Genomic DNA, 56244 nt, shown 5'->3' with positions numbered 1-56244 from the left:
CGCTTATGCCGCGTCGCTGATCGCGGCAAGGCTGTGCTTCGGCCACCTGCCTGACAGGTTAGGGGGCGCGCGCGTCGCCGTGATCTTCGTGGCGGTCGAGGCGGCAGGGCTGATGCTGATCTGGCTTGCGCCCGGGCCCGTTCTCGCCGCCATCGGAGCGGGCCTGACTGGCCTCGGCTACTCGCTGGTCTATCCCGGTTTCGGTGCCGAGGCCGTAAGCCATCTTCCACCACGCAGCCGCGGCCTGGCCATGGGACTCTACACCGTCTTCCTCGACGTGGCGCTCGGCTTTGGCAGTCCGGCGCTCGGCTTGGTCGCTGGGTCGGCCGGGCTGCAATTCGTCTTCTTCGCCGTCGCGACGGCGACGCTTCCGGCGTTGGGCATCGCTCTGCTGCTGGGTCGCCGTAACGCTCCACTATAGAGCCGGATAGTCTGGGCTCGAGATGTCGCGCAACTACGATCGCTCCCGCTTCGCCCACGACCTTTTCGCCTCCGACATTATTGGCTTTGATCCAGCACTCGGCGATCAGCAGATCATCGCCTACCTGCTGCCGCTCAAGCAGGTCGAGAGCAGCCGCGATCGATAATGTTCGACCGCCGTTTGAACGGACGGAGGCATCATCTCGCTTCCGGATGCTGTCCGCAGCTTCCACCGTTTGTCTCGATGCGAGCAGATCCTAGTCTTTCGTATAGTCAGGCCCAAAACGAGTCGGCAGGTTGTCGGCGAGTTTCAACCAAGGGAGCTTCTCCTCAAAAGCGACATGCAGCGTAGGTGCAAATTTTTCTGGCTCCTCCATCGCCGCCGCAAAAAAATGCATGACATCAGACATGTTCTTTGAGCGGAAGGACAGCGGCGTGCCACAGTGATCGCAAAATGTTCTTTCCACACCGGGAGAAGAGTTGAATACCTTCGGTAGCTTGCCCAGCCATCGCCATTGGCCGTTCAAGACGCCAATATAGGAGGTCATCGGCGCAGAACATTGCCGCCGACAACTTTCACAATGACAGACCACGCAGGCCTGTGCCGGGCCATCGACTTCAAAGGCAATAGCGCCACATAAGCAATGACCACGCATGCAAATTCTCCTTGAGCCAACAAGGACAGCTTCATGCCTGGGCGTGAGGGAGGCGCCATGAAATGCGTCGAGCTGGCGCCCAATTCCGACATTCGGCGCTGGCGATTGTCCTCGCGTGCGCGAGGCGTTGCCTCCAAGCTGCCTGCACTACCCCCTTTCGGCATATTGAAATGTTCGTAGAGTTTCTCCGCCGGGCCGCTGAATTCGCGGCCCAGCAGGTCTATCGTAACCCGAACACTACAGTGGAATTGCGGTCACTTCTTTGGCCGTTCGGATCACGAACATCGTGTGGTATCGCGCGACGTTGCTTCGGTCTCGGAACAGTCGCTCGCACAGTGCATCGAACTCTTCCATATCCGTCAGGCGGAGCATGAGGACGGCGTCGGTTTCGCCGCTTACACTGTAGGCCTGAGTGACGGCCGGTTCCTGGGCGGCCAACTCGAGAAAGTCCCGCATATACTGCTCACCATGACGCTCCAGTTCGACGGTGACGATCGCCTTCAAGCCCCGGCCAGCCTTTGCCGGTGCGAGAAGCGCGACAACGCGGCTGATGACACCGCTTTTCTTCAGTCGTCGTATGCGGCGCAGGCAGCTCGAAGGGGAAAGCCCGATTAACCCCGCCAGTTTGGCGTTAGTTCGTGAGGCATCATCCTGGAGCAGGTTGAGAAGCCTTCTGTCGATCTTGTCCATGTCGGTCGCGCTCAGCGTCGGTGCGTTGCAATTTTATTGCACGGAATCGCAAACTTTGACCACAAATGCGAAGCGTCTCACGCTACTCAGACGGCTCCAGGGATGATGGAGCAGCATGATGGCAATTTGCGCCGCCTTCTATCGCAAGACATTGGAGACGCTTGGAATCTATTGGGAACTGGTTCGCGTGATCGTTCCGGTTGCGATTGCCACGCGGCTGCTGCAGGACCTTGGTGTCATCCAGGCGATTTCTCCGTTCTTCTCCCCGCTCATGTTGCAGGTGGGGTTGCCACCTGAACTCGCCTTTGCCTGGCTGACGGGATTGCTGGTCGGGATCTGGGGCGCGCTTGTGATCGTATTCACCTTGGTTCCGGTTTCGGCGCTCAGCACTGCCGACATGACGGTTCTTTCGGCTCTCTTGCTGTTTGCACATGCTATTCCGATCGAGCAACGGATCATTAAGAGGGCCGGGCCGAGCTTCCTGGTCACCGCGGCGCTTCGTATTGGCGGGGGTTTGGTCTTTGCTGTCCTTCTGCATCAGATATTCGCCGTGACCGGATGGCTGTCAGGACCGGTGAAGCCGGCGTGGATGCCGACGAATGAAAGCACCGACTGGGGCTGCTTTTTCCTGGGTACGCTCAAAACCCTGGGCATCATGCTCGTTGTTCTGCTTGCGCTGAGCTGGGTGATCGAGCTTCTAAAGATGTCGGGCATTTTGGATTGGATGAACAGAGGGCTTGCACCGCTCTTTCGGCTCGCCGGCATCGAAAAGCAGACGGTACCTTTCGCCGCTGTCGGCCTGTTTCTCGGGATTTCCTATGGCGCAGGACTGCTGATCCGCGAGGCGCGCACGCCTAGCGCGGAGCCGCGTCAGATATTCCTTGCCTGCGTGTTCATGGGTTTTGCCCATAGCCTCATTGAGGATACGTTGGTCGTTGTCACACTTGGCGCTGATGTTACGAGCGTGCTTCTCGGTCGCCTAGCGTTTGCCGTGCTCGCGACCGCCGTGATCGCAAAAGTAATCAAGGCGGTTCCCGACGCTCTTTTCTTCAAGACACTCTTCCACAAGGAAGAAGACAGTCCGCGCAATCGGATTTCGGAGCCGGCGATTAGCGGGCCGTTGACGTGAGCCCTCCTTACGCAGCAGCCGACATGTGTGTCGAATCGCTATCGGCACAGGACGCGGCTACCCCTCGCCCGACAGATCGCGCCGCGCCTTGTCGAGTTCTTCGGCATAGCGCCGCATCAGGTGGCCTTCGGTCAGCAGCCCGACCACCTTGCGGTCGGTGAAATCCTCGACCACCGCCAATTCCTCGGCGCCGGCGCGCTGGAAGGTCTCTGCCGCCGACTGCACGTTCATGCTCGGCACCAGCACCGCATCCCTGAATTTGGCGAAGGACAGCACCGGCAACCATGCCCGCGTGATGCTGCGGCGATAAAGCCCATCTTCACCTCGGGGAACTGCGTTGACGTAAACGTCAACCCGAAGCTATATGCGCCGGCGGCCGTGGCTGTAAAACCAGGCAAGCGGCTTCGGCCAGATCGAAGCGCCGGCGCGCGACAAACGCAAGCAGACGAGGAGAACCGCCATGAGCGTTCAGGAGATTGCCGACAACATCAGGTCGCGCGTGGCGAGTGCCGGGTTCGATCGCTCGGTGAAATTCGACACCGGCAGCGACGGCGTCATCGTCATCGACGGCGCCGATGTCTCGACCACCGATGCGCCGGCCGATTGCACCATAAAGCTGTCGCTCGACGATCTGGACTCGCTGATATCAGGCGACCTCAACCCGACCATGGCCTTCATGTCCGGCAAGATAAAGGTCGAAGGCGACATGAGCGTCGCCATGGCGCTGAGCCAGCTGATCGGCTGATCCACTCCGGTCAGGGATGAAAACAAGCCGCCGTGCAATGGGCGGCTTGTTTCTGATCCGTCACGCAGCGAGCGGCAGCCTCTGCGCCTTCAACTTGCGCCCTGCCGCCTTCAGGGTGCCTTGCGCGCCGTCGAGCGCGCCGACAACCAGTTCCCGCGCCAGCAGGCGGTGCCGCTCGTAAGGCCCCGGCATGGCCAGCGAGCCGGTCTTTGCGGCCGAAAACCCGAAGCGCTCGTAATAGGGCGCGTCGCCGACCAGCAGGATCGCCACATGGCCAAGCCGCTCGGCCTCGGTGACCGCATGGCGCATCAGCGCCGAGCCGATGCCGGCATTTTTCAGCGCCGGGTCGACCGCAAGCGGGCCGAGCAGCAGCGCTGCCGTGCCGCCCTCGCCCAGCACCACGTCCCACAGCCGCACCGTGCCGGCAACAGTGCCCGACGCATCGCGCGCGACAAAGGCAAGGCCCTCCGAAGGCCGGCGGCCGCGCCGCAGCTTTTCCGACGACTTCTTCCGGCGCTTCGGCCCCATGGCGCGATCGAGCAAAGCGTCGCGAGCGCCAACGTCGGCGGCGGTTTCGGCGACGACCGCAATCTCCCCCCTCGAGGGGGAGATGTCGCCGAAGGCGACAGAGGGGGTTGTCGCGCGTGAAGCGCCGGCCTCCATCTGCGGCGGGAGGCCGAGTCCAGTCGAACCGACCCCCTCTGGCCGCTTCGCGGCCATCTCCCCCTCGAAGGGGGAGATTCCCACGCCTTCAACAACGAAATCTACAATTTCCATTTCCGCGATCCTTCACGAGCGGATTGTTCCACAGGCGAACCCGGGCGGGCGACAGGCGCCCATCTCCGGATGATCTGATCGGTTCTTTCGAACCGTCAGATCACGTAGGATCGGAGAGGCTCGAAGCCGTTGAAGGCGACCGATGCATAGGTCGTCGTATAGGCGCCGGTGCCCTCGATCAGCACCTCGTCGCCGATGGTCAGCGACAAGGGCAGCGGGTACGGCGTCTTTTCGTACATCACGTCGGCCGAATCGCAGGTCGGGCCGGCGAGCACGCAAGGCGCGGTCTCGCTGCCGTCATGCGCGGTGACGATCGGGTAGCGGATCGCCTCGTCCATCGTCTCGGCGAGACCGCCGAACTTGCCGATGTCGAGGAACACCCAGCGCACATTGTCGTTATCGGCTTTCTTCGAGATCAGCACGACTTCCGACTTGATGACGCCGGCATTGCCGACCATGCCGCGGCCCGGCTCGATGATCGTCTCGGGGATCGCGTTGCCGAAATGCTTCCTGAGCGCCGAGAAGATCGCCTGGCCATAGGCCTGCGCCACCGGCACATCCCTGAGATAGCGGGTCGGGAAACCACCGCCCATATTGACCATCTTCAGCACGATGCCTTCGTCGGCCAGCGTCGCGAACACCTTCTTGGCGTCTGCCAGCGCGCGGTCCCAGGCGGTCAGGTCGGTCTGCTGCGAGCCGACATGGAACGACACGCCATGGGCGTCGAGACCGAGCGCCCTGGCATGGCGCAGCACGTCGACCGCCATCGCCGGCACACAGCCGAACTTGCGCGACAGCGGCCATTCGGCGCCCTCGCCGTCGGTCAGGACGCGGCAGAACACACGGGCGCCGGGAGCGACGCGGGCGATCTTCTCGACCTCCTCGACGCAGTCCACCGCAAACAGCCGGATGCCGAGCTGGTAGGCGCGCTGGATGTCGCGCTCCTTCTTGATGGTGTTGCCGAAGGAGATGCGGTCCGCCGGCGCACCGGCGTCCATCGCCATCTCGACTTCGGCAACGGAAGCGGTGTCGAAGGACGAGCCCATCGCAGCAAGCAGGCGCAGGATTTCCGGCGCCGGATTTGCTTTCACCGCATAGTAGATCTTGGAATCGGGAAGCGCCTTCTCGAAAGCACGGAAATTGTCGCGCACGACATCGAGGTCGACGACGAGGCACGGGCCGTTCGGACGTCGGGTGGCAAGGAAGTCAAGGATGCGCTGGGTAGCCATCGGGTCTCTCCATCAGCGCCTTGCGGCGCGCACAAAGGCTTGCGGACGCGGGCTCTCGGCCTCGCGAACACGCGGTGGACAAAGGCGGGACGGAAATCCATGGAACCAGCCGGTGGAGACCCCGGAACCATGAAGCGCCGTCTCGCGGCGGTGAACCTTGGCCTTGCCCGGCCTCGGTTCGCTTTGTCTGCCTTGGCTTGGATGGGAGACCCGTCCGCACTGCCGGCAATGAAGGTGTGCCTCTTCAGTAACCCCGGTCTTTGGACGACCGGCAGAACACCAGAAAGGCCCGCACCGTCGTTGCTTCAAGGTGTCCTCGGTTGGCGGTTGGCCGCTAAACCGACTGGAGGGGTTGGCTCCAGTTACCTTACCGATTACCCTCACCATTCGAGGATCGGCGGACACCCACAGGCACGTGCGACTTTGGGCAAGCGCGATATAAGATCGAAAGATTTCACAATCAATAAAAATCGTATGGCAGGTTGTAAAATTTGTGGCATCGAACAATGCTGCGGCAACCAGAAGAAAAATGCTGCGGCAAGCACATCCGGATATCGAACGCATGACAGGCACTCGCGGCCCGCTGAACGCTTTTCTCGACCTTGATCAAACCCCTGTAGCCAATGCGAAATCCGGCCCGCTTGCCGGCTTGCGGCTTGCCGTAAAGGACATCTTCGACGTCGCCGGCTACCGCACCGGCTGCGGCAATCCGCAGAAATACCGGGACGCTTCACCGGCCATGTTGACCGCGCCGGACGTCCAGGCGCTGCTTGATTCGGGCGCCCGCTTCGTCGGCAAGACGCAGACCGACGAACTCGCATTTTCCCTGCTCGGGCTGAACGCGCATTTCCCGTCGCCCGTCAACCCGGCAGCACCCGACCGCGTCACCGGCGGCTCGTCCTCCGGTTCTGCCGCGGCAGTCGCCGGCGGGCTGGCCGACATTGCAACCGGATCGGACACCGGCGGCTCGATCCGAGCGCCGGCAAGCTTCTGCGGCCTGATCGGCCTCAGGACGACGCATGGCCGCATCCCGCTCGACGGCGCCATGCCGCTGGCGCCTTCGCTGGACACGTTCGGCTGGTTCGCAAGCGACATCGTCATCTACGAAAAGGTCGGCACGGTGCTGCTCGGCGCCGATCCGCATTCCCACGAACTGAGACGCCCCGTCACTCTCGCTGCGCTGGACGGCCTCGTGCTCGGCCCGCACGAGGCCGACGAATATCGCGCCATGCTCCGCAGTGTCGCTTCGGTGCTGGGCGCACCGCGCAGCGTCGGCCCGCTGTCGCATTCGACCGACGATCTCTATTGGTGCTTCCGCAAGCTGCAAGGCTATGAAGCCTGGCAAAGTCACGGCGCCTGGATCGCCGGCGGCGACCGCATGCTGGGACCCGGCGTCAAGGAGCGTTTCGAGCACAGCGCGACAATCGACGCGGCAACCGCGCAATGTGAAACGGAACGTCGCGTTTCGTTTCGCCTCGAACTGGCCGGCCTGCTTGGCGACGACGGCGTTCTTGTGCTTCCGACCGCTCCTGGTGCCGCGCCGCTCAAGGCCGCGTCATTCGACGATTTGCAGACCTATCGCGAGCGGGCGCTGAGACTGCTCTGCCTTTCCGGCCTGTCCGGCTTTCCGCAAATCACGCTGCCGCTCGGCAAGACCGGCGGGGCGCCGTTCGGCCTTTCGCTGCTCGGTCCGAAGAACAGCGACCGGCAGTTGATTGCGCTGGCCGCCCGCATCCTTTCGGCCCACCAAGGAGGCGCATGACATGGATACGCTGACCCGCATGCGCGCCTTCATCGACGTGGTCGAGGCCGAAGGATTTTCGGCGGCGGCGCGCAAGATCGGCCGCTCGAAGGCGCTATTGTCGAAATATGTGCGCGAGCTGGAGGACGAGCTCGGCGCGCTGCTGCTCAACCGCACCACCAGGCAGTTTTCCCTGACCGAGGCCGGCCACACCTATTACCGGCGCGCCTCGGAGATCGTGCGCGAGGTCGACAGCCTTGCCGATGCGGTGCGCGAATCCTCCGGCGACGTGCGCGGCAGGATCAAGCTATCGGCGCCGCGCACCTTTGCCGACGCGCCGATCGGCCAATCGCTGATCGACTTCGCCAAGCAGCATCCCGACATCGTGCTCGACATCCATCTCGACGACCGCTTCGTCGATCTGGTCGAAGAGGGTTTCGATCTGGCAGTGCGCATTTCGCGGCTGGAAAATTCCTCACTGATCGCCAGACGCCTGGCGCCATTTTCGGTACGGCTTTGCGCGTCTCCTGAACTGATCGCCAGGCACGGCATGCCGGTCAGGCCGCAAGACCTTGCCCGCGTGCCTTGCATCATCGACACCAATGGGCGCTGGCTCACCAACTGGCCGTTCAAAGGCGACAGCGGCGATACGGTGAGCGTTTCGGTTTCCGGCCCGATCGAGGTCAACAGCCCGATGGCGGCAAGGGCCGCTGCCGTGGCTGGATTGGGATTTTCCGTCCTGCCGGATTTCATCGCCGCGCCCGACATCGAAAGCGGCAAGCTGCTGACTGCGCTGGATGACCGCATTCTGCCCGGCGGCGGCATTTTTGCCGTCTATCCGCACCGGCGCTATCTGCCTGCAAAAGTTCGCGTTTTCGTCGACTTCCTGGTGCAGTGGTTCAAGACGCTGGACAACGCATGAGCTTTCAGCCGCGTTGCGGTCCCATTTTCGCCCGCTTTCTGGTAACTGTCGGCAATTCACCGAAGCCGATTGAATCGCGACCGAGAATGCACCTGAAACGGCAAGCAATGATGCTGGCTTCGGCCTTGACCGCGACGTTTGCCGCCGTCGGACCGGCTGAGGTGCATCCCCACGTCTTCGCCGAAGCCCGCCTCGAAGTGGTCCTCGGCCCGGATCACCAAACTGTGAAGGCATTGCGCCATGTCTGGCGCTTCGACGATTTGTTTTCGAGCACGGTGATGATGGAGTTCGACAAGAATTCCGACCTGAAACTCGACGACAAGGAGCTGAAGGATGTCGCCGACACCGTCCATGCCTCGCTTGCCGAATTCAACTATTTCCAGCTCGTCACCGTCGACGGCAAGGACGTGGCAATGACCCCGCCGCCGCATTTGATGGCCAATTTCGACAATGACCAGTTGATCATCCTGTTTGAATCTGAACCGAAGGTACCGATCAAACTGAGCGGCAAGATAGATATCGGCGTCTACGACCCGACCTTCTACACCGCGATCGATTTCACCGAGGATGCCAATCTGCAGGTCGATGGGTTGCCGCCGACCTGCACCAGCAAGGTTGTCCGCCCGAACCCGGACGAGGCGATCGCCCAGAACCAGAAGACCCTGACCGAGGCCTTCTTCAACGATCCGACAGGCACCGACATGAGCAAGATCTTTGCCACCAAGCTTGAACTGACCTGTCAGCCGGAAGGATAGATCCAGTGACCAAACCGTCCCTGCGTTTGGCATTCGGTCTTCTGGCCGTCGCCTTTGTGATGACGCACTTTCTCGGCTCCGCCCACGCCCAGAGTTCACTCGGCATCGGCACCAATGACGGCATGGCTCCAACCGCCACCGGCCCGTTCGCCCACATCCTGATGTGGATCAATCTGCGCCAGCAGGAATTCTATCATGCGCTTGCCGGCGCGATGAAGGCGATGCGCCAGGACGGCAGCAAGTTGTGGCTGCTCATCGGCCTGTCCTTTGCCTATGGCATTTTCCACGCCGCCGGCCCCGGTCACGGCAAGGCGGTGATCTCTTCCTACATGGTGGCCAATGAAGTGGCGCTCCGGCGCGGCATCATGCTGTCCTTCGTCTCGGCCCTGCTGCAGGCGCTGACCGCGATCGTGGTGATGCTGGTCGCCTATTTCTTGCTGCGCGGCACTGCCGTCTCGATGACGGACGCCGCATGGTTCCTCGAAATCATGAGCTATGTCTTCGTCACTCTGTTCGGCGCCTGGCTGCTGTGGCGCAAGGCAGGCCCGGCCATCCTTCGCCTGTTCGGCGCAAATCCGGGCTACAGCCTCTCGGCTGCCCATGCCGGCCATTCACATGCCGGCCATGCGCATTCCGCGCATGCCCATGCGGCACATTCCCACGCGCTTGATGCGCATGACGATCACGACCATGCGCATGACCATCACAATCACAGCGCCCACGACCACGCCCATGCTGCGCACGATCACCACAGCCACGCGGCGGGCGAGGTCTGCGACACCTGCGGACACTCGCATGCGCCCGACCCGGTGCTGCTTTCCGGCGATCGCTTCGATTGGCGCACGGCCTGGTCGGCGGTGGCTGCCGTCGGTATCCGCCCCTGTTCAGGCGCGCTGATCGTGCTGAGCTTCGCCTTGCTGAATGGGCTGTGGTTCGGCGGCATCCTTTCGGTGCTGGCCATGGCGCTCGGCACCGCAATCACCGTCTCGGCTCTGGCGACTCTTGCGGTGACCGCGAAGAACTGGGCGGTGTATTTCGCCGGCGACGGCCGCATGGGCAACCGCATCCATTCCTTCGTCGAGATCGGCGGCGCCGCCTTCGTCTTCCTTTTCGGCCTGCTGCTGCTCTCGGCCAGCCTGACTGGCGCCTGACCTCGTTGCGTCCGATCGGGGCGCTTTAACTAGGGATATTGCCCCCCAACTCGTCTTCGATATGGACGCGGATGATCTCGTCGAAGCTCGTTTCGGCGGCAAAGCCAAGCTCCCTCGAGCGCCGCGCCTCGAAGCGCGTCGGCCAGCCCTTGACGATCGCCCAGATCGTCTCGTCGGGCTCCTCGCGGATCAGTTTGGCCGCCTTGGCGCCGGCGACACGTTCCAGCGCTTCGATCTGTTCGCCGACGCTGACGGCGACGCCCGGCATCGTCAGGTTGCGGCGCGGGCCGACCGCACTGCCGTCGATCTGAGCCGCATGGATCAGGAAATTCACCGCCGAACGCGGGCTGGCGTGTGTGTGGACAACCGAGCGCGGCACCGGCAGGATCGCTTCATGGCCGCTCAGCGGCTCGCGGATGATACCGGAGAAGAACCCTGAGGCCGCCTTGTTCGGCTTTCCCGGCCTGACGCAGATGGTCGGCAGCCTGATGCCGATGCCGTCGAAGAAACCGCGGCGCGTATAGTCGGCAAGCAGCGCCTCGCCGATCAGCTTCTGCGTGCCGTAGGAGGTCAGCGGCGTCGGGTGGAACTCGTCCGGAATGATGTCGGGAAACGGTGCGCCGAACACGGCGATCGACGAGGTGAAGACGACGCGTGGCGTATAGGCGGCCAAGCGGATGGCATCGAACAGCGCCCTTGTGCCGTCGAGATTGACGCGATAGCCGAGATCGAAATTGGCCTCCGCCTCACCCGACACCACGCCGGCGAGATGGAAGATCACGTCGGGGCGCGGCGCGACCAGATTTGCCGTCGCTCCCGGTGCGGCAAGGTCGCCGGTGTGGAGGGTAATGCTGACACCTTCGAGCACCGGCGCTTGCGGCGGCACGATGTCGTGAAGGTCGAGCGCGGCGATCTTGCGGCCGCCGAGCGTCCCGTCCTTGGCCAACCTGGCGATGAGTTTGCGGCCGACCATGCCTGCCGCGCCGGTAATCAGAATGCGCATGTCACTTTCCCTTTTTGCGCTGGCTGCGGCTACGCAGCCAGAACACGACGAAGATTGCCACCATGAAGATCGCCGCGACGACGCCGGCAAGAACCGTCGAGACCTTGCCGACCGCCAGCATCACTGTTGGAAGATAATAGGCTGCGATGCCGAACAGCAGCAAAACCCAGGCGGCGCCGATCGCCGCATTGCGGGTGTCGCGGTCCATCACGCGGCGCCAGGGTGGCGAGAGTTCATGTCGATCGTTGCCAATGCCAGGAACTCCCGAAGTCAGTGATAATGGCCGCGGTGCGATGCCGTGTCATGCGCATGCTCGTGCTCGTCATCATGCTCATGGCTGTCGGCACATCGGCCGAATTCCGGTTCGACCGTGGCATGGGCTATGCCATGTTCCTGCGCAAGCCGCTTCTTGATCGCGCTGACCGCCATATGCGCATCGACGCCGTCATTAAGGCAGGCATGCAATGTCGCCATGTTGCTGGAGCCGTCGAGCGACCAGACATGCATGTGATGCACCTCGCGCACGCCCTTGACCGAGCCTTCGATGTCCCTCGCGATCAGGTCGCGGTCGAGGCTTGCCGGCACGCCCTCGAGCAGGACGTGGGCTGCCTCGCGCATCAGCGACCAGGCCGTGGACAGGATCAGCAGCGAGACCAGGATCGACAGGATCGGATCGATGGGCGTCCAGCCCGTCGCCAGGATCACCAGCGCCGCGACGATCGCCGCTGCCGAGCCGAGCAGGTCGCCGAGCACGTGCAGGATGGCGCCGCGCATGTTCAGGCTGCCGCGGTCGCCGCCATGCAGCACGTAGAACGAGCCGAGATTGACCAGCAGGCCGGCAATCGCGACGACCAGCATCGGCCCGCCGAGCACCGGAGCCGGCGCTTGCAAGCGGCCCCAAGCCTCGTAGACGATCCACAGCGCGATGGCGAAGATGGCGATGCCGTTGGTGTAGGCGACCAGCGTCTTGACCCGGCCGAAGCCGTAGGTGAGGCGCACGGTCGCCGGCCGGCTCGCAAGGTGAAAGGCATACCAGGCAAGGCCGAGCGCGACGCAATCGGCAAGCATATGGCCGGCATCCGCCAGCAGCGCCAGTGAACCGGTGAAGATGGCGCCCAGCGTCTCCGCGACCATGAAGCCGGCGGTCAGGCAGGCAGCGATCAGCACGCGCTTCTTGTCGGTCGAGCCGTGCACATGACCTGCGCCATGGCTGTGGTCGTGGCCCTGCGAAGCGTGGTCGTGGGTATGCGCCATCTATAGCCCCTGCTAGAGCCTGATCCATCCCGGCAGACTCGGGATGGAGGCTCTGTCTTCTTGTTCGACCATGATCTTATCCGAAAACCGGCGTCCACTTTTCGGGATCATGGTCAGGCGCCGAACTCAGCGCGAAAATCCTCGAGCCGCCGCCTCTGCTGGCCATCGCTGTCGAAATTAGCCGGATCCAGCCACGCCTCATAGGCTCTGCGCAGATCAGGCCATTCCCTGTCGATGATCGAATACCACGCGGTATCGCGGTTTTTGCCCTTGACTACAAGATGCTGACGGAAAATGCCCTCGAACTTGAAGCCGAAACGTTCCGCCGCGCGCTTCGACGGCTCGTTGCGGTTATTGCATTTCCATTCGTAGCGGCGGTAGCCAAGCTCGTCGAAGACGTACTTCATGAACAGGAACTGCGCTTCCGTCGCCGCCGGCTTTCGCGAGATCAGTGGACCCCAATAGATGTTGCCGATTTCGATCACGCCATAGGCCGGATCGATACGCATCAGCGTCTGGCGTCCGGCGACCTTGCCGCTGGCCTTGTCGATGACGGTGAAGAACAGGGGATCCTCGCTGGCTTCCGCCTTGTCCAGCCACGGCTGGAAGGCGGCACGGCTCTCCGGCGGGTAGTCTGGCAGCCAGGCGAAGCGGCCGTCGACATCGGCCACCGACGAGGCCTCAAACAGGCCGTCGCCGTGCTTTTCGGCGTTGAGCGGCTCCAGCCTGACAGTTCGCCCCTCCAGCACCTTGCGTTCGGGCCGCGGGCGCGGTTGCCAATTCTTGAGATTTTCCGACACCGAAAACTCCAATCCGTTTGACTTTTGCGGGCGGACGCTCACAAAAACGCACGCTCGCTGAAAGAACCACACGGACGGGAAAAATGCTCCACACGATTTCGGCCTTCGACCGCCTCGGCGAGGAGAATGCGTTCGCGGTGCTGGCGCGTGCCACGGCACTTGCCCACCAGGGCCGCGACATTGTCAATCTCGGCATCGGCCAGCCCGACTTCAAGACGCCGCAGCACATCGTCGAGGCCGCGATCAAGGCGCTACGCGATGGCCATCACGGCTATACGCCGGCCAACGGACTGCTGGCGACGCGCGAAGCGGTGGTACGCCGCACGCTGGCCACCACCGGCGTCGAAGTCTCGCCGGAAGCGGTGATGATCCTGCCCGGCGGCAAGCCGACCATGTTCGCGGCCATCCTGATGTTCGGCGAGCCGGGCGCCGAAATTCTCTATCCCGATCCCGGCTTTCCGATCTACCGCTCGATGATCGAGTTCACCGGTGCTGCCCCCATCCCGGTGCCGATGCGCGAGGAGAACGGCTTTGCCTTTTCGGCTGCGGAGACCTTGGCGCTGATCACCCCGAAGACCAGGCTGCTGATCCTCAACTCGCCCGCCAATCCGACCGGCGGCGTCACGCCTCGCGCCGAGATCGAAAAGCTGGTCAGGGGGCTGCAAGCGCACCCGGACGTCGCCATCCTCTCCGACGAGATCTACGACGTGATGACCTATGACGGCGAGACGCACTGCTCGCTGCTCGCCTTCCCCGAAATCCGCGACCGGCTGATCGTGCTCAACGGCTGGTCGAAGACCTGGGCGATGACCGGTTGGCGCATGGGCTGGTCGATCTGGCCGAATGGCGACAAGGGCGCGCATCTCTACGACAAGGTGCGCAAGCTGGCGGTCAATTGCTGGTCCTGCGTCAACGCGCCGAGCCAGTATGCCGGCATAGCCGCCATCGACGGCCCGCAGGACGACGTCGACAAGATGATGCGCGCCTTCGACCGCCGCAGGAAGGTCGTGGTCGAGGGGTTGAATGCCTTGCCCGGCGTTTCCTGCATTACGCCGAAAGGCGCCTTCTATGCCTTCCCCAATGTTTCCAAGACCGGCTGGAAGGCCAAGAAGCTCACCTCGGCGCTGCTCGAGGATGCCGGCGTGGCGCTGATCGGCGGCCCCGATTTCGGCATTCTCGGCGAAGGCTATGTCAGGCTGTCCTACGCCAATTCCGAGGAGAACATCCTGCGCGCGCTGGAGCGGATCGAGGCGTTCCTGGCGAAGTGAGGACGACGAAAGGAGACGCCAGATGTTCTATGCCATTCTTGCCTATCACGAGGAAGAAGCGATTACGGCACTGACGCCTGAGCAGGATGCGGCGCTGATGACCGATCTTCTCCAGATCAACGATCGGCTCTACCGGCAAGGCACCCTTGGGCCGGCGGCCCGGCTCGGCGCGACACAAGACGCCTGCACCTTGCGCGGGCCAGGCACCGGAATGGTTATCGACGGCCCCTTCGCCGAGACCAAGGAACAATTGCTGGGGCTCTATGTCGTCGACTGCGCCAACCGTGACGCCGCCATCGACATTGCGCGCGACCTTCGCCGCGTCAATCCGACCGCCGTCTACGAAATCCGCCCGATTTCGCTATATTTACCCGGCGTGCCGCTTCCGGTCACCCGGCCCTAGGACGTAGACTCATAGCTACGTGGCCAGATGCGGATTGCGACGAGTTTTAGGGCGGCAAGAAAGTTCTCAGCCAGCTTGTCGTAGCGCGTCGCGATGCGACTGAACTGTTTGGCTTTGTTGAAGAAGCGCTCGATCAGGTTACGGGCTTTGTATAGGAAGGGCTGAAGCAGATCGGGGCCTTGCGATGGGCTTTGGGCGGGATATTGGCCCAAGTGTTCTGGTCGGTGATGGCAGTGCGCAATGCGTTGGCATCGTAGCCCTTGTCGGCGAGCAGCATCGCACCTTCAGGCAAATCTTTGATCAAGTCCGCTGCGGAGGCAGACATTTGGCTATGAAAGTGCCGTCCAGACCACACTCTCAAGATCGGGAGAGTAGCGGGCGATGATAGCCTCTTGATCATTTTCCTGCGTAAGAATTATCTGCTTCCCAGTAGCGTCACCGAGCAATCGCATAAAGCGGTCAAGCTTCTCAACCTCGGTTTTTCCGCTGACTTGCCTTGGATCGAAGTCGAACTCAATTTCGACAGCGCTGAAGAAGTGACATGCAAGCTGGATTGGCCCGACGTAAAAAGACAGTAAGCTGCCTGTTTCGCTTTCCAGGGCCGCTTCGACGCCCAATGGCATCGACTCGATCTTGCCGGAGACACTGAAACTAGCAGGCGGGGTCCATTCGAGGAGGATGTCCCAGACGACCTGCCAATCTGCCTCAGACGTGTTCAGAACGTAGATGTCTCGCCAGGAGCCGTCCCAAGCGAAATCCGATGCTATCTGTTCCCAATTCATGCATGAACCATTCTCTATGACTGCAATTCAAGCATGACATGTGCCATGACCGCTTTCCACAAATCCCAAGCCCGCTTTCCACCTATCCCGGTCATTCCGCATTTATGAGTTTACGGCCTAGTCTAGTGCATGTCGCCCAAAGTGCGCAGCGGTTTTGGGACAACGACATGTATACAACCTGGACCGGTTGCCTACCCTCGCCCGACAAACGGCATCTTCGTCGCCATCACGGTCATGAACAGCACGTTCGCGTCGAGCGGCAGGCTGGCCATATGGAGGACGGCATCGGCGACGCGCTCGACATCCATCACCGCTTCGGCGGCAATGGTGCCGTTGGCTTGCGGCACGCCGACCGTCATCGCCTGCGCCATGTCGGTCAGCGCGTTGCCGATGTCGATCTGGCCGCAAGCAATGTCGAAGGGCCTGCCGTCCAGCGCCAGCGTCTTGGTCAGCCCGGTGATGGCGTGCTTGGTCGCCGTATAGGGCACCGAGCCCGGCCGCGGCGCATAGGCCGATACCGAGCCGTTGTTGATGATGCGGCCGCCCATCGGCTGCTGCCTGCGCATGGCGCCGAACGCGGCGCGAGCGCACAGGAACGAGCCGGTGAGATTGACCCCGACGATGTCGTTCCACACGTCGACCGGGATGTCGTCGATCAACGTCGATTTGTAGCTCGTGCCGGCATTGTTGAAGAGCAGGTCGACGCGCCCGAAAGCCGCAGCCACCGTCTCGAACAGATCGTCGACCTGATCGGCCTTGCTGATGTCGCAGGCGAAGGCCAATGCCTTGGCCTGCGTCGGCCCGGCCGCGGCGATCGCATCCTCCAGCACCGGCTTGCGGCGACCGCAGAAGACCGTATTCCAGCCGGCCTTGAGCAGCGCCGTGGCGACGCTTTTGCCGATGCCCGTGCCGGCGCCGGTGACGATGGCGGTTTTATAGTCGGTCATGGCTGTACTCCCTGAAAGGGATGAGGCATCGCAAATGACGGGAACCATGGCAAGCCGGCCCAAGCCTGTGCTCACAAAAAGGGCGGCCGTTGGCGACCGCCCCTGATCCGAACCGGGCATGGGAGGAGGAAAGCCGATCCGACTGGCTGAAATCATGCGCTCACCGGATTAACGAGAAGCTAACGCCAACGGCGCCGAGCTCCGAGGCTTCCTCTTCGAGCTACCAGCGCGAGCTGCGACCGGCTTGGCCGTGCTGCCCGCTGCCGGCACCTTCGCCGCCGTCACCGTCGCCTCGACATGGTCGACCAGCGCATCCGGCAAGCCGAGACGGCCGGCAAGCAGGTCGAGATAGCCGCGTTCGGCCCGCGTGTCCGGATCGATGGCAAGACGCGAGGCGGTGTAGAGTTCCAGCTTTTGCGCATCGGTCTTGGCCCCGGCGATCAGCACATCCAGATCGAGCGGCGCCTCCAGTTCCGACATCAGGAATTTCTCCGCTTCGGCGCCGACGCCGGCGAGGCTGAGCTTGCCGGCGATCTTCTGCCGCTCTTCGTCATCGACGTGACCGTCGGCCTTCGCCGCCGAGATCATCGCCCTGACCAGCGTCAGCGTGAATTCGTCTTCGCCCTGCGGCGCTTGCGACGGATGGAAGGCGGTATCGGCCGGCGGCGGCAGCAATTCCGGTTCGCCTGCAGCTTGCGTCTCGGCCGGCGCGTTGCCGTTCTTGTAGTTCTGGTAGGCCTTGTAGGCGAGGCCACCGATCGCAGCCAACCCACCAAGCTTCACCGCCGCACCGGTGACCTGGCGGCCGGGGCCGGTTCCGAGCAGCACCGCAGCCAGCGCACCGGCGGCAAGCGGATTGTCCTTGGCCATCTGCACCGCCTGCCCGGCCTTGTCGCGGACGGTTGATCCGGTGCCGGGAACTTGCGAGCCGAGCAGATCGTCGAGGAGCTTCTTGGGATCGAACATCAATGCCTCCAGAATTGGCCCGGCCAAAGGCGCGCGGGCAGGTTTGCACGTCGAAGACCTAGGTCCCGCAGTTTGACATTACAATGACGCGTGCATCCTTTTGCCCGCTGCCACGCATGACGTTGCACCGACATCTGCTGGGATTTCACGCGGAAATTATAGTGCTGCAGCCTCCATCCGCGTCAAAAAACGCGCGGCGCTGTGGACATCGGACGTGTCGAAACCAGCTTCGACTTCGAGTAATGTCGCGGCATGTCGCTTGAGAGGAGCCTGGCATGACCGATGAGACAGACCGCCAGCCGGCACGCGACCCCAGGAACTGGAGCGCCTGTTGATTTCACGGCAATGGGTCGGAGACATTGACGCCATGGCCGCGCTTTTTGAGCCGCATGCAGTCATCGACATCGGTGGCGGACAGCTGACGTTCGGCCGCGAAGCCATCCGGGGGCTGTTCGCGGAGATCACCGCGACCGGCCGAAAATTTCAGTCCGGAGATCAGCGCCCGGCTATCATCAATGGCGACCTGGCGCTCACCTCGACCCGGCTTCCCGACGGCACCATCACCACCGAGGTCGCGCGCCGGCAGAGCGACGGGACACGGCTGTGGGTCATCGATCGTTTTGCTGTTGCTTGACGTGAAGTTGCTTAACGTGAAGCTAACTTCCGATGTGGCGGTCGCCGCGTGCTTGCGCCAGCTCGACCTGGTGCTGGCGCTCGGCGTAGCGGGCGCGATCTTCGTCCGAGCGGGCATCGAAGCAATGCGGGCATGAAACGCCGGTGGCATATCTCGGCGACAGCCGATCTTCTGCGGCTAGCGGATGCCGACAGGCGCGGCAGAGTTCGGCCTCGCCTTCGACCAGCCCGTGCGATACCGAAACGCGCTCGTCGAAGACGAAGCATTCGCCTTGCCAGAGGCTCTGTTCGGCGGGCACGTCCTCGAGATATTTCAGAATGCCGCCCTCGAGGTGGAACACATCCTTCAAACCGAGCGACTTCACATAGGCCGTCGCCTTCTCGCAGCGTATGCCGCCGGTGCAGAACATGGCGACCTTGCGCCCGTCGAGCTCGTGCCGATGCTGCTCGACCCAGGCCGGGAATTCGCGGAAGCTGCTGGTGGCGGGATCGACAGCGCCCTTGAAGGTGCCGAGCGACACCTCGTAGGCGTTGCGCGTGTCGATGACGATGGTACCCGTATCCGAGATCAGTGCATTCCAGTCGGCCGGCGCAACATAGGTGCCTGCACCTGCCGCCGGATCGATATTGTCCACGCCCATGGTGACGATCTCGCGCTTCAACCGCACCTTCATGCGGTGGAACGGCATCGTTGCGGCGCTGCTGTATTTGATCTCGAGGCCGGCGAGACCGTCGATGGATTCGAGATGATCGATGAGCGCGGCGATTGCCGTTTCACTGCCGGCGACCGTGCCGTTGATGCCCTCACGCGCCAACAGCAGCGTGCCTTTGATGCCGCGCGCACAGCAGAAGGCGGCGAGCGGCGCGCGCAGCGCCTCGAAGGTGTCGAGCCGGGCGAAGCGGTAAAGCGCGGCAACGCGGAAGGCTTGGCTGGACAGTGTCATCACCAAGCCACTAAACGCTCACGACAGCCGGATCAAGGCAGAGCCGGGAGCGGTCAGATCGCGGAAGGTTTCGAACACCACGCGTGACATCGCGACACGCCGCGTTTCGTGGACAGAAAAACCGCCTTCTGCTAACCGGTCGACTTGATCAACAGAGGAGAGACGACGAATGCCCAGCACGACCGAAAAGCTCCTGTCGCTCCTCAACGGCCAGCCGGTCATACCGGTGCTGAAGATCGCCAATCCCGCCGACGCGGTGCCGCTGGCCCGGGCGCTGGCCAGCGGTGGCCTGCCGGTGATCGAGATCACGCTGCGCACCGCCGACGCGCTGGAGGCGATCCGCCGGGTGGCAGGCGAGGTCGAAGACGCGGTCGTCGGCGCCGGCACCATCCTGGACGCCCGGCAGTTCGGCGAGGCGGCGGCCGCCGGCTCGAAGTTCATCGTCAGCCCCGGCATCACCCGCGAGCTTCTCGCGGCAGCCAAGGACAGCGACGTGCCGTTGCTGCCCGGTGCCATCACGCCGGGAGAGGTCATGGCCGCCCGCGAAGCCGGTCTGCGCTTTCTGAAATTCTTCCCGGCCGAACAGTCGGGCGGCATTGCCTCGCTCAAGGCTTTCGCCTCGCCGCTTGCCGACGTGAAATTCTGCCCGACCGGCGGTATCACCGGCAAGAACGCCGCCGACTACCTCAGCCTGCCCAACGTCATCTGCGTCGGCGGTTCCTGGGTGGCGCCGGACGAGCTGGTCAAGGCCGGCAAATGGGACGAGATCGAAGCCTTGGCGCGCGCGGCAAGCAAGCTCGGGCGCTAGCATCTTCTGCATCAAAAGTCGCCGCCGATCTGGCCGATCTGGTTCGCAGGCTGGTTCCCGCTCATGGGCTCGAACCACGATTCACGCCTTCAAAGGGCGCTGTCCTACCATTAGACGAAGCGGGAGAATGCCGACCAGTGGTTAGCATCCCTGGATGAAGGAAGCCAGTGCCGGCGGTGGAGGCCGCGCGGGGTGCCAGCGCAGCCTTTACGATATTTGCCCAGCGCGGCCTACTCGGTCTTGAAGCGGGCAACCGACATGAACTTGACGGCTTTGCCGGTGAACCGGTTTGCGTCGGCCATCTCGTTGCCCGGTTGGAAGCCTATCGTATAGACCTCGCTCGGTGCCGTACGGACGAAGTCGTAGGCGTAGCGCGGCGCCGTTGTCGCATCTGAAACGGTTGCGACATACTCACCGCTGTGCAGCGCCCAACGGGCGGCCTGCGGCGCGGCGGCGACCACCACCGGCTTGGGGCCGGGCTTCAGGTCGCGGGCGGTGGCCCTGGGTTCCTTGCGTGTGGTCTTCACGCCCGCTCCGATGACGGCCGCCGGATCGGAGCCTGCCGGGCGGGCAACGATGGCCTCGCGCGGCGATGCCCCGTCGCTCGATGCCCCGTCGTCGCTCGCCGGTTCCTCGAACACCGATGCTTGCTCGGAAAGCGACGCGACCTTGTATTCGTCGGTCGCGCTGACCCTTTCCAGAACGGCCTTGACCTCGTCGGGCTCTGAACTGTCGGGCCGCGCCGACGGCAATACCGAGAATGCGTCGGTGGCGGTGTTGCTCCGCTCGGCCGCACTCGCCAGCGCCAGCAACACTTGCTTGTCCTGCGGCGCAAGACCCGCCGGCGAAAGATCGGCCGGCAGCGAATGATCGGGCCGCCAGCTCGGCACGGGAATGTTGTTTGCAGCGACCTGCGCCGGGCCGGCCGCAGCAGACGGGTCTGCTATGCCGAACGGAACATTTGCCGGCGCCACACTTGCCGGCGCTTGCGCGGTCGCCACCGCCTGTTCAGTCGATCCAGCCGCATCCGCCACGCCGAACGGAACGTTCTCAGGCGGCTGGGCGCCGACGTCGGTCTTCGGACGCGGAGCAAAATCCGGCAGCGGGATGCTGCGCGCAGGCAATGCCGCGATGATCGTCTCCGGCGTGTCGTTCTCCGGTTCAGGCGCAGGCGCCGGAGCATCGGCGACTTCCGGAATCTGAGCGCGCTTGGCATCCTGAGGCGCCACGATGGCAATGCCAGGCAGGTTGCTGCTCTTGGCGGACGGCGCCGGCTTCACGTTACGGGGCTTTGGCGCCGGCTCGGCCATCGCCACGTCGGCGCTGTCGTCCGCCTCGTCGTCGCCACCGCCGAAGAGGGCTGCCAGGAACCCACGGGATTTTTTGGCACCGCCGCTTGCGCTGGCGAGTTCAATGGCCGGCGCGCCGGCGCCCTTGCGGGCTTTGTAGGAGGCGAGCGCCTGTTGATAGCCAGGCAGCGGCTTGCCGTCGCTCGGCACATGCAGCGTCTTGCCGTTGGGGAACACGCGCGCCAGTTCCTGGCGGCTGATGCCGGGCCAGTGGCGTACATTGCCGACATCCATATGCACGAAGGGCGAGCCGGAGCTGGGATAGTAGCCGACGCCGCCGCCCTGCATCCTGAGGCCGACGTCGCGCAGCTTCTTCAGCGGCACGCCGGGAATATAGAAATCCATCGCCCTGCCGAGCATGTGCTGGCTTTTTTCGGCGACGCCCCTGCTGCGGCTGCGCAGCATCGAATTCGTGGCCGGCGAACGATAGCCGCAGACGACCTGGATGTAATCGGTGGCGCCGCTCTCCCGATACGCTTCCCAGACCAGGTCCAGCAGGCGCGGATCCATCTTGGTCGGCTCGTTGCGGCGCCAGTCGCGCAGGATGATGTTGATCTTTCGCAGGCCCGCCTGGTCGTAGCGGCCATTGCGCTTGTAGACGATCTCCGCCTTTTCATGCGTGTGGAGATGATAGAGCTTCAGCGAACGTGTCTCGGCGCGGGCGCCGGTTGCCGCTGCTGCAAGGAACCCGACAGCAACAATCACCGCTGCCAGCCATCTCGGCCAGACGCTCATGTGATAATGCCGCCCGTTTTCGTGTCGTTCGATTCTGTTCAAATCAAAAGGCCTTGCAGGCTGCCGTTTTGTCCCCGGATTTGACCAAACGGATGCGTGGTGTGTGCATCCGAATATCGATCCTAATGGTTAATCATCGCTTATTGAAGCCGAAATGCGGTAACACGGTGGCGATATCCCGCCAAAAATATTGCGCAGGATATCTTGGTAAACCGCTGGTTTAGATCATGTTTTGGCGCCAGCTCGAAACACGATCTGTTACCGTCCGCCTTAATACGTGAACACAGCGGCGAATACCTCGTTTCGAGGCGTGCTTGCTTCGAATGGATGTCCGGATGAGAACCGGCTTGGCCCTGTGACTCAGGAAGCAAGCCGTTCAACGCGGCCGGTTTCCGGGTCGATGCCGTATTCCTTGAGCTTGCGGTAGAGCGTCGACCGGCCGATGCCGAGGCGGCGGGCGACTTCGCTCATCTGGCCGTTATAGTGATCGATGGCGAGCTTGATCATTTCGAGTTCGACGTCGGCCAGCGCACGCACATTGCCGCGCTCGTCGAGCGCCCGCAGCGTGCCGAAACGAGGCTTGGCTGGTGCATCGGCGTCGGCGGCTGCGATGCCGCCAGCGGCCGATATGTTGTCGCGCGGCTGGCTGCCCGAAGCCACTCCGGAAACTGGCCACCCTGGAGTTGGCCCCCCTGAAGCTGGCCATCCTGGAGCTGGCAAGGCGATACCCGAATCGAGATTGACCGTGCCCTCGACTTGCGCCCGGATCTGCGGGAATTCTTCTTCGGTCAGCATGTCGCCGTCGGCAAGCACCGAAGCCCGGAAGACGGCATTTTCGAGCTGCCTTATGTTGCCCGGCCAGTCATAGGCCTGCAGCATGGCAAGCGCCGCAGCCGAGATGCCCCGCAGGCGGTGGCGCGGATCGGCGGGCGCCACCTTCTCCATGAAGTGCTCGACCAGATAGGGGATGTCGTCGCGACGGTCGCGCAATGGCGGCACGACGATCGGGTAGACGTTCAACCGATAGAACAGATCCTCGCGGAACTTGCCGTCCTTGACCTGCTGCAGCAGGTTGCGATGGGTTGCCGAGATCAGCCTGATGTCGACCCGGATGGTCGAACGCCCGCCGACCGGATCGACCTCGCCGTCCTGCACGGCGCGCAACAGCTTGACCTGCACGTCGAGCGGCAGGTCGCCGATTTCGTCAAGGAACAGCGTGCCGGTGTGCGCTTCGACGAACTTGCCGGTATGTTTTTCGGTGGCGCCGGTGAACGAGCCCTTCTCGTGCCCGAACAGGATCGATTCGACCAGATTGTCGGGGATGGCGCCGCAATTGACGGTGACGAAGGGTTTCGAGCGGCGGTCGCCGCTGCCCTGGACGGCGCGCGCCACCAGTTCCTTGCCGACGCCGGATTCACCTTCGATCAGGATCGGAATGTTGGACGCCGCCGCCTTGCGGCCGAGCCGGATCACCCGATCCATCGCCGGACTGTGGGTGATCATGTCCTTGAATGTCAGATGGCCGCCACGCTGTCGTGACGAGCGCTTCACTTCGCCTTCGAGCGCTTCGACCTTGAGGGCGTTGCCGATCGACGCCTGCAGCCTGTCGGGGGAGGCCGGCTTGACGACGAAGTCGAAGGCGCCGTGACGCATTGCCGAAACGACGGTTTCGATGCCGCCCTGCGCGGTCTGCACGATGACGGGAATGTGGATGCCACGCTCGCGCATCGCCTTCAGCACGCCGATGCCGTCGAGCCCGGGCATCATAAGGTCGAGGATGACCACCGACACGTCGCGCGCATTGGGTCCGTCGACAAACTCGAGACCCGCCTCGCCGCCATCGGCGACGATCGCGGTGTGGCCGAATTTCGTCACCGCCGCCTCGAGAAGCCTGCGCTGCACGGGATCGTCATCGACTATGAGTATGGAAGCTGCCATGACTGATCCGACCGTGCCCGCCCGAGAATGCGCCCTATGGATCATCTTGGCACAGGGTTCTAAATAAGCTTTCAAAAAACCCGGTGAATGAATTCCTTAGGATTTGACCGGCTTCTCGTTTCCTCGAATTTTTGTGTCTGGAAGGATCGGCAATGCGCATGGTTTTTGCTCGAAAGCTGGCGGCGGCGCCCGGTCAGGGCGTGGCGCAGCTTGGCGACCTGCCGGAATGGAATCTGGCCGATCTCTATTCGGGCATGGAAGCGCCCGAGTTGAAGCGCGACATCGCCAAGGCCGCCGCCGATGCCATCGCCTTCGAGAGCCGTTGGAAAGGCACGCTCGCCGCCGAGGCCGGGCGTGGCAGCGCCGGCAGGCTGGGCGAGGCGCTTCAGGCCTATGAAGCGCTGGAGGAGCTGATCGGCCGCATCGTCTCCTATGCCGGGCTTGTCTATGCCGGCAACACGTCGGATCCGCAGCGCGCCAAGCTCTATGGCGACATCCAGGAAAAGATGACCGATGCCAGCGCGCACCTGCTGTTTTTCGCGCTCGAGCTGAACCTCATCGACGATGGCGCGATCGAAAACGCACTCGCCGCCGATCCGGCCTTCGCCCATTACCGGCCCTGGGTGCTCGATCTGCGCAAGGACAAGCCCTATCAGCTCGAAGACCGCATCGAGCAGCTCTTCCATGAAAAATCGATCACCGGGCGCGGGGCCTGGAACCGCCTGTTCGACGAGACGATGACCGATTTGCGCTTCGACGTCGACGGCGAGGAGCTGACGCTGGAGCCGGCGCTCAATCGCCTGCAGGACGCAGACAGCGAGGTGCGCCGCCGGGCGTCCGAGGCGTTGGCCACGACCTTCCGCAAGAATTTGCGCGTCTTTACGCTGGTCACCAACACGCTGGCCAAGGACAAGGAGATTTCTGACCGCTGGCGCGGCTTCGAGGACATTGCCGATTCCCGCCACCTCGCCAACCGCGTCGAACGCAGCGTGGTGGATGCACTCGCCGCGGCGGTTCGCGACGCCTATCCGCGCCTGTCGCATCGCTATTACGCGATGAAGGCGCGCTGGCTCGGCATGGAGGTGATGAACCACTGGGACCGCAATGCGCCATTGCCCGAGACCCCACAGGCGGTCATCGGCTGGGACGAGGCCAAGAACACCGTGCTTTCCGCCTACCAGCGCTTTTCGCCCGACATGGCGGAGATCGCCAGAACTTTCTTCGACCGCAACTGGATCGATGCACCGGTGAGACCCGGCAAGTCGCCTGGCGCCTTCGCGCATCCGACCGTGCCTTCGGCGCATCCCTATGTGCTGCTCAACTACATGGGCAAGCCGCGCGACGTGATGACGCTGGCGCACGAGCTCGGCCACGGCGTGCACCAGGTGCTGGCCGGCGGCCAAGGCGCCTTGATGGCGTCGACGCCGCTGACGCTGGCCGAAACCGCATCGGTGTTCGGCGAGATGCTGACCTTCCGCTCGCTGCTCGAGCAGACCACCGACAAGCGCGAACGCAAGGCCATGCTCGCCCAGAAGGTCGAGGACATGATCAACACGGTCGTGCGCCAGATCGCCTTCTACGAGTTCGAGCGCAAAGTGCATGCCGAGCGCAGGAGCGGCGAACTGACCTCCGACAAGCTCGGCCAGTTCTGGTTGGAAGTGCAGGCGGAAAGCCTCGGGCCGGCGATCAAGCTGCGCGAAGGGTACGAGATTTTCTGGACCTATATCCCGCACTTCATCCACTCGCCTTTCTACGTCTATGCCTACGCATTTGGCGATTGCCTGGTGAACTCGCTCTACGCGGTCTACCAGAACGCCGAGCGCGGCTTTCAGGAGAAATATTTTGCCATGCTGCGCGCCGGCGGCACCAAGCATCATTCCGAGCTTCTAGCGCCGTTCGGCCTCGACGCGGCCGACCCTGCCTTCTGGCAGATCGGGCTTGGCGTGATCAGCGGACTGATCGACGAGCTGGAAGCACTGGACAATTGATGCGCAAGACTGGGTGATGCGCAACACCGGATGACCGGCTTTCCAGAACAGTTTAGCAGCAATGCATATTGGCGATGGTTCTATTCTTGTCTTGGTTATTTGTTCTTAAATAACTTTCCATGGAAGTTTTCCGTTAGATTCCCGTAAGCTGTATGATAGCGTCCGCCCTCAAGCTCAGCCGGGCACGAATGGATCCGTCGGAAAATCCCGACCGGCCATGGCGTGTCGGCGGATGCGACAACGGTTGTTGGCTAGGGGCAAACCGGTCGCCGACAGCTCGATCGAAGCCGGCTGTTCTGCAAATTGCGGAACCACCATCGAATGGTCCTTCGCCGAGGTCATGGCTCTACAGGCCAGGGCGGACGGATCGGACTGGAGAGAGAGAAAGACAATGGGCACTTTTTTCTACATGCTCCTGGCGTTCCTGGTAGGTGTGTTGGTTGGCTGGTTCATTTGGGGACGCCTGCGTGGCGAACTCGACAGTTTGCGCGGCGATCTAGACCGCACGCGCAGCGAACGCGACAGATTGCGCGCCGATAGCGACCGTCTGACCGGTGAGTTGGATGCATGCGGCCGCGCCCGCGCCGATCTCGAACGCCGGCTGGGCGAGGCGAAAACCACCCAGGCGCCAACCGCGAAGGCGGCAACAGCCAAGGCGCCAGCCGCCAAGACCGGCGCGACCAAAGCCGCGATGCAGGCGCCGTCAACGCTGATGTCGACATCCGCACCGGCCAAACCGGCGCCGAAGAAATCTGCAACGGCCAAAGCCGCGGCTGCGCCGCGCGCAACTGCCGCCAAACCGGCAACGCCGAAACCGGCCGCATCGAAAGCGACCACCGCGCCCAAGACTGTGCCAGTGGCAAGCAAGGCTGCGCCGGCAAGCAAGACCGCGCCAGCGGCAAAGAAAGCCGCGACCGGCAAGGCAACAGCCGCGGCAGCAGGCAATGCCAACGATCTGCGTCGCCTGATCGGCATCGGCCCGACCAACGAGCGGCTGCTCAAAGGGCTTGGGGTCACGACCTATGCCCAGATCGCCGCCTGGACACCCGACGATGTCAAGCGGATCGAGGCGACGTTGAATTTCGACGGCCGTATCGAACGTGAACGCTGGATCGAGCAGGCGAAACTGCTTGCCGCCGGCGACGAAAAGGAATTTGCGCGCCGCTTCCCGACCGCGGGAGAAGCAAGCAACACCTGATCCATCGCAGGCTGCATCTGGAACAAGGCGGCGCCCTCTGGCGCCGCTTTTGTTTTTGCCGCCGCCGCGCCTTTGCGTCTTGAGACGCCGTTCCCTCGATTGCGCACGGTCGAGCCCCCATATAGATCGATCGCTGGTGACCGCAGCATCCGAGCCTTATGTCCCTGCCCCTGCCCTTTGCAATTTTCAGGAACGACGAGACCGCGCGGCAGCTCGTTTTCGACCGGCCGGCCGAGATAATCGCAGCGCATGGCGAGGCGGATTTTTTGCCGGCGCTGGAAGCCGCGCAGGCTGCACATGACGGCGGCAAATGGCTGGCCGGTTATTTCTCCTACGAGGCCGGTTACCTGCTCGAACCCAAGCTCGTTCCGCTGCTGCCGGCCGGCCGCCGCGCCCCGCTTTTTTGCCTCGGCGTGTTCGATGCGCCGGTCGAGGAGACGGTCGCGCCAGGCGATCTGCCGGCTAGCAACGGCCCAATCTTCGACGCCAAGGCAGCCTGGTCTTCGGACGACTACGCCAAACGCTTTGCCAGGCTGCATGACCACATCCGCAAGGGCGACTGCTACCAGGGCAATCTGACCTTTCCGGTCCATGCGCAATGGTCGGGCGATCCGCTGGTCGCCTTCAACGCGCTGACCGAACGCCAGCCGGTGAAGTATGGGGCGCTGGTCGCGCTCGGCGATCCGATCGTCTTGTCGCGTTCGCCCGAACTGTTCTTCGAGGTGGACGCGGAAGGCATGATCGAGACGCATCCGATGAAGGGCACCGCGCCGCGCGGGGCAACAAAAGCCGAGGACGATCGCCTGAAAGCGTTCTTGCGCAACGACGAGAAGAACCAGGCCGAGAACCGGATGATTGTCGATCTCCTGCGCAACGACATTTCACTGATCAGCGAGGTTGGCACGCTCGATGTGCCGGAGCTTTTCCGCATCGAGAGCTACCCGACCGTCCACCAGATGGTGAGCCGCGTGCGGGCGAAACTCCTGCCCGGCCTCGCCATCCGCCAGATTTTCGCCGCGCTGTTCCCCTGCGGCTCGATTACCGGCGCACCGAAGATCCGCGCCATGGAGATCCTGCGCGAGCTGGAAAGTGGCCCGCGCGATGTCTATTGCGGCGCCATAGGCTGGATCGCGCCTGGCGGCCGGATGCGCTTTTCGGTGGCGATCCGCACCATCTCGCTCTTTGCCAATGGCGAGGCGGTCTACAATGTCGGCGGTGGCGTCGTCTTCGATTCGACAGCCGAAGAGGAGTACCAGGAGTGTCTGCTGAAAGCCCGTTTCGCGACGGGAACACTGCCGATTTCGAACTGATCGAAACAATGCGCTGGGAACCCGGCTCGGGTTTCGTCCGTTTCGACCGCCATCTCGCGCGGCTTTACGGCTCGGCAAGCGAACTCGGTTTCGCCTGCGATCCGCAAAGGGTCGGCGAAGCGCTGATGAATGCGGTCGGCCGCCAGCAGATCGCGTTGCGCACTCGCCTCGTCCTGTCGCGCAAGGGCGAAGTCGCGGTTTCGGCGCAGCCTTACGAGCCGCTCGCCGCAGACAAGGTCTGGACACTTCAACTGGCACGGGTGCGGCTTGATTCGAGCGACATGCTGCTGCGCCACAAGACCAGCCGCCGACAAACCTATACGCGCGCCCGCGCCGAATATCTCGCCAGCCGCGCCGACGAGGTGCTGCTCGCCAATGAGCGCGGCGAAATCTGCGAGGGCACGATCACCAATGTCTTTGCCGATTTCGGTGACGGCGTGCTGGCCACGCCGCGGCTCGATTGCGGCCTGCTGCCTGGCGTCCTGCGCGGCGAACTGCTGGATCAAGGCCGCGCCGGTGAAGCGGTCTACACGTGGAACGAATTGAAATCGGCCAAGGCGCTGTTCGTCGGCAACTCGCTGCGCGGATTGATCCCGGCGCGGCTGGGCTGAAGCATCTGGAGACAACAATGTTCGTGGTTTCGCTGAACTACAAGGTGCCGCTGACCGAGATCGACCGCCTGCAGCAAGCGCATGTCGAATGGCTGAAGGCCTGCTACGCGGAAGGTATCTTTGTCGCCTCCGGGCCAAAGCGGCCAAGGACCGGCGGCATCATCATCGCGCGCGGTCCACGCGAGGAGCTCGATGCCAGACTGGCGGACGATCCCTTCGCCAAGGCAGGTGCCGCCGATTACGAAATCACCGAATTCACGGCGAGAATGGCCGCCGCCGCGCTGGAAGCCTACAAAGAAGCATGAGTTTCCGCCCCCCGACCCACACACCCTATGACGGCTCGTCGAAACTCTTCACCATCGGGCTGAAGCCGCTCAATCTCGATAGCTGGATCGAGGTCGACGAATATCTGCTGCCCTATCTTGCCGAAAAACGCCGGCTTTACGCGGAAATTCCCGGCAAGGTTTTTGTCGAGGAGCAAACAACGCGCGACGCTCAGCGCGAAGTGCTCGATCTGCTCGGTACGCATCTGGCGGCGAACTTTCCTGAGACCCACAGGCGTACCGACAATGCGATCGAGGTGATCGGCGGCACCGACGATCTCGAAGGCTCGGGCACCGCAGCTTCTTTCAGCGATGCGCCGCTTGTCGCGGCCTCGCTGCTTGTGCAGGAGGATTTGATCCTGATGCGCCGCGACGAGAGCGGCTGGCGTCTGGCCGCCGGCTCGCTCTGCTTCCCGTCGTCATGGTCGCTGACCGAAAAATTCGGCAAGCCGCTGCAGCAGATCCACGCGCCGGTACCGGGTTTCGGCCCTGGCACACGCCCGGCCGATCTCATCAACCGCATGTTCGACGGCCTCCAGGGCCAAGCCGTCGAGCGCTACAACTGGTCGATCCAGGCGGGCGGCGCGCTCTACCATCCGCTCTCCAACCTCGAACGCATCGACCGCGCCAGCAGTCGCCCGTCGAGATTCCCGGACGGCGACATCGACGCCCATGTCTTTATCCGGGTCGAGCGGCAGACGCTGAGAAAGCTCCCCGTTTCGGGCGACGTACTCTTCACCATCCGCATCCATCTCGACCCGCTCGCCGTGCTGGAACGCCACCCCGGCCGCGCGGCGCTCGCGGCGTCCTTGGCCGAACAACTTCTGGCGCTGGACGAGGCACAACTCGACTACAAGGGGATGACCGCCGACCGTGACCGGCTGGTGGAAAAACTGAAAATGATCGCTTGGGGGAACAATGATCCAGCATCTTAGCAGGCCGGTCACGTTCATGGCCGCGATCCTGGTACTGTCGACAGCAGCCGAGGCGGAGCCGGTGACTTATGCCGGCAAGCTTGGAAAGAGCGATATCGTCGTCGAATTCACCGGCGACCCCGCGGCGCCCGGCGGCCCGCTGGCCGGCCGCTATTTCTACCGCTCGAAGGGCATCGACATCCCGCTGCAGGCCAGGTCGCAGCAGGGCAGCACGTTCGAACTGGCCGAGGAGGAGGCATGCGGCGCCGATAATTGCGATGAAAGGCCGCGCCGATCGCCGCTGTGTGGCGCCTGGCCTCATCCAGTAACGGCAAGACCCTTGAAGGCAGCTGGAACGGAAAGAAGGCGCTGCCGCTCAGATTGGAACGGGTCGCAAGTCGGCAAGTGACCGGGAACGAGCCCAGCACCCCGCTCGATCTCTACGATTTCAGCTTCATGAAGTTCTTCGGCAATGACACGCCGCTCACCATGGAAACGTCCCCTTATGACTATCTGCGGATGGACACTCAGCTCGATAACGGCAAGACGACTGGTTGGCCGGACGCAACCTACCGCTATGTCGTCGACCCCCGCACCAGGTTTGCCACGCCGCGCATTGTCGAACTGTCCGGCGACGTTCCGATCGAGGTCGCGAATGCTCTGCTGCAAGAGAGGCACTGGCGCGCAAACATTGGCGCACTGGGCTGCCTGGCGGCGCAATATGCCGGTTTCAACGAAGGCGGGCCGATTGACGGTATGAACGACGGCACGCTCGGCGGCTATGAGGACAGCACATTCGAAGTGACCTCGCTGACGCCGCGGCTGATGAGCTGGCGGGAGTCCGGCAGCATCTTCTGCGGCGGAGCGCATCCGACCAACTATTCGGACGCCTACATCATGGATGTGCGGCGCGGCGTCCTGCTTGGCCTTCAGGACATTTTCTCGGATACGGTGGATGGCAAGCCCGGTCCTTCCCTGGCCTCCTTCGTCAAGCAGCGGCGCAAGAAACCGATCGATCAGACCGATATCGATCACGAAGCCGAATGCGGCATGGACGATCTCATCGGCGAATATCTAGCGGTCAGCCTCTGGCGTGAGGGCGACAAGCAGGTTCTGGTTTTCGGGCTCCAGACCCTGCCGCATGCCATCCAGGCCTGCGCCGACGATCTGCTGGAACTGCCGGTCTCCGAGGCACGTGACCTCTTCAAGCCTGAATTCGCAAGACTGGTCGAGCCGTAGCCGGGATGGCGCGGTGTAACGCCGGCCGTCCGCTTTTCGCTTTATTGTGACAATGATCTATGGTTTGTCGCGCCGCGGCCAAGCCGCTGTTCCGAAGCGTTTTTTGAGGGAGTAATCGATAAATGGCGAATGAAAACTGGCCCGTTTACGGTGAGATCACCGGCCCTGTAGTGATGATCGGCTTCGGCTCGATCGGACGGGGAACGCTGCCGCTGATCGAGCGCCATTTCAAATTCGACAAGTCGCGCATGACGGTCATCGACCCGCGCGACACCGACCGTAAATTGCTCGACGAGCGCGGCATCACCTTCATGCAGGATGCGGTGACCAAAAAGAACTACAAGAAGCTGCTGACACCACTTTTGACCAATGGCGGCGGCCAGGGCTTTTGCGTCAACCTGTCGGTCGACACTTCCTCGCTTGAGCTGATGAAGCTCTGCCGCAAGCTTGGCGTCCTCTATATCGACACGGTGGTCGAACCCTGGCTCGGCTTTTATTTCGACGAGAAGGCCGACAACGCCTCACGCACCAACTATGCGCTGCGCGAGACCGTACGTACTGAAATCGCGAAGAACCCGGGCGGCACCACGGCGATCTCGTGCTGCGGCGCCAATCCGGGCATGGTCTCGTGGTTCGTCAAGCAGGCACTGGTCAATCTCGCCACAGATCTTGGCCTCGACTTCTCGGAACCCGCGCAGCACGATCGCGAAGGCTGGGCCAGGCTGATGAAGAAGGCCGGCGTCAAGGGCATCCATATCGCCGAGCGCGACACCCAGCGCACCAAGAAGCCCAAGCCGATGAACGTGTTCTGGAACACCTGGTCGGTCGAAGGCTTCATTTCGGAAGGGCTGCAGCCGGCCGAGCTCGGCTGGGGCACGCATGAGGCGTGGATGCCGAAGAACGCCAAAAGCCACAAGAACGGTTCGAAGGCCGCGATCTATCTGGAGCAGCCCGGCGCCAATACACGCGTGCGCACATGGTGTCCGACGCCCGGCCCGCAATACGGTTTCCTGGTGACACACAACGAAGCGATCTCGATTGCCGATTTTTTCACGCTGCGCGGCAAGAAGGGCAAGGTGCAATACCGGCCGACCTGCCATTACGCCTATCATCCCTGCAACGACGCCGTGCTGTCGCTGCACGAGATGTTCGGTGTCGCCGGCAAGGCTCAGCCCGTGCATCACGTGCTCGACGAAAATGAACTGGTCGATGGCGTCGACGAACTCGGCGTGCTGCTCTACGGCCACGCCAAGAACGCCTACTGGTACGGCTCGCAGCTGTCGCTGGCCGAGGCGCGCAAGCTGGCGCCCTATCAGAACGCCACCGGCATGCAGGTCACGTCGGCGGTGCTGGCCGGCATGGTCTGGGCGCTGGAAAATCCCGAGGCCGGCATCGTCGAGGCCGACGAGATGGATTACAAGCGCTGCCTCGACGTGCAGGGCCCCTATCTCGGGCCGGTCAGGAGCTATTATACCGACTGGACACCGCTCGACAATCGGCCTGGTCTGTTTCCCGAGGATCTCGATACCAAAGACCCGTGGCAATTCCGCAACATCCTCGTTCGATAGCAGCGTTGCCTCGACACTCGGCCAGCTTGCAATCGCCCGGAAATCGGGCGATTGAAGAGGGGCGGCCGAGAGCCACGTGCGTCCATTTGGACGCACAAAGTACGCTCTAGCACTTTGAATGTGCGCATCGTGCTTTCCGAAAATCGGATCGATTTTCGGGCCGATGCGAGAGGAGAGGATCTTGAAGATGACGATTGCGCAAAGACTGCTTTCGGCTGGCATTGCCGCGGCCGCTACGGTCGCGTTGGCGGCCTGCACGACAACCGGCCCAGGCGAGCCGCCGGTGATCACGGCCAAGGGGGTTGAAGGCTCCTGGATCGACGCGCAGGGCACGGGCTTGTCCACCTTCAAGGGCGGCAGCTTCGCGACCGTCGCAACCGACACCGGCCAGAAGCTTGCCGACGGCAGCTACACCATGACCGGCGGCACCTCGGTCGAGATTCATGGCACTTCGCTGATCCGCCAGACGCCGATCAGCTTCAACTGCCTGATGGTCTCCACCAGCCAGCTCAATTGCACCAGCGCGAGCGGGCAGAATTTTGTGCTGACCAGGCGCACCTGAAATCCGATTCCGAATTTACTTTGCACAAGGGCGGCGGCTTCAAGCCGCCGTCTTCTTGCGCCGGCAAAGCTGATGCCGATTTCCGCTTGCATCGACTGAAACGCGATGTGAACATAGCCCAAGAGGGCTGTTACATCCCAGTCAAACAAGAGCGTTAAACGCCTCTGGTCAAGTTATCCGGGAGACGAGAATGAAGAAGATTGCTGCCATCGCCGCGCTGTCGGCATCGGCGCTTGGCCTGTCGGCAGGGGTATCCTTTGCCGACTACACGCTCAACATCCTGCACATCAACGACTGGCATAGCCGCATCGAGAGCAACAACAAGTACGAATCGACCTGCTCGGCCGAGGAGGAGACCAAGGGCGAATGCGTCGGCGGCGCCGGCCGCCTGGTCACCGCGATCGCGCAGGAGCGCAAGAAGCTGGAAGGCCAGAACGTGCTGCTGCTCAGCGCCGGCGACAATTTCCAGGGCTCGCTCTTCTACACGACCTACAAAGGCAAGACCGAAGGCGAATTCCTCAACCAGATGAAATTCGATGCCGAGGCTCTCGGCAACCATGAGTTCGACGATGGCGAGTCGGCGCTGGCGCCGTTTCTCGACATGATCCAGTTTCCGGTGCTCGGCGCCAATGTGAAGGCCAATGCGCAATCCAAGCTCGGCGACCGCGTCAAGCCGTCGATCGTGGTCGAGGTCGGCGGCCAGAAGATCGGCATCGTCGGCGCGGTCACCAACGACACGCCGGAGCTTGCCACCCCTGGCCCGAACATTGCCATCGAAGACGACGTCAAGTCGATCACCGCTGAGGTCGAGAAACTGAAGCGAGAGGGCGTCAACAAGATCATCGCGGTCACCCATATCGGCTACAAGCGCGAGCGCGACGTGATCGCCAAGATCCCGGGCGTCGACGTGGTGGTCGGCGGCCACAGCCATTCGCTGCTGTCCAACACCGACCCCAAGGCGGAAGGCCCATATCCGACGATGGTCGACAATCCGGACGGTTACAAAGTGCCGGTCGTGCAGGCGGCGTCCTATTCGAAATATCTCGGCGAATTCAAGGTCGTGTTCGACGACAACGGCGTCGTCAAGGAGGCAAGCGGCGATCCCATCCATCTCGACAAATCGATCACGCCCGACCCCGCCGTGCTTGCCCGCATCAAGGAACTCGGCGCGCCGATCGAGGCCTTGAAGAACAAGGAAGTCGCCGAGACCACCAAGGCGATCGACGGCAGTCGCGAAAACTGCCGCGCCCGCGAATGCGAGATGGGCAATCTGGTCTCCGACGCCGTCCTCGACCGGGTCAAGGGCCAAGGTGTCGAGATCGTCATCTCGAATGGCGGCGGCTTGCGCGCCTCCATCGACCAGGGCACCGTCACCATGGGCGAGGTTCTCACCGTCCTGCCGTTTCAGAATACTCTGGCGACCTTCCAGATCTCCGGCAAGGATTTGGTTGCCGGCCTCGAAAGCGGCCTCAGCCAGGTCGAGGACGGCGCCGGGCGCTTCCCGCAAGTTGCCGGCCTGAAATATGCGTTCGACAAATCGGCGCCGCCTAACGGACGCGTCAAATCGGTCGAGGTCATGGAAGGCGGCGCCTGGACGCCGATTAAGCCGGACAAGGATTACCTGGTCGCCACCAACAACTATGTCCGCCAGGGCGGCGACGGCTACAAGGTGTTCGCCGAGAAGGCCAAGAACGCCTATGATTACGGCCCGGGGCTGGAACAGGTCGTCGCCGACTACCTAGGCGCGCACCGGCCCTATACGCCGAAGCTCGACGGCCGCATCACCGAGATCGCCGCGACCGTAGCCCCGGCCGCAGAACCTGCCAACCCTGCCGAACCGCCAAAACCTGCCGAGGCTGCGCCGGCAAAGCCCGTTGAGCCGGCAATGCCCGAAATGCCGGCCGGCTCCGGCGACATTTCCAAGACGCCGCCGGCCGTCCCGGCTGAAACAGCGCCGGCACCCGCACCCGCCGAGCCGGCCCAGCCGGCGGCACCTGCGGCTCCGGCCACACCGGCTCCGGCGACCCCTGTTCCGGCTGAGCCGGCACCGGCCGAAAGCAGCCATGTGATCGTCGCCGGCGATACCTATTGGGATCTCGCGGTGAAGGCTTATGGCGACGGCACCAAATGGAAAATAATCTCCGATGCCAACAAAGCCTACGAGCCACGCCGCCTTCCGGTCGGCGCAACCTTGACGATCCCGGCGGCCTCGAAGTAATCCGGCCGCAGGAACGCAATGCACCCGCCCGGCAGACCGGGCGGGTGTTGCATTTCTGGAATAAGGTGCGGCCAGACGCAGCATTTGAAAACCAGCGCGGCATCGCTACTTTCGCCGCGGCACCGTTGGTTCGCGGTGTTGGAGAACCTCATGGCGCTTGCCAACCCTGCTGAAATCAAAGCCGAGAAGACTGCCGCCTCGCCGTCGGCAGGGCGCCCTCTGGTCAGGACCGGCAAGGTCGGTGTCATGCTGATCAATCTCGGCACCCCGGACGGCACCGGCTTCAAGCCGATGTGGCGCTACCTCCGGGAGTTCCTGTCCGATCCGCGCGTCATCGAGCTCAACAAGGCGATCTGGTATCCGATCCTCTACGGCGTGGTCCTCACCACCCGGCCGAAGAAATCAGGGGCCAACTATGCCAGGATATGGAACCGGGAGCGCAACGAGTCGCCGCTGCGAACCTACACCCGCGCCCAGGCCGAGAAGCTCGGGCTCGCGCTCGGCGAGCTACCCAATGTCGTCGTCGACTGGGCGATGCGCTACGGCAACCCTTCGACCGAGAGCGTGGCCGAGAGACTGGTCGAGCAAGGCTGCGACCGCATCCTGTCTTTCCCGCTCTATCCGCAATATTCGGCGACGACGACTGCGACTGCCAACGACCAGCTGTTTCGCGCCCTGATGAAGATGCGCCGCGCCCCGGCCATTCGCAGCGTGCCACCCTATTACAACGAGCCGGCCTATATCGAGGCGCTCACCCGTTCGATCGAAAAGCATCTGGCGAGCCTCGACTTCGAACCGGAAATTGTCATCGCTTCCTATCACGGCATTCCGAAACCCTATTCCGACAAGGGCGACCCCTACCACGCCCATTGCCTCGAGACGACCCGACTGCTGCGCGAAAAGCTCGGCTGGGATGAAAACAAGCTGATTACCACCTTCCAGTCGCGCTTCGGCGCGCAGGAGTGGCTGCAGCCCTACACCGACAAGACGGTCGAAAGACTAGGGCGCGAAGGCGTGAAATCGGTCGCCATCGTCAATCCAGGATTTTCCGTCGACTGCATCGAGACGCTGGACGAGATCGGCAGGGAAGCGTCCGAGACCTTCCATCATGCCGGCGGCGAAAAGTTCGCACACATCCCTTGCCTCAACGACAGTGCCGAGGGCATGGCGGTGATCGAGGCGATGGTGCGGCGCGAGCTGTCCGGCTGGGCCTGAACAGATCACCCGTCTATGCACCCGCAATCCGTGATCACCTGATTGTAACATTGCTGAAACACACTTAAGTGTTTGATGGGAATCGGTCGCGTGGAATATCCAACATGGCCGGCCTTTGAGGGGAGAGCCAAATGGGTTTCAGTGGTTTTGATATCGCGCTTCTTGTTCTTGTCGCCCTTGTCGTGCTGGTGCTTATCAAGGGCTTCCGAACAATTCCGCAAGGCTATAATTATACCGTCGAACGTTTTGGCCGTTACACCAAGACATTGAACCCAGGCCTCAACCTGATCGTGCCTTTCGTCGACCGTGTCGGCGCCAAGATGAACATGATGGAGCAGGTGCTCGACGTTCCGACGCAGGAGATCATCACCCGCGACAATGCCACCGTTGCCGTCGATGGCATCGCCTTCTATCAGGTGCTCAACGCGGCGCAGGCCGCCTACCAGGTCTCCGGCCTGCAGAATGCGATTCTCAATCTCACGATGACCAACATCCGCACCGTGATGGGCTCGATGGACCTCGACGAACTTTTGTCGAACCGCGACGCCATCAACGAGCGCCTGCTGCGCGTCGTTGACGAGGCGGCGCATCCCTGGGGCATCAAGATCACTCGTGTCGAGATCAAGGACATCAACCCGCCGGCCAATCTCGTCGAATCGATGGGCCGACAGATGATGGCCGAGCGCAATAAGCGCGCGCAGATCCTCGCCGCCGAAGGCCTCAAGCAATCGCAGATCCTGGAGGCCGAAGGGCGCAAGGAAGCCGCCTTCCGCGACGCCGAGGCGCGCGAGCGCTCGGCCGAGGCTGAAGCACGCGCCACGCAGGTGGTGTCGGAGGCGATTTCCAAAGGCGACGTGCAGGCGCTCAACTACTTCGTCGCGCTGAAATACACCGAAGCGCTGACCAAGATCGGCTCAGCGACAAATAGCAAGCTCGTGCTGATGCCGATGGAGGCCTCATCGCTGATCGGCACGCTCGGCGGTATTGGCGAAATCGCCAAGGAAGTTTTCCGAAGCGAAGGCACCGCCGGTGCCGCACGACAGGCTGCCCGCCCGCCGGTCGTTCGTCCGAGCGAAACCTGAGGCCACAGCCATGCTCGACCGCATTGTTTCCGAACTCGGCCCGTGGAGCTGGATGGTCCTCGGCTTCGTCCTGCTGGTAATGGAGGTCATCGCGCCGGGCATTTTCATGCTGTGGATCGGCATTGCCGCGCTATTGATCGGCGTCGTCTCACTGCTCATCTGGGATGCCGGTTTCTGGACCTGGCAAGTCCAGGTCCTCGCCTTCCTCGCGCTGTCGCTGGTCTCGGCCTATGTCGGCAAGCGGCTGGTGGGCGGGCGCCATGATGAAACCGACCAGCCCCTGCTCAACCGTCGCGGCGCACAGATGGTCGGCCGGACGGCGACCCTTGCCGAGGCGATCAAGGACGGGCGCGGCCGCGTAAAGCTGGGCGACACGTTGTGGCGCGTCTCCGGCCCTGACCTGCCGGCCGGCACGCAAGTGCGCGTGACGGGCGCCGCTGATACCGACCTGGAACTGACGGTCGAGGCGGTCTAGAAGCCTGCTAGGCAGCACCGATGCGCAGCAGGTCGTGCAGATGGACGAGCCCGATCGGCCGCCTGCCTTCGACCACCATCAGGCTGGTGATAGCCGAGTCGTTGATCGTCTGCAGCGCCGTCGCAACAAGCGTGTCGGGCGCGGCCATTTTCGGCTCTCTGGTCATCACCTGATCGACGCTCATTGCCAGGAGATCGCTGCCGATATGGCGCCTGATGTCGCCATCGGTGATGATGCCGATCAGCTTGCCGTCCGCGGCAGTCACGGCCACGCAGCCAAACCCCTTGCGCGACAATTCGAGGATTGCCTCGCGCATGCCGGTACCTGACGATACCAGCGGCAGCCTGTCGCCGACATGCATGATCTCGCGGATCTGCGTCAGGTTGGCTCCGAGCTGGCCGCCGGGATGGAACGTGCGGAAATGGTCCGGGGTGAAGCCGCGTGCCTCGAGCAGCGCTATGGCCAGCGCATCGCCCATCACCATTTGCAGCAGCGTCGAGGTCGTCGGCGCAAGCCCGTGCGGACAGGCTTCCGGTGCTCGCGGCAGCAGAAGCACCACGTCGGCCGCGCGCGCCAGCGCCGATTTTTCGCCCGCGGTGACCGCGACCAGCGGGATCGAGAAGCGCCTCGAATAGGCGATGATGCCCTTGAGCTCGAGGCTTTCCCCCGACCACGACAGCGCGATGATGGCGTCGTTCCTGGCGATCATGCCGAGGTCGCCGTGATTGGCTTCGGCAGGGTGAACGAAGAAGGCCGGCGTGCCGGTCGAGGCGAGCGTTGCGGCGATCTTCGAGCCGATATGGCCGCTTTTGCCGACCCCGGTGACGATGACGCGGCCATCGATCTGCGACACCATGCCGACGGCTCGTGCGAACGGCTCGGCCAGCCCGTTTTCGAGAGCGTCTGCCAGTGCCGCGACGCCGGCCTGCTCCGTCGCCACGGTTCTCAGCGCCGAGGCAATCGCGGCCTGCCCGTCATGCCGCTTCCTGTCTGGGGATTTCACGTCCATGGACGATGCGATTAGCGCTTCGGCGCGCGCCTGTCCAACGGAATTGCCGTCCCGAACCTCCTGACGGGCCATGCCTCAACGCTCCGTTAACCATCCCCATTTACGGTTTCGTAAGTATGGCGCGCGTGCGCCGCGCAAGCAGTGGTGCCGATGTCCGGGTTTCAGCCTCAAAACAAAATGGGACGAAAGGGCAAGGCGGTCTGCGCTTTGCTGCTGGCAACCAGTGTCTTTGCGTTGTCGCGGCCGGCACTGCTTTGCGCCCAGGAAACCGAGCTGCGCGGCGAGGTTTCGGAATCGACAATCCTGGACGATCAGCAGTACAAGATCAGGCAATCGAGCATAGCCGGAACCCAAGCCGCGCAGGCTGCTGCAACCGCCAACGACAATACGCCGCTGCCTACCTATCGCCCGGCCAGCCAAGGGGCGTTGCCTGACGACGGCACGGGCGAGGCGGCCACAACCGGCGGCACTTTCGATCAACCAGCGGCCAGCGGCGACCCATTTCCCGACAACCCTGCTCCGCCCCCCCGACGGCGGCCAAGCGCGACGCAACGCGCCGCCAATGCGGCCAACGCCGAAGACGAGACCGCTGACAGCCAGAAGCGCAAGAGAACCGCGACTGCAGCCGCGGCGGCGACCGATGACACCGATACCGCCGCCATAGACGAGCAGGATACGGTCAACCGCCGTGCCGTCACCATCGATTCCGCCGAGAGGCTCAAGCTCGACCCCGGCGCCGAGCGCACCGAAGCCATCGAAGGCCAGGACAAGAAGAACGAGGACGACCCGTTCGCCGCCACCGGCATCAAGCTCGGCTCCTTCGTGATCCGGCCGACGCTCGAGCAAGGCCTGACGTCTTCGACAAACGCCGATTCGAGCAGCCTCGGCAAGCCGGCCTTGCTGTCGGAAACGACGCTGCGCTTCAACGCCGTCTCCGACTGGCGGGAGAATTCGGCGACGGTTGAGGGCTATGGCATCTTCCGCGAAACCTTGTCCGGCTATGACATTCACGAGGCGCAAGGCCGCGTCGACGGCACACTCAACATCGATCTCGACAATGATCTGCGCGCCATCGCCAAGCTGGGCTATGAGGCCTTGCCCGAATCGGCCTCGGCGCCGGACGCGGTCGTCGGCGCCGTTGGCCAGCCGGTGCGCCAGACCGTGAACGGCAGTCTCGCCGTCGAGAAGGATGCCGGCAAGATGCGCTTCGCGCTGACCGGCGCGGTCGAGCACGACATCTTTGGCGACGCCAAGCTTTCGTCGGGCGGATCGCTGTCGCAGAAGGGCCGCGACTCGACGCTCTACACGGCCATTTTGCGTACCGGTTACGAGATCTCGCCTGCCATCACCCCGTTCACCGAAATCGAGATCGGCCGGCGCGCTTATGATTTGCGCGTCGATCCAAACGGCTTCCAGCGCTCCTCGACCAGGCTTGGCGCACGGGCCGGCGTCGAGCTCGATCTCCGCGAGAAGCTTACCGGCGAGTTCTCGGTCGGCTGGCTGCGCGAAGCTATCGACGACGATGCCCTGCCGGCTATTTCGGGCGCGACGGTCAATGCCGATCTCAAATGGTCGCCGGAACGCGGCACCACGATCGGGCTCACCGCACAGACGACCGCCGAGAACACGACGAATGCGGGCGAAAGCGGCGACATGCTCTATTCCGGCAGCCTCACCGGCGAGCGGCAGATCCGCGCCAACCTGACCGGAAATGCCGCTCTCGGCCTTGAATGGCGCGACTATACCGGCTCCGACGATCATGATTTGACGCTGAGCGCCGAGGCTGGGCTGACGTGGTGGCTGAACCGCTACACCGGGCTCACCACCCGCGCCAGGACTGAAAAACTGACCAGCAACCTGGTTGGGCGCGACTACACGGCCAACAGTATCTTCGTCGGCTTGAAGTTGCAGCGCTAAATGCATGTCGCGCAAAAGTTTGCAGCGGTTTTGCGATAACGACTTGCGTAAAACAAGAACCTAAAGCGCGTCGCATGAGGCCGGTCGAACGCGGCGCGCTTTAGCCGATCAGCGCGGCAACCGGTGTTGAAACTACAAGGCTACGCCGCGGCGTTCTGACGGCGCGAGTTCGTCGAGAAGCGTGCGAATGACACCGGCCATGCTGGCATTCATGTCTCTGCGCCACAGTGCGAAGGCAACGTTGGCCTCGACGAAGCCTTCGGGCGAGCCGCAGTCGAACGTTCGCCCGCGGTAGTGGTAGCCGTAGAAGGGCTGTTGCTTCTGCAGCTTCAGCATTGCATCGGTGAGCTGGATCTCGTTGCCGGCGCCTTTTTCCTGACCTTCGAGTATCTTGAATATCTCCGGCTGCAGGATATAGCGCCCGTTGATGTAGAGGTTCGACGGCGCCGTGCCGGTCTTCGGCTTTTCCACCATGCCGGAGATGCGGAAACCGTGATGCGCGGCCTCGCCGCGGCCGACAATGCCGTATTTGTGCGCCTCGGCCGGATCGCATTCCTGCACGGCGACGATGTTGTTGCCGGTCTCGGCGTAAAGCTCGACCATGTCCTTCATGCAGCTTTTTTCCGACTGCATGATCATGTCGGGCAACAGCAGCGCAAAGGGCTCGTCGCCGACGAGCTCGCGCGCGCACCAGACGGCGTGACCAAGGCCGAGCGGTACCTGCTGGCGGGTGAAGCTGGTCTGCCCCGGCGCCGGCTGCAGCCGCTGCAGGCGGGCGAGCTGGTCGTCCTTGCCGCGCTGCGCAAGCGTGTCGTAGAGCTCGAATTGGACATCGAAGTGATCCTCGATGACCGCCTTGTTGCGGCCGGTCACAAAGATGAAATGCTCGATCCCGGCTTCGCGCGCCTCATCGACCACATACTGGATGACCGGCCTGTCGACGACCGTCAGCATTTCCTTGGGAATGGCCTTGGTGGCGGGGAGAAAGCGCGTGCCGAGACCGGCAACCGGGAACACTGCCTTGCGAACTCTCTTCATGTGCCAATTATCCATTTGCATGCCTGTTCGGCAATCCCGATTCGAGACATTTTCATGCCGAAATCGAGGATTACTGAACGGCGGGTCAGAAATCTCAGCTGGTAAAGCATTGACGCATCTTTTCACCCCGGACGGCACCTATGGTAAACCAAATGCTAACCGGGTTCGGCGATGAATAGTCTTCCTGAGATGAAGAAGGAGGAAAAGATGTCCGTTCGCAACGCCGCAAGGCGCTTCACCAGCGTCCTGACGGCCGCCAGCCTCTCGCTTGCCTTGCTCATGCCCAGCGGGTCGGCTTTTGCCGATGCCGGCTTCCGCCAATGGGTCGCCAGCTTCCGTGCTACCGCCGTGGCGAGCGGCGTTTCCGGCTCCGTCTACGACCAGGCATTCAAGGGCATCAACGATGCTGACCCGGTGGTGCTGGAAAAGGCCCGTACTCAACCCGAATTCACCGCACCCGCTTGGGATTATTTCGACAACCGCGTCCATGACCAGTCGGTCGCCGTCGGCCAGCAGATGGCAAGGAAATGGAAGCCTTGGCTGGACAGGATCGAGGCAAGATACGGCGTCGACCGCTACATCCTGCTGGCCATCTGGTCTATGGAATCTAACTACGGCGAAACCCTCAAGCGCGATAATATCATGCGCAATGTGGTGCGCTCGCTGGCGACGCTTGGTTATGCCGACCCGAAGCGAGCGAAATTTGCCCGCACCCAACTGATCGCGGCGCTGAAGATCCTGCAGACCGGCGACATCGACGAAAGCCATCTCAGCGGCTCATGGGCCGGCGCGATGGGCCATACCCAGTTCATCCCCACCAGCTACCAGTCCTATGCGGTCGATATGGACGGCAACGGCAAGCGCGACATCTGGAATTCGATTCCCGACGCTCTGGCGACAGCCGCCAATTTGCTGAGGAAGAACGGCTGGCAGGCAGGCAAGACCTGGGGTTATGAGGTCAGCCTTCCGGACGGCAAGAAGCTGCCCGGAGGCTCGAAGTCGCTGTCGCAATGGCAGGCGCTGGGCGTCACCCGTGCCAACGGCAAGCCGTTCAAGAACGGTGCGGACAAGGCGACTTTGAAGCTGCCCGGCGGCCGCGGCGGGCCAGCCTTCCTGATGATCAAGAATTTCTCCGTCATCAAGCGTTACAACAATGCCGACAAATATGCGCTCGCCGTGGGCCTTCTTGCCGACGAAATCGCCGGCTATGGCGGGCTTGTGCAGGACTGGAAGCGACCGTTTACCAAGCTCTCCTTCGAGGAAAGGCAGGAGCTTCAGAAGCGACTTTCCGAGCACGGCTATTACGACGGCAAGTTCGACGGCAAGATCGGTGACGGATCGAAAACCGCCATCATGGCCTTCCAGGCAAAGGCTGGCTTGACCCAGGACGGGTATCCGAGCAAGGAAGTGCTCAAATGGCTCAGGCAGAACTAGAGCCGGTTGCGGGATGGAGAGGGTGATTGGTTTCGGCTGCGCGCATCCGGTTAATCGTTCGTCGCGTGCCGATCGTGGTTCTGGCGATCGCCGTTCTGGCAGTCGGCGCAGCCAGTGCCTTTCATACCTCGGCCATGGCGCAGGAGCCGGAAAGTCGTGGCTGGTCGCTGCGCGACCTGTTGTTTCCGCGCAGAAGCGAGCGGTTTGAGCAGCCGCCGCCCGAATTCCAGAGAGAATTCCAGAGAACAAAGCCCAGGCCCAAGCTGAGAAAGCCCCGGTCAGTTCGCCGGCCGCCGCCGGCCGAGCCGACAACCCCGGTGGCCGAGAAGGCGCCGGATGCACGCGTCGTTCTGGTGGTCGGCGATTTCATGGCGTCTGGGCTGGCTGAGGGGCTCGACGCCGCCTTTGCCGAGAACACTGGCGTCAGGATCGTCATCCGTGCCAACGGATCGTCCGGCTTCGTGCGTGACGATGTCTACAACTGGCCAGGCCAGGTCAAGTCGCTGATCGCCGCCGAAAAACCGGCAGCCGTTGTCGTCATGCTCGGATCCAACGACCGGCAGCAGATGCGCGTCGGCGATGTGCGCGAGCAGCCGCGATCCGAAAACTGGACCAAGGAATACGAGCGCCGGACCGAAGCGTTCGGCAAGGCCATCGCAGCAACCAAGGTGCCGTATCTGTGGGTTGGCATGCCGGCCTTCCGGGTCTCGAAAATGACCTCCGACATGCTGGCCTTCAACGACATCTTCCGCTCGTCCGCCGAAAGCCACGGCGGCGAATTCGTCGACGTCTGGGACGGGTTCGTCGACGAGAACGGCGCCTTCATCACCAGCGGACCGGACATCAACGGCCAATCGGTGCGCCTGCGCTCCGACGACGGCATCAACATGTCGAAGGCCGGCAAGCGCAAGCTCGCCTTCTATACCGAAAAGCCGCTGATGAAGATCCTTGGGCTGGCCGCGCCGGGAAGCGTGGTGACAGCGTCTGCCCCGGCCGGCGCTCCCGTCGAGGCGCCGTCACCTGCTGCCGCACCGATAGCTGTCGATCGCACCGCGCCGATGCTGCTCAGCGATCCGGCGCTGGACGGCGGCTCGGAACTTCTCGGCGCCGCCCCGCCGGCAAAAGCTGACAAGAATTTGCCGGGCGAAAGGCTGATCGTCGAGGGCAAGGCGCCCGACGCCTCACCGGGCCGCGCCGATGACTTCTCCTGGCCGCCCAAGACACAACCTGCGACGGCGGCCGCATCCGATACGACGACGGCGATCCGCCAGTAAACAGAACCTCTTCGGAACTGGCTCAGCGCGGCAGCACGCTCGATCCCATCAGCGCCTCGTCGATGGCGCGCGCCGCCTGGCGGCCCTCGCGGATCGCCCAGACGACCAGCGACTGGCCGCGCCGCACGTCGCCCGCCGCATAGAGCCTTTCGACGCTGGTCCTGTAGTCCCGGTCATTGGCCTCGACATTCTTCGAACGGCGGCTGTCGGTGACGATCTTCATCTGCCCGTCGAGTTCCGAGACCGGCCCGCGAGCGGCTGGCCCGGCAAAGCCGATGGCGATGAACGCGAGATCGGCGCGGATGACGAATTCGGTGCCGGCGATTGGCTTGCGCTTTTCGTCGACCTCGCAGCATTTGACCCCGGTCAGCTGGCCGTCCTCGCCGATGAATTCAAGCGTCGCCACCTGGAATTCGCGCTCGGCGCCTTCGGCCTGCGACGATGACGTGCGCATCTTGGTCGCCCAGTAGGGCCAGACCGACAGCTTGTCTTCCTTTTCCGGCGGCTGCGGCCGGATGTCGAGCTGGGTGACGCGCACCGCGCCCTGGCGGAAGGCGGTGCCGACGCAGTCTGAGGCAGTGTCGCCGCCGCCGACGACGACGACATGCTGGCCGCCGGCGACGATCGGGCGCGACGGCCATGCGACCGACTGGATCGGCTCGCCGCCGATACGCTTGTTCTGCTGCACCAGATAGGGCATGGCGTCGTGCACGCCGTCGAGATCGTCGCCCGGGATGTTGGCCGGGCGCGGCGTTTCGGAACCGCCGCAATAGAGCACGGCATCATATTCGGCGAGCAGTTCGGCGACCGGCTTGTCGACGCCGACATTGACGCCGCAATGGAAGCTGACACCTTCGCCCTGCATCTGCTCGATGCGCCGGTCGATATAATGCTTCTCGATCTTGAAATCGGGGATGCCGTAGCGCATCAGCCCGCCCGGCCGGCTCTCGCGCTCATAGACGTGAACGTCATGGCCTGCGCGGCCGAGTTGCTGGGCAGCCGCCATGCCTGCCGGCCCCGAGCCGATGATCGCGACGCGCTTGCCGGTCTTCCGTTCCGGCGGATAGGGCCGGATATGGCCGGTTTCATAGGCTTTGTCGGCAATCGCCTGCTCGATCGTCTTGATGGCGACCGGAATATCCTCGAGGTTCAGCGTGCAGGCTTCCTCGCAAGGTGCGGGGCAGATGCGGCCGGTAAATTCCGGAAAATTGTTGGTCGAATGCAGGTTGCGGATCGCGTTTTCCCAGTCGCCATTGTAGACGAGGTCGTTCCAGTCCGGGATCTGGTTGTGGATCGGGCAGCCGGTCGGTCCATGGCAATACGGAATGCCGCAATCCATGCACCGCGCGGCCTGTTTCTCGACCTCCTTGTCCGACATCGGCAGGGTGAACTCGCGGAAATGCCGGATGCGGTCGGAAGCCGGCTGGTACTTGTGCACCTGCCGGTCGATCTCGAGAAATCCTGTTACCTTGCCCATAGTCCAGTCCCTGCTGTCCGGAAGGCACGCCTGGCGACGCACCCGTTAACCTCATAAGGCAGCTGTGGCAACCTTCAGTCCGAGGTCAGGATTGTTGATGAAGGTGGTTGCCGGGACGCATGGCCTCCCGGCAATTTCCAAATCTATTCCGCCGCCACGTTCATGCGCATCCGCTCCATCTCGATCAGCGCGCGGCGGTATTCGACCGGCATGATCTTCCGGAATTTCGGCCGGAAAGTCGCCCAGTCGTCGAGGATTTCGCGACCTCGTACCGAGCCGGTGTAGTGGACGTGGTTGGAGATCAGCTGGTAGAGCCGCTCCTCGTCATGGCTGGTCATATCGCCGGATACGTCGACACGGCCCTTATGGTCGAGATCGCCGCCATGGTGGAGCAGCTTTTCCATCAGGTCGTCCTCTTCCGGAACCGGCTCCAGCTCGACCATCGCCATGTTGCAGCGTTCGGCGAAATCACCCGCCTCGTCGAGCACATAGGCGACGCCGCCCGACATGCCGGCGGCGAAGTTGCGGCCGGTCTGGCCGATGACGACGACGATACCGCCAGTCATGTATTCGCAACCATGGTCGCCGACGCCTTCAACGACGGCGGCGACACCCGAATTGCGCACGGCAAAACGCTCGCCGGCAACGCCGCAGAAATAGGCCTCGCCCTCGGTTGCGCCGTAGAGCACGGTATTGCCGACAATAATGGACTCGGCAGCAACGATTTTCGTGTTCTCCGGCGGGCGGATGACAATGCGGCCACCCGACAGGCCCTTGCCGACATAGTCGTTGGCAGCGCCCACCAGTTCGAACGAGACACCCCGCGCCAGGAAGGCGCCAAAGGACTGGCCGGCCGTGCCGGTGAGCTTGACCGAGATCGTGTCCTCGCGCAGGCCCTTGTGCTTGAAGCGCTTTGCCACCTCGCCCGACAGCATGGCGCCGGTCGAACGGTCGACGTTGCGGATCGGCAGTTCGATACTGACCGGCTGCCTGGCTTCGAGCGCCGGCTTTGCGAGTTCGATCAGCTTGCGGTCGAGCACGTCGTCGATCGGATGCTTCTGCCGCTCGGTCCAGTGCACCGCCTCGTGCGGCGCATCGGGCTTGTAGAACATCTTGCTGAAGTCGAGCCCGCGTGCCTTCCAGTGCTGGATCAGCTCGCGCTTTTCCAGAAGGTCGGTGTCGCCGATGATCTGGTCGAGATGGGTGTAGCCCATCTCGACAAGCAGCGCCCGCACCTCTTCCGCCACATAGAAGAAGAAGTTGATGACGTGCTCGGGCGTGCCCTTGAAGCGCTTGCGCAGCACCGGGTCCTGTGTCGCGACGCCGACGGGGCAGGTGTTGAGATGGCACTTGCGCATCATGATGCAGCCGGCCGCGATCAACGGCGCGGTCGAAAAGCCGAACTCGTCGGCGCCGAGCAGTGCGCCGATAATGACGTCACGCCCGGTGCGCAGGCCGCCGTCGACCTGCAGCGCGACGCGCGACCTGAGGCCGTTGAGCACCAGCGTCTGGTGCGTCTCGGCAAGGCCCATCTCCCACGGGCTGCCGGCATGCTTGAGCGAGGTCAGCGGCGAGGCACCGGTGCCGCCGTCATAGCCTGATATGGTGATGTGGTCGGCACGCGCCTTGGCGACGCCGGCCGCAACCGTGCCGACGCCGACTTCCGAGACCAGCTTGACCGATACGTCGGCCGCCGGATTGACGTTCTTCAGGTCGTAGATGAGCTGCGCCAGATCCTCGATCGAATAGATGTCGTGATGCGGCGGCGGCGAGATCAGGCCGACGCCCGGCGTCGAGTGCCTGACCTTTGCTATGGTCGCATCGACCTTGTGACCCGGCAGCTGGCCGCCCTCGCCTGGCTTCGCCCCTTGCGCGACCTTGATCTGCATCATGTCGGAATTGACCAGATACTCCGCCGTGACGCCAAAGCGTCCCGAGGCGACCTGCTTGATCGCCGAGCGTTCGGGGTTCTTGCCGCCGCCCGGCAGTGGCAGATAGCGGTCGGCCTCTTCGCCGCCCTCGCCGGTGTTCGACTTGCCGCCGATGGCGTTCATGGCGCGCGCCAGCGTCGTGTGCGCTTCCCTTGAGATCGAGCCGAAGGACATCGCCCCGGTCGAGAAGCGCTTGACTATATCGGCCGCCGGCATCACCTCGTCGAGCGTGACCTTCTTACGCCCGGTCTCTTGCGCAAGCTTGATCTTGAACAGGCCGCGAATGGTCTGCGCCTGCGCCGTCTCGCTGTCGATCTGGGCGGAATAGTCCTTGAACGTCTCCCACGAGCCTTGGCGCACGGCGTGCTGCAAGGTCGCCACTGCGTCGGGCGACCAGATATGGGCCTCGCCGCGCATGCGGAACATGTATTCGCCGCCGACCTCGAGGCTGTTGCGCAGCACCGGGTCGTTGCCGAAGCCGTCGGTGTGGCGGCTGACCGTTTCGGCGGCGATCTCGTCCAGCCCGACGCCTTCGATCAGCGTCGCCGTGCCGGTGAAGTACTTCTGCACGAAGTCCGACTTCAGGCCGATGGCGTCGAATATCTGCGCGCCGCAATAGGACTGGTATGTGGAGATGCCCATCTTGGACATCACCTTGAGGATGCCCTTGCCGATCGACTTGATGTAGCGGGAGACGACTTCGTAGGCATCGACCTCCGCCGGCAATTCGCCACGCTTGTGCATGTCGAGCAGCGTGTCGAAAGCGAGATAGGGATTGATCGCCTCGGCGCCGTAGCCGGCGAGACAGCAGAAATGATGCACCTCGCGCGGCTCGCCGGATTCCACGACGAGGCCAACGGAGGTGCGCAATCCCTTGCGGATCAAATGATGGTGCACGGCCGCAGTCGCCAGCAGTGCCGGAATGGCAATGCGATCCGGGCCGAGCTGACGGTCCGAAAGGATGATGATGTTGTAGCCGCCGGCGACCGCCGCCTCGGCGCGCTCGCATAGCCGGTCGATGGCGCCCTGCATGCCGGCCGCGCCTTCATTCGAACCGTAAGTGATGTCGATCGTCTTGGTGTCGAAACGGTCTTCGGTGTGGCCGACGGAGCGCAGCTTCTCCAGATCGCCGTTCGTCAGGATCGGTTGGCGCACTTCGAGCCGCTTGCGGCGCGAATTGCCGACAAGATCGAAGATGTTGGGCCGCGGCCCGATGAAGGACACCAGGCTCATCACCAACTCCTCGCGGATCGGGTCGATCGGCGGATTGGTGACCTGTGCGAAATTCTGCTTGAAATAGGTGTAGAGCAGCTTCGATCTGTCCGACATTGCCGAAATCGGCGTGTCGGTACCCATCGAGCCGACGGCTTCCTGGCCGGTGGTCGCCATCGGCGACATCAACAGCTTGGTGTCCTCCTGGGTGTAGCCAAACGCCTGCTGGCGGTCGAGCAGTGAGACATCCCTGCGCAGGGCGCGCGGCTCGACCGGGTTCAGATCCTCGAGGATGAGCTGTGTGTTGGCGAGCCAGCTCTTGTAGGGATGCCTGGTCGCGATCTCCGACTTGATTTCCTCGTCGGAAACGATGCGGCCCTTGTCCAGGTCGATCAGCAGCATGCGGCCGGGCTGCAGCCGCCACTTCTTGACGATCCTTTCCTCCGGCACTGGCAGCACGCCGGCTTCCGAGGCCATGATGACGCGGTCATCATCGGTGACGATGTAGCGCGCCGGCCGCAGCCCGTTGCGGTCGAGCGTGGCACCGATCTGGCGGCCGTCGGTGAAGGCAACCGCCGCTGGCCCGTCCCACGGCTCCATCAGGGCTGCGTGATACTCGTAGAAGGCCTTGCGGTCCTGACCCATCAGCTTGTTGCCGGCCCAGGCTTCCGGGATTAGCATCATCATGGCGTGGGCGAGCGAATAGCCGCCCTGCGTCAGGAATTCGAGCGCATTGTCGAAGCAGGCGGTGTCCGACTGCCCTTCATAGGAGATCGGCCACAGCTTCGAGATGTCGTTGCCGAACAGTTCGGAATCGACCGAGGCCTGCCGCGCCGCCATCCAGTTGACGTTGCCGCGCAGCGTATTGATCTCGCCATTGTGGGCGACCATGCGGTAGGGATGCGCCAGCTTCCACGACGGGAACGTGTTGGTCGAGAAGCGCTGGTGGACCAGGATCAGCGCCGTCTCGAAACGCGGGTCGGTGAGGTCCTTGTAGTAGGCGCCGACCTGATAGGCCAGGAACATGCCCTTGTAGACGATGGTCCGCGACGACATCGAGACGACATAGAAGCCGTTGTCGACGCCTTTGGTCTCTTCGTGGATACGGCCGGAAATGACCTTGCGCAGGATGTAGAGCCGCCGCTCGTAATCGTCGTCGTTCTCGATCTCGGCGCCGCGGCCCAGGAATACCTGTCGGTGCACCGGCTCGGAAGCGGCGATGTCGGGCGCCTTGGACAGCGATGAATTATCGACCGGCACGTCGCGAAAGCCGAGCAGCGGCTGGCCCTCGAGTTGCGCCACCTCGGCGATGATGCCTTCGATATGCGCCTGCAGCTCCGGGTCGCGCGGCATGAACACATGGCCGACTGCATAGTGGCCGGGCTTCGGCAGTTCGACCCCTTGCTTGGCCATCTCCTCGCGGAAGAAGCGGTCCGGCAGCTGCACCAGCACGCCGGCGCCGTCGCCCATCAGCGGATCCGCGCCGACGGCGCCGCGATGCGTCAGGTTTTCGAGCACGGCAAGGCCGTCCTCGACGATCTGATGCGACTTCACGCCCTTCATGTTGACGATGAAGCCGACGCCGCAGGCATCATGCTCGTTGCGCGGATCATAGAGGCCGTGCGCGGCATAGCCGGTGCTGGTTCGCCCAATATTGGTCAGGGACGGATTTTTGACGGCTGCCGCTTTCGTCTGCGCGGCCTTCGTCGCAGATGGCGTCATGTCCGTCATCGTCCTGTCCTCCGTTCCGTCCCCTTCGGGCGCTGGTTTCCGTCGGGAAGCGCGTGGCTCCCCTTTCAATCTTGCGGCACGTCTTGCGAAATTCTTGCCGACCGTGCGGCTTTCCGCATCGTTCGCATATGGTATTCGTACAGGCTGGAGCCAGACTGTCTAGCTGTCGCTCGCGGCAATGCCGCAGAGGCGCAATCATATGCCAATGCGGCCAGTTTTGTGCGACAAAATAAGACAGCACTACTGTCCTAAATTTTTATGACAGAAATTTTGGATGCACACAAGACCGATTCACAAAATTCTTGAAGCTTTCGCGACAGAAAATTGCGCGGAACGCCGTGTCAGCGTAGCCTTCAGTCGCTGCATCTACGCTCATGCGTTTCGCTGGCTTTAGCGGATTTTCGGCATCTGCCACTTGCGGCCGGCATGCGAAAGCGGCCAAGCTCGCATCGATTTCCCCAGCATAGGCAGACGCATGATTTTCGCTTCCGACAATTGGGCAGGCGCCCATCCCCGTATCGCTGCCGGTCTGTCGGCCCATGCCGACGGCTTCTCCACCGCCTATGGCGACGGTGCCCTCGACAAGGCCGTTTACCAGCGCTTCAATGAAATCTTCGAATGCGAGGTCGCGGTGTTTTTCGTCGCCACCGGCACCGCTGCCAATTCGCTGTCGCTGACTACCTATAACAAGCCAGGCGGCATTTCCTTCTGCCATCGCGAATCGCACGTCATCGAGGACGAATGCGGTGCACCGGAATATTTCACCGGCGGTTCGCGGCTTTATACAGTCGAAGGCGCACTCGGCAGGATCGATGCCGGCCATCTGGAACGGGCGGTGGACCATTTCGCACCCGAAAACGTCCATTCCGGGCGGCCGGTTGCCGTTTCGATCACCCAGTCGACCGAAGTCGGCACCGTCTACACGCTGAACGAAATCGCCAGGATTTCGGCGATCGCAAAGCAGCATGGACTCCCGCTGCACATGGATGGGGCCCGCTTTGCCAATGCGCTCGTCGCGCTGGAAACGACGCCGGCCGAAATGACCTGGAAGCATGGCGTTGACATCCTCTCCTTTGGCGGCACCAAGAATGGCTGTTGGTGCGCCGAGGCGATCGTGCTGTTCGACCTCGAGCGAGCCAAGGAATTGGCCTTTTTGCGCAAGCGCGCGGCCCAGCTGTTCTCGAAATCGCGCTTCATCGCCGCGCAATTCGATGCTTATTTCAGGGGTGGGCTATGGCTCGACACAGCACGGCACGCCAATGCGATGGCGGCACGGCTTGCCGCGGCGATAGAAGATTCCCCTTCGGCCCGGCTGGCCTGGCTGCCGCAGGCGAACGAGGTCTTCGCAGTCATGAAAAAGGCCGAGGCCGAAAGAATGCAAGCGGCAGGGGCGGCCTTCCACGACTGGCACAGGCCGCTCGGCTACGACGGCTACATTGGCGAAGACGAAGCGCTCTATCGCTTTGTCACCAGCTTCGCGACCACGCCCGACGAGGTCGACCGTTTCGGCTACCTGCTCGCCGGATAGCAAGCCTTGCCCACCAGCAAAAGAGCGGCGCATTGCTGCACCGCCCTTTCTTCCCGGGGAGTTGGCGTCCCGGAGTTAAGCTGCCTGGCTTAGGCGGCAGTCTTGGCCTCGATCTGCTTGGCCTTGGCCGGAGCCGAGGTGATCGCGATCTTGCGCGGCTTCAGCTCTTCGGGGATGTTGCGCTTGAGGTCGACGAAGAGCAGGCCGTTCTTCAGCGCGGCGCCGACAACCTCGACGTGATCGGCAAGCTGGAAGTGGCGCTCGAAGGCTCGACTGGCGATACCGCGATAGAGCAGTTCGGAGCCTTCGCCATTGCCTTCCTCCTTGCGCTCACCCTTGACGGTCAGCACATTGCGGTGAGCTTCGATCGAAATCTCATCTTCCGAGAAGCCGGCCACAGCCATCGAGATGCGATAGGCATCCTCGCCCGTGCGCTCGATGTTGTAAGGCGGATACGTCTGGCCTTCCGGCTGCGCAAGCGAATCGAGCATGGTGAACAGCCGGTCAAAACCGACGGTCGAACGGTAGAGCGGGGAAAAATCAACGTGACGCATGGTGTGTTCTCCTGTTGAGCAACAAGGTTGCGTATGGCCGGTGCGAAACCCGTGACGGCGTTCCGGATTGGCCAGCGGCCCCGACATTGGCGACCGCATGACAAATTTGGGAAGCCGGCGACGGCATTTCAAGATTTTCCCGCGTCCGAACGCGACCGGTCCCGGCCCACGTCCCGATGCCGATGAACGGCAGATGAACCGTGGCTTCGGCGAGCGTTCAGCCAGGCGGCACTAAAACTGTTCTCGAGATCACGAACAGGTCGCCGGAAAAGGCGACACGACGAGGCCGAACCGGGTGTAACGTCCCTTCCTCCCGGGTCGACAGAGGCCGGAAGTACGCCCAAGGCTGCTTCCGGCCTTATTTCTTCGCTGCCTCGGTCGACCTCCGGCGTCCCGAATTCCTTTGCTTTTGGCGCATGGGCGTCTATGCCTAACTTGCGCCCATGCCGGCACCGATCCCAAACCAAACACCGTATGACCGATCTCTTCCACCAGACGCCGCCTTTCCATGAGACTCCGGGCAATCCGCTGCCGGAAAACGCAGCCGGCGGGTTCTTCACCACGCGCGACGGCAAGAAGATCCGCTATGGTCTGTTTGCCGCGGTTAGCCGTCCGATGAAGGGCACCGTGGTCGTCCTGACCGGCCGCAACGAATGCATCGAGAAGTATTTCGAGACCATTCGCAACCTTGCCGACCGGGGTTTTGGCGTGGCAACCCTCGACTGGCGCGGCCAGGGCGCTTCCGACCGGATGATCGGCGACCGACAGCGCGGCTACGTCCAGAGCTTCTTCGACTATACCGGCGATCTGGAGCAGTTCTTCGAGGAGATCGTGCTGCCCGATTGCCGAGGACCCTACTACATACTGGCCCATTCGGCCGGCGCGGTGATCGCGCTGCTCGCCGCGCCCTCAATGGCGAACCGCGTGCGCCGCATGGTGCTGATCGCACCATTCTTCACCGTGCCCGACCTGCCGGTTTCGATAAAAACCGTTCGCCGCACCTGTTCGCTGTTCTGCCTTCTCGGCCTTGGCCGGCTCTATGCCGCATGGGGTCCGCGACCGAAGGAATCAGTGCCCTTCGCCATGAACAAGCTGACCAGCGACCCGGCGCGCTATCGGCGCAACACGCTGATCTACGAAACCTATCCGCAGCTGGCGCTCGGCGGACCGACGATCCGCTGGCTGAAGGCGGCCACCGAGGCGTCCTTGATCGTCAGCGACCCCGATTTCATGGCCAAGATCCAGGTGCCCTTGCTGATTATCGCCGCCGGCGCCGACCAGGTCGTCTCGACCAGGGCAGTCGAAGCCTATGCGAGACGTCTGCGCGTCGGCTCGCTAGTGATGATCGACGGCGCCCGCCATGAGATTCTCCAGGAAGCCGACCTCTATCGCGAGCAGTTGCTTGCGGCATTCGATGCCTTCATCCCCGGAACCGGCGACGCTGTTTGACCGCTTCGCCGGCGCCCGCCAACAAAGCCCGCACGGGTCGCTTGTCCGACGCAGCGTGCCCCCTTATTCCCGTTAAGGCATCGAGCGCTAGGTTGCTGCCAAAGAGAATGGAGGCCATTCGCCGGGAGAAAAACGACCATGAACGCATCGAATACGCTGTCACGTCAGGGGCATCGGCTACTGCAGATTGGCGTCGCGCTGCTGCTGTTTTCGTCATTCGAAGGGTTTGCAATACCGTATCTCGCCGCACCGCGGCTCGGACTGTCCGCGCACACGCTCAGCGCCCTGGAGGGCGTTCTCTTGCTGGGTCTAGGCCTCACATGGTCTAGGCTCAATCTCGGCGCGGCGACGTCGCGGATTGCTTTCTGGCTGCTGATCTATTCGGCTTTGGCGATCCTGGCCGCCTACGTGATCGCCAGCGCCTGGGCGGCCGGCAACGAGACTATGCCGTTGGCGGCCGGAGCCTTCCACGGAAGTGCCTTTCAGGAAGCTGTGATCAAAGGTGTGGCGTATTCGTCCGCGCCGACCGGCCTCATCTCTTTCGTGCTCATTTTGTGGGGCCTGCGTCTCTCGGACGCTTGGCCTGCCGACAGCTAATGCATGTCGCGCAGCGGTTTTGCGATAACATGCATAAAACAAGCGCGTCACATGAGTTCACTCGAACGCGACGCGATTTGCTTTAGGACCGTACCGCGGTTTCCGTCGGATTTGCGCAAAACAGACGCGTGGGTGCACCGGATGCTCAGCCGCGCAGCGCCGCCATCGCGGCTGCGTGCAGCTCCGGTGTCGCCGCCGCCAGGATGTCGCCGCCGTTTTCCGCCGGCCCGCCTTCGAAGGTGGTGACAACGCCGCCTGCCTTCTCGATGATCGGGATCAGCGCGACGATGTCGTACGGTTTCAATCCGGGATCGGCAACGATATCGACGCTGCCCGCCGCCACCA

53 protein-coding genes, 1 tRNA gene and 2 pseudogenes (2 of these 56 cut by a window edge) are annotated in these 56244 nt (G+C 62.9%); 32 read left to right on the top strand and 24 right to left on the bottom strand.

Annotated elements, in window-relative coordinates; translation table 11 throughout:
• A protein-coding gene (locus NKI97_RS02350) for an arabinose transporter (protein ID WP_352832457.1) crosses the window boundary here: on the top strand, positions 1 to 421 show its end. It extends 761 nt beyond the left edge of the window; only the last 421 of its 1182 coding nucleotides appear in the window; its start codon lies beyond the left edge, outside the window; its stop codon occupies positions 419 to 421.
• Between the two features lie 22 nt (positions 422 to 443).
• On the top strand, positions 444 to 587 hold the full coding sequence (locus tag NKI97_RS02345) for a hypothetical protein (protein ID WP_352448189.1): 144 nt from the start codon (positions 444 to 446) through the stop codon (positions 585 to 587).
• Between the two features lie 90 nt (positions 588 to 677).
• On the opposite strand, the gene NKI97_RS02340 is transcribed toward NKI97_RS02345, so the two are convergent.
• Both NKI97_RS02340 and NKI97_RS02335 read right to left on the bottom strand, forming a co-directional pair.
• The gene (locus NKI97_RS02340) at positions 678 to 1076 is read right to left on the bottom strand and encodes a GFA family protein (protein ID WP_352448190.1); all 399 of its coding nucleotides are present in this window, start codon (positions 1074 to 1076) and stop codon (positions 678 to 680) included.
• Positions 1077 to 1313: 237 nt separating this feature from the next.
• Positions 1314 to 1766 carry an Lrp/AsnC family transcriptional regulator gene (locus NKI97_RS02335; protein WP_352469560.1) on the bottom strand — a complete coding sequence of 151 codons (453 nt, stop codon included), beginning with the start codon at positions 1764 to 1766 and terminating at the stop codon, positions 1314 to 1316.
• Positions 1767 to 1884: 118 nt separating this feature from the next.
• Between NKI97_RS02335 and NKI97_RS02330 the strand changes: the two genes are divergently transcribed.
• The gene (locus NKI97_RS02330) at positions 1885 to 2895 is read left to right on the top strand and encodes a nucleoside recognition domain-containing protein (protein WP_352814321.1); all 1011 of its coding nucleotides are present in this window, start codon (positions 1885 to 1887) and stop codon (positions 2893 to 2895) included.
• 57 nt (positions 2896 to 2952) lie between these two features.
• On the opposite strand, the pseudogene NKI97_RS02325 reads toward NKI97_RS02330, so the two are convergent.
• Positions 2953 to 3153, bottom strand: a pseudogene (locus NKI97_RS02325) (chloride channel protein); the annotation flags it as partial.
• 202 nt (positions 3154 to 3355) lie between these two features.
• On the opposite strand from NKI97_RS02325, the gene NKI97_RS02320 reads away from it, so the two are divergent.
• Positions 3356 to 3640 (top strand): SCP2 sterol-binding domain-containing protein, encoded by a 285-nt coding sequence (locus NKI97_RS02320; RefSeq protein ID WP_352448193.1) that lies wholly within the window; start codon positions 3356 to 3358, stop codon positions 3638 to 3640.
• A 60-nt stretch (positions 3641 to 3700) separates the two neighbouring features.
• Here NKI97_RS02320 and NKI97_RS02315 read toward each other — a convergent pair whose 3' ends face one another.
• Positions 3701 to 4303, bottom strand: a complete 603-nt coding sequence (locus NKI97_RS02315) for a GNAT family N-acetyltransferase (protein ID WP_352814591.1) — start codon at positions 4301 to 4303, stop codon at positions 3701 to 3703.
• A 209-nt stretch (positions 4304 to 4512) separates the two neighbouring features.
• Positions 4513 to 5646, bottom strand: coding sequence for an ornithine/lysine decarboxylase (gene odc2 / locus NKI97_RS02310; protein ID WP_023675424.1), 1134 nt, complete (start codon positions 5644 to 5646; stop codon positions 4513 to 4515).
• Positions 5647 to 6208: 562 nt separating this feature from the next.
• Here odc2 and NKI97_RS02305 point away from each other — a divergent pair.
• The 4 genes from NKI97_RS02305 to NKI97_RS02290 all read left to right on the top strand — a co-directional run bounded on the left by NKI97_RS02305 (position 6209) and on the right by NKI97_RS02290 (position 10215).
• Positions 6209 to 7408: an amidase gene (locus NKI97_RS02305; RefSeq protein ID WP_352832454.1), complete on the top strand. Its 1200-nt coding sequence runs from the start codon at positions 6209 to 6211 to the stop codon at positions 7406 to 7408.
• A 1-nt stretch (position 7409) separates the two neighbouring features.
• Positions 7410 to 8309, top strand: a complete 900-nt coding sequence (locus NKI97_RS02300; protein ID WP_352469556.1) for a LysR family transcriptional regulator — start codon at positions 7410 to 7412, stop codon at positions 8307 to 8309.
• Between the two features lie 86 nt (positions 8310 to 8395).
• Positions 8396 to 9064: a DUF1007 family protein gene (locus NKI97_RS02295; protein ID WP_352564924.1), complete on the top strand. Its 669-nt coding sequence runs from the start codon at positions 8396 to 8398 to the stop codon at positions 9062 to 9064.
• On the top strand, positions 9061 to 10215 hold the full coding sequence (locus NKI97_RS02290; RefSeq protein WP_352832567.1) for a nickel/cobalt transporter: 1155 nt from the start codon (positions 9061 to 9063) through the stop codon (positions 10213 to 10215). The genes NKI97_RS02295 and NKI97_RS02290 overlap by 4 nt, the downstream gene beginning before the upstream one ends.
• Positions 10216 to 10240: 25 nt before the next feature.
• Here the strand turns inward: NKI97_RS02290 and denD are convergent, their stop codons facing one another.
• The 4 genes from denD to NKI97_RS02270 form a co-directional block, all read right to left on the bottom strand.
• Complete coding sequence (gene denD, locus NKI97_RS02285; protein ID WP_352448197.1) at positions 10241 to 11218, bottom strand: D-erythronate dehydrogenase; 978 nt, start codon at positions 11216 to 11218, stop codon at positions 10241 to 10243.
• 1 nt (position 11219) lies between these two features.
• Positions 11220 to 11426 (bottom strand): hypothetical protein, encoded by a 207-nt coding sequence (locus NKI97_RS02280; protein WP_352448198.1) that lies wholly within the window; start codon positions 11424 to 11426, stop codon positions 11220 to 11222.
• Between the two features lie 62 nt (positions 11427 to 11488).
• Positions 11489 to 12472, bottom strand: a complete 984-nt coding sequence (locus NKI97_RS02275; protein ID WP_352448199.1) for a cation diffusion facilitator family transporter — start codon at positions 12470 to 12472, stop codon at positions 11489 to 11491.
• Positions 12473 to 12585: 113 nt separating this feature from the next.
• On the bottom strand, positions 12586 to 13272 hold the full coding sequence (locus NKI97_RS02270) for a GNAT family N-acetyltransferase (RefSeq protein WP_352448200.1): 687 nt from the start codon (positions 13270 to 13272) through the stop codon (positions 12586 to 12588).
• 83 nt (positions 13273 to 13355) lie between these two features.
• Here NKI97_RS02270 and NKI97_RS02265 point away from each other — a divergent pair, with 83 nt between their 5' ends.
• Positions 13356 to 14540 (top strand): pyridoxal phosphate-dependent aminotransferase, encoded by a 1185-nt coding sequence (locus tag NKI97_RS02265; protein ID WP_352448201.1) that lies wholly within the window; start codon positions 13356 to 13358, stop codon positions 14538 to 14540.
• A gap of 22 nt (positions 14541 to 14562) precedes the next feature.
• Positions 14563 to 14943: a YciI family protein gene (locus NKI97_RS02260; protein WP_254816974.1), complete on the top strand. Its 381-nt coding sequence runs from the start codon at positions 14563 to 14565 to the stop codon at positions 14941 to 14943.
• Here the strand turns inward: NKI97_RS02260 and NKI97_RS02255 are convergent.
• The 4 genes and pseudogenes from NKI97_RS02255 to NKI97_RS02240 all read right to left on the bottom strand — a co-directional run.
• Positions 14940 to 15247, bottom strand: a pseudogene (locus tag NKI97_RS02255) (transposase); the annotation flags it as partial. The gene NKI97_RS02260 and the pseudogene NKI97_RS02255 sit on opposite strands and share 4 nt — an antisense overlap.
• Positions 15248 to 15272: 25 nt before the next feature.
• Complete coding sequence (locus NKI97_RS02250; RefSeq protein ID WP_352448203.1) at positions 15273 to 15725, bottom strand: hypothetical protein; 453 nt, start codon at positions 15723 to 15725, stop codon at positions 15273 to 15275.
• A 191-nt stretch (positions 15726 to 15916) separates the two neighbouring features.
• Positions 15917 to 16672 (bottom strand): SDR family oxidoreductase, encoded by a 756-nt coding sequence (locus tag NKI97_RS02245; protein WP_352448204.1) that lies wholly within the window; start codon positions 16670 to 16672, stop codon positions 15917 to 15919.
• Positions 16673 to 16840: 168 nt separating this feature from the next.
• Positions 16841 to 17638: a tellurite resistance TerB family protein gene (locus NKI97_RS02240; RefSeq protein ID WP_352448205.1), complete on the bottom strand. Its 798-nt coding sequence runs from the start codon at positions 17636 to 17638 to the stop codon at positions 16841 to 16843.
• A 367-nt stretch (positions 17639 to 18005) separates the two neighbouring features.
• On the opposite strand from NKI97_RS02240, the gene NKI97_RS02235 reads away from it, so the two are divergent.
• Positions 18006 to 18272: a Cif family virulence factor gene (locus NKI97_RS02235; protein WP_352448206.1), complete on the top strand. Its 267-nt coding sequence runs from the start codon at positions 18006 to 18008 to the stop codon at positions 18270 to 18272.
• A gap of 22 nt (positions 18273 to 18294) precedes the next feature.
• Here NKI97_RS02235 and trhO read toward each other — a convergent pair whose 3' ends face one another.
• Positions 18295 to 19215, bottom strand: a complete 921-nt coding sequence (trhO, locus tag NKI97_RS02230; protein ID WP_352448207.1) for an oxygen-dependent tRNA uridine(34) hydroxylase TrhO — start codon at positions 19213 to 19215, stop codon at positions 18295 to 18297.
• Positions 19216 to 19233: 18 nt separating this feature from the next.
• The gene (locus tag NKI97_RS02225; RefSeq protein WP_352448208.1) at positions 19234 to 19395 is read right to left on the bottom strand and encodes a hypothetical protein; all 162 of its coding nucleotides are present in this window, start codon (positions 19393 to 19395) and stop codon (positions 19234 to 19236) included.
• Here NKI97_RS02225 and NKI97_RS02220 point away from each other — a divergent pair.
• On the top strand, positions 19385 to 20023 hold the full coding sequence (locus NKI97_RS02220; protein ID WP_352448209.1) for a 2-dehydro-3-deoxy-phosphogluconate aldolase: 639 nt from the start codon (positions 19385 to 19387) through the stop codon (positions 20021 to 20023). The two genes, NKI97_RS02225 and NKI97_RS02220, sit on opposite strands and share 11 nt — an antisense overlap.
• Positions 20024 to 20074: 51 nt before the next feature.
• On the opposite strand, the gene NKI97_RS02215 is transcribed toward NKI97_RS02220, so the two are convergent.
• The 3 genes from NKI97_RS02215 to NKI97_RS02205 form a co-directional block, all read right to left on the bottom strand.
• Positions 20075 to 20148 (bottom strand) — tRNA-Gln (locus tag NKI97_RS02215).
• Positions 20149 to 20253: 105 nt separating this feature from the next.
• Positions 20254 to 22107 (bottom strand): peptidoglycan L,D-endopeptidase MepK, encoded by a 1854-nt coding sequence (gene mepK, locus NKI97_RS02210; RefSeq protein WP_352832448.1) that lies wholly within the window; start codon positions 22105 to 22107, stop codon positions 20254 to 20256.
• Positions 22108 to 22467: 360 nt separating this feature from the next.
• Positions 22468 to 24045 carry a sigma-54-dependent transcriptional regulator gene (locus NKI97_RS02205; RefSeq protein WP_352832445.1) on the bottom strand — a complete coding sequence of 526 codons (1578 nt, stop codon included), beginning with the start codon at positions 24043 to 24045 and terminating at the stop codon, positions 22468 to 22470.
• A gap of 152 nt (positions 24046 to 24197) precedes the next feature.
• Here NKI97_RS02205 and NKI97_RS02200 point away from each other — a divergent pair, with 152 nt between their 5' ends.
• From NKI97_RS02200 to NKI97_RS02135, 14 genes are all read left to right on the top strand, one after another.
• A complete protein-coding gene (locus NKI97_RS02200) occupies positions 24198 to 26033 on the top strand; it encodes a M3 family oligoendopeptidase (RefSeq protein WP_352742847.1) in 1836 nt (611 codons plus the stop codon).
• Between the two features lie 391 nt (positions 26034 to 26424).
• Positions 26425 to 27231, top strand: coding sequence for a helix-hairpin-helix domain-containing protein (locus NKI97_RS02195; RefSeq protein WP_352742849.1), 807 nt, complete (start codon positions 26425 to 26427; stop codon positions 27229 to 27231).
• 158 nt (positions 27232 to 27389) lie between these two features.
• Positions 27390 to 28541 carry an aminodeoxychorismate synthase component I gene (locus NKI97_RS02190; protein ID WP_352588086.1) on the top strand — a complete coding sequence of 384 codons (1152 nt, stop codon included), beginning with the start codon at positions 27390 to 27392 and terminating at the stop codon, positions 28539 to 28541.
• A complete protein-coding gene (locus tag NKI97_RS02185; protein ID WP_352682523.1) occupies positions 28490 to 29152 on the top strand; it encodes an aminotransferase class IV family protein in 663 nt (220 codons plus the stop codon). The genes NKI97_RS02190 and NKI97_RS02185 overlap by 52 nt, the downstream gene beginning before the upstream one ends.
• Before the next feature lie 17 nt (positions 29153 to 29169).
• Positions 29170 to 29457, top strand: a complete 288-nt coding sequence (locus NKI97_RS02180; RefSeq protein WP_352682521.1) for a YciI family protein — start codon at positions 29170 to 29172, stop codon at positions 29455 to 29457.
• Positions 29454 to 30410 (top strand): heme-dependent oxidative N-demethylase family protein, encoded by a 957-nt coding sequence (locus NKI97_RS02175; protein ID WP_352742852.1) that lies wholly within the window; start codon positions 29454 to 29456, stop codon positions 30408 to 30410. The genes NKI97_RS02180 and NKI97_RS02175 overlap by 4 nt, the downstream gene beginning before the upstream one ends.
• Entirely contained in the window at positions 30394 to 30798 is a 405-nt protein-coding gene (locus NKI97_RS02170; RefSeq protein ID WP_352832440.1) for a hypothetical protein, read from the top strand. Before NKI97_RS02175 ends, NKI97_RS02170 begins: the two co-directional genes overlap by 17 nt.
• On the top strand, positions 30795 to 31628 hold the full coding sequence (locus NKI97_RS02165; RefSeq protein WP_352742856.1) for a hypothetical protein: 834 nt from the start codon (positions 30795 to 30797) through the stop codon (positions 31626 to 31628). The genes NKI97_RS02170 and NKI97_RS02165 overlap by 4 nt, the downstream gene beginning before the upstream one ends.
• 122 nt (positions 31629 to 31750) lie before the next feature.
• Positions 31751 to 33196, top strand: a complete 1446-nt coding sequence (locus tag NKI97_RS02160; RefSeq protein ID WP_352448220.1) for a homospermidine synthase — start codon at positions 31751 to 31753, stop codon at positions 33194 to 33196.
• 187 nt (positions 33197 to 33383) lie between these two features.
• The gene (gene omp10, locus NKI97_RS02155; protein ID WP_023720183.1) at positions 33384 to 33758 is read left to right on the top strand and encodes an outer membrane lipoprotein Omp10; all 375 of its coding nucleotides are present in this window, start codon (positions 33384 to 33386) and stop codon (positions 33756 to 33758) included.
• 190 nt (positions 33759 to 33948) lie between these two features.
• On the top strand, positions 33949 to 35976 hold the full coding sequence (locus NKI97_RS02150; protein ID WP_352832437.1) for a 5'-nucleotidase C-terminal domain-containing protein: 2028 nt from the start codon (positions 33949 to 33951) through the stop codon (positions 35974 to 35976).
• A gap of 150 nt (positions 35977 to 36126) precedes the next feature.
• A complete protein-coding gene (gene hemH / locus NKI97_RS02145; RefSeq protein WP_352448222.1) occupies positions 36127 to 37191 on the top strand; it encodes a ferrochelatase in 1065 nt (354 codons plus the stop codon).
• 131 nt (positions 37192 to 37322) lie between these two features.
• Entirely contained in the window at positions 37323 to 38273 is a 951-nt protein-coding gene (locus NKI97_RS02140) for an SPFH domain-containing protein (RefSeq protein WP_352448223.1), read from the top strand.
• A 10-nt stretch (positions 38274 to 38283) separates the two neighbouring features.
• Positions 38284 to 38748: an NfeD family protein gene (locus tag NKI97_RS02135; RefSeq protein ID WP_352832434.1), complete on the top strand. Its 465-nt coding sequence runs from the start codon at positions 38284 to 38286 to the stop codon at positions 38746 to 38748.
• A gap of 7 nt (positions 38749 to 38755) precedes the next feature.
• Here NKI97_RS02135 and NKI97_RS02130 read toward each other — a convergent pair whose 3' ends face one another.
• Positions 38756 to 39757 (bottom strand): KpsF/GutQ family sugar-phosphate isomerase, encoded by a 1002-nt coding sequence (locus tag NKI97_RS02130; protein ID WP_023675389.1) that lies wholly within the window; start codon positions 39755 to 39757, stop codon positions 38756 to 38758.
• A 177-nt stretch (positions 39758 to 39934) separates the two neighbouring features.
• Between NKI97_RS02130 and NKI97_RS02125 the strand changes: the two genes are divergently transcribed.
• Positions 39935 to 41674 (top strand): outer membrane beta-barrel protein, encoded by a 1740-nt coding sequence (locus NKI97_RS02125; RefSeq protein ID WP_502894798.1) that lies wholly within the window; start codon positions 39935 to 39937, stop codon positions 41672 to 41674.
• 132 nt (positions 41675 to 41806) lie between these two features.
• Here the strand turns inward: NKI97_RS02125 and galU are convergent, their stop codons facing one another.
• The gene (gene galU, locus NKI97_RS02120) at positions 41807 to 42712 is read right to left on the bottom strand and encodes a UTP--glucose-1-phosphate uridylyltransferase GalU (protein ID WP_352448225.1); all 906 of its coding nucleotides are present in this window, start codon (positions 42710 to 42712) and stop codon (positions 41807 to 41809) included.
• Positions 42713 to 42919: 207 nt separating this feature from the next.
• On the opposite strand from galU, the gene NKI97_RS02115 reads away from it, so the two are divergent.
• Together NKI97_RS02115 and NKI97_RS02110 are read left to right on the top strand one after the other, a co-directional pair.
• Positions 42920 to 44146, top strand: coding sequence for a lytic murein transglycosylase (locus NKI97_RS02115; protein ID WP_352742863.1), 1227 nt, complete (start codon positions 42920 to 42922; stop codon positions 44144 to 44146).
• A 26-nt stretch (positions 44147 to 44172) separates the two neighbouring features.
• A complete protein-coding gene (locus NKI97_RS02110; RefSeq protein ID WP_352448227.1) occupies positions 44173 to 45420 on the top strand; it encodes an SGNH/GDSL hydrolase family protein in 1248 nt (415 codons plus the stop codon).
• Positions 45421 to 45442: 22 nt separating this feature from the next.
• Here NKI97_RS02110 and NKI97_RS02105 read toward each other — a convergent pair whose 3' ends face one another.
• Positions 45443 to 46897: a glutamate synthase subunit beta gene (locus NKI97_RS02105; RefSeq protein ID WP_352448228.1), complete on the bottom strand. Its 1455-nt coding sequence runs from the start codon at positions 46895 to 46897 to the stop codon at positions 45443 to 45445.
• Positions 46898 to 47040: 143 nt separating this feature from the next.
• Positions 47041 to 51771 (bottom strand): glutamate synthase large subunit, encoded by a 4731-nt coding sequence (gltB, locus tag NKI97_RS02100; protein WP_352742866.1) that lies wholly within the window; start codon positions 51769 to 51771, stop codon positions 47041 to 47043.
• 475 nt (positions 51772 to 52246) lie between these two features.
• On the opposite strand from gltB, the gene NKI97_RS02095 reads away from it, so the two are divergent.
• Positions 52247 to 53299, top strand: coding sequence for a threonine aldolase family protein (locus NKI97_RS02095; RefSeq protein WP_352448230.1), 1053 nt, complete (start codon positions 52247 to 52249; stop codon positions 53297 to 53299).
• 89 nt (positions 53300 to 53388) lie between these two features.
• Here NKI97_RS02095 and NKI97_RS02090 read toward each other — a convergent pair whose 3' ends face one another.
• Positions 53389 to 53853: an Hsp20 family protein gene (locus tag NKI97_RS02090; RefSeq protein WP_352448231.1), complete on the bottom strand. Its 465-nt coding sequence runs from the start codon at positions 53851 to 53853 to the stop codon at positions 53389 to 53391.
• Positions 53854 to 54327: 474 nt separating this feature from the next.
• Between NKI97_RS02090 and NKI97_RS02085 the strand changes: the two genes are divergently transcribed.
• Positions 54328 to 55302: an alpha/beta fold hydrolase gene (locus NKI97_RS02085; protein ID WP_352832429.1), complete on the top strand. Its 975-nt coding sequence runs from the start codon at positions 54328 to 54330 to the stop codon at positions 55300 to 55302.
• Positions 55303 to 55440: 138 nt separating this feature from the next.
• Positions 55441 to 55899 carry a styrene oxide isomerase gene (locus NKI97_RS02080; RefSeq protein WP_352682506.1) on the top strand — a complete coding sequence of 153 codons (459 nt, stop codon included), beginning with the start codon at positions 55441 to 55443 and terminating at the stop codon, positions 55897 to 55899.
• Between the two features lie 145 nt (positions 55900 to 56044).
• On the opposite strand, the gene hisN is transcribed toward NKI97_RS02080, so the two are convergent.
• Positions 56045 to 56244: the 3' end of a histidinol-phosphatase gene (gene hisN / locus NKI97_RS02075; RefSeq protein WP_352448234.1), read on the bottom strand. It continues 574 nt past the right edge of the window; the window shows 200 of its 774 coding nt (coding positions 575-774); its start codon lies off the right edge, out of view — the gene reads right to left on this strand; it ends in the stop codon at positions 56045 to 56047.

The organism is Mesorhizobium sp. M0296 (assembly GCF_040321675.1).
Taxonomy (GTDB): Bacteria; Pseudomonadota; Alphaproteobacteria; order Rhizobiales; family Rhizobiaceae; genus Mesorhizobium.
Note: the sequence above shows the minus strand (reverse complement) of the source record. Positions and strands in the feature narration are given on the sequence as shown.

Coding starts and splice junctions, on each gene's coding strand:
- NKI97_RS02305 (WP_352832454.1), top strand. CDS start 6,209: ATGACAGGCACTCGCGGCCCGCTGAACGCTTTTCTCGACCTTGATCAA.
- NKI97_RS02080 (WP_352682506.1), top strand. CDS start 55,441: ATGAACGCATCGAATACGCTGTCACGTCAGGGGCATCGGCTACTGCAG.
- NKI97_RS02250 (WP_352448203.1), bottom strand. CDS start 15,725: ATGAATTGGGAACAGATAGCATCGGATTTCGCTTGGGACGGCTCCTGG.
- NKI97_RS02315 (WP_352814591.1), bottom strand. CDS start 4,303: ATGGAGGCCGGCGCTTCACGCGCGACAACCCCCTCTGTCGCCTTCGGC.
- NKI97_RS02275 (WP_352448199.1), bottom strand. CDS start 12,472: ATGGCGCATACCCACGACCACGCTTCGCAGGGCCACGACCACAGCCAT.
- NKI97_RS02195 (WP_352742849.1), top strand. CDS start 26,425: ATGGGCACTTTTTTCTACATGCTCCTGGCGTTCCTGGTAGGTGTGTTG.
- NKI97_RS02300 (WP_352469556.1), top strand. CDS start 7,410: ATGGATACGCTGACCCGCATGCGCGCCTTCATCGACGTGGTCGAGGCC.
- NKI97_RS02170 (WP_352832440.1), top strand. CDS start 30,394: ATGATCCAGCATCTTAGCAGGCCGGTCACGTTCATGGCCGCGATCCTG.
- NKI97_RS02175 (WP_352742852.1), top strand. CDS start 29,454: ATGAGTTTCCGCCCCCCGACCCACACACCCTATGACGGCTCGTCGAAA.
- NKI97_RS02125 (WP_502894798.1), top strand. CDS start 39,935: ATGGGACGAAAGGGCAAGGCGGTCTGCGCTTTGCTGCTGGCAACCAGT.
- NKI97_RS02295 (WP_352564924.1), top strand. CDS start 8,396: ATGCACCTGAAACGGCAAGCAATGATGCTGGCTTCGGCCTTGACCGCG.
- NKI97_RS02115 (WP_352742863.1), top strand. CDS start 42,920: ATGTCCGTTCGCAACGCCGCAAGGCGCTTCACCAGCGTCCTGACGGCC.
- NKI97_RS02280 (WP_352448198.1), bottom strand. CDS start 11,426: ATGGACCGCGACACCCGCAATGCGGCGATCGGCGCCGCCTGGGTTTTG.
- trhO (WP_352448207.1), bottom strand. CDS start 19,215: ATGACACTGTCCAGCCAAGCCTTCCGCGTTGCCGCGCTTTACCGCTTC.
- NKI97_RS02320 (WP_352448193.1), top strand. CDS start 3,356: ATGAGCGTTCAGGAGATTGCCGACAACATCAGGTCGCGCGTGGCGAGT.
- NKI97_RS02340 (WP_352448190.1), bottom strand. CDS start 1,076: ATGCGTGGTCATTGCTTATGTGGCGCTATTGCCTTTGAAGTCGATGGC.
- NKI97_RS02190 (WP_352588086.1), top strand. CDS start 27,390: ATGTCCCTGCCCCTGCCCTTTGCAATTTTCAGGAACGACGAGACCGCG.
- NKI97_RS02205 (WP_352832445.1), bottom strand. CDS start 24,045: ATGGCAGCTTCCATACTCATAGTCGATGACGATCCCGTGCAGCGCAGG.
- denD (WP_352448197.1), bottom strand. CDS start 11,218: ATGCGCATTCTGATTACCGGCGCGGCAGGCATGGTCGGCCGCAAACTC.
- NKI97_RS02105 (WP_352448228.1), bottom strand. CDS start 46,897: ATGGGCAAGGTAACAGGATTTCTCGAGATCGACCGGCAGGTGCACAAG.
- NKI97_RS02140 (WP_352448223.1), top strand. CDS start 37,323: ATGGGTTTCAGTGGTTTTGATATCGCGCTTCTTGTTCTTGTCGCCCTT.
- hemH (WP_352448222.1), top strand. CDS start 36,127: ATGGCGCTTGCCAACCCTGCTGAAATCAAAGCCGAGAAGACTGCCGCC.
- NKI97_RS02235 (WP_352448206.1), top strand. CDS start 18,006: ATGGCCGCGCTTTTTGAGCCGCATGCAGTCATCGACATCGGTGGCGGA.
- NKI97_RS02330 (WP_352814321.1), top strand. CDS start 1,885: ATGGCAATTTGCGCCGCCTTCTATCGCAAGACATTGGAGACGCTTGGA.
- mepK (WP_352832448.1), bottom strand. CDS start 22,107: ATGAGCGTCTGGCCGAGATGGCTGGCAGCGGTGATTGTTGCTGTCGGG.
- NKI97_RS02240 (WP_352448205.1), bottom strand. CDS start 17,638: ATGTTCGATCCCAAGAAGCTCCTCGACGATCTGCTCGGCTCGCAAGTT.
- gltB (WP_352742866.1), bottom strand. CDS start 51,771: ATGACGGACATGACGCCATCTGCGACGAAGGCCGCGCAGACGAAAGCG.
- NKI97_RS02265 (WP_352448201.1), top strand. CDS start 13,356: ATGCTCCACACGATTTCGGCCTTCGACCGCCTCGGCGAGGAGAATGCG.
- NKI97_RS02220 (WP_352448209.1), top strand. CDS start 19,385: ATGCCCAGCACGACCGAAAAGCTCCTGTCGCTCCTCAACGGCCAGCCG.
- NKI97_RS02245 (WP_352448204.1), bottom strand. CDS start 16,672: ATGACCGACTATAAAACCGCCATCGTCACCGGCGCCGGCACGGGCATC.
- NKI97_RS02150 (WP_352832437.1), top strand. CDS start 33,949: ATGAAGAAGATTGCTGCCATCGCCGCGCTGTCGGCATCGGCGCTTGGC.
- odc2 (WP_023675424.1), bottom strand. CDS start 5,646: ATGGCTACCCAGCGCATCCTTGACTTCCTTGCCACCCGACGTCCGAAC.
- NKI97_RS02160 (WP_352448220.1), top strand. CDS start 31,751: ATGGCGAATGAAAACTGGCCCGTTTACGGTGAGATCACCGGCCCTGTA.
- NKI97_RS02260 (WP_254816974.1), top strand. CDS start 14,563: ATGTTCTATGCCATTCTTGCCTATCACGAGGAAGAAGCGATTACGGCA.
- NKI97_RS02095 (WP_352448230.1), top strand. CDS start 52,247: ATGATTTTCGCTTCCGACAATTGGGCAGGCGCCCATCCCCGTATCGCT.
- NKI97_RS02180 (WP_352682521.1), top strand. CDS start 29,170: ATGTTCGTGGTTTCGCTGAACTACAAGGTGCCGCTGACCGAGATCGAC.
- NKI97_RS02335 (WP_352469560.1), bottom strand. CDS start 1,766: ATGGACAAGATCGACAGAAGGCTTCTCAACCTGCTCCAGGATGATGCC.
- NKI97_RS02200 (WP_352742847.1), top strand. CDS start 24,198: ATGCGCATGGTTTTTGCTCGAAAGCTGGCGGCGGCGCCCGGTCAGGGC.
- galU (WP_352448225.1), bottom strand. CDS start 42,712: ATGAAGAGAGTTCGCAAGGCAGTGTTCCCGGTTGCCGGTCTCGGCACG.
- NKI97_RS02135 (WP_352832434.1), top strand. CDS start 38,284: ATGCTCGACCGCATTGTTTCCGAACTCGGCCCGTGGAGCTGGATGGTC.
- NKI97_RS02130 (WP_023675389.1), bottom strand. CDS start 39,757: ATGGACGTGAAATCCCCAGACAGGAAGCGGCATGACGGGCAGGCCGCG.
- NKI97_RS02085 (WP_352832429.1), top strand. CDS start 54,328: ATGACCGATCTCTTCCACCAGACGCCGCCTTTCCATGAGACTCCGGGC.
- NKI97_RS02090 (WP_352448231.1), bottom strand. CDS start 53,853: ATGCGTCACGTTGATTTTTCCCCGCTCTACCGTTCGACCGTCGGTTTT.
- NKI97_RS02345 (WP_352448189.1), top strand. CDS start 444: ATGTCGCGCAACTACGATCGCTCCCGCTTCGCCCACGACCTTTTCGCC.
- omp10 (WP_023720183.1), top strand. CDS start 33,384: ATGACGATTGCGCAAAGACTGCTTTCGGCTGGCATTGCCGCGGCCGCT.